We start from the raw sequence: 57,671 nt of genomic DNA, 5'->3' as shown, positions 1-57,671 counted from the left end.
CCAAGGACGGCTCCGCGCCGATCGAGCACGAGGTCTTCCAGGCGCCCGGCGCCGGTGTCGCGCTGGCCATGTACAACCTCGACGAGTCGATCCGCGACTTCGCCCGGGCCTCGATGAACTACGGCCTGCAGCGCGGCTACCCGGTCTACCTCTCCACCAAGAACACGATCCTCAAGGCCTACGACGGCCGGTTCAAGGACCTGTTCGCCGAGGTCTTCGAGGCGGAGTTCAAGGACCAGTTCGAGCAGGCCGGCATCACCTACGAGCACCGGCTCATCGACGACATGGTCGCCGCGTCCCTCAAGTGGGAGGGCGGCTACGTCTGGGCCTGCAAGAACTACGACGGCGACGTCCAGTCCGACACCGTGGCACAGGGCTTCGGCTCGCTGGGCCTGATGACCTCGGTGCTGATGAGCCCGGACGGGCGCACCGTCGAGGCCGAGGCCGCCCACGGCACGGTGACCCGCCACTTCCGGCAGCACCAGCAGGGCAAGGAGACGTCGACCAACCCGATCGCGTCGATCTTCGCCTGGACCCGGGGTCTGGCCCACCGCGGCAAGCTGGACAACACCCCCGAGGTGACCCGCTTCGCGGAGACCCTGGAGAAGGTCTGCATCGACACCGTCGAGAGCGGCCAGATGACCAAGGACCTCGCGCTGCTGATCTCCAAGGACCAGCCGTGGCTGACCACCCAGGACTTCCTGGCGGCCATCGACGGCAACCTGCAGAAGGCCATGGCGTAAAGGAGGACCACCCTTCACCCCCACGCCTCGCAGGCTCGGCGCGGGACCCTGAAGGGTGACCGTTCCAGCACGTCACCAGGCGCAGCGGCCCCCTCACCTCGTGGTGAGGGGGCCGCCGTGCGTCAGGCGACGTAGGCCGCGAGGTGCTCGCCGGTGAGGGTGGAGCGGGCGGCGACGAGGTCGGCGGGTGTGCCCTCGAAGACCACCCGGCCGCCGTCGTGGCCGGCGCCGGGGCCCAGGTCGATGATCCAGTCGGCGTGTGCCATGACCGCCTGGTGGTGCTCGATGACGACGACGGACTTCCCGGAGTCGACGAGCCGGTCGAGCAGGCGGAGCAGGTTCTCGACGTCGGCGAGGTGCAGGCCCGTCGTGGGCTCGTCGAGCACGTAGACGCTGCCCTTGTCGGCCATCTGGGCGGCCAGCTTCAGGCGCTGCCGCTCGCCGCCGGACAGCGTCGTCAGCGGCTGACCCAGGCTGAGGTAGCCGAGCCCGACGTCGGCGAGCCGGTCGAGGATCACGTGCGCGGCCGGCGTGCGCGCCGCACCGGAGCCGAGGAAGTCCTCCGCCTCGGTCACCGACATCGCGAGCACCTCGGCGATGTTGCGGCCGCCGAGGGTGTGCTCGAGCACCGAGGCCTGGAACCGCCTGCCCTCGCACTCCTCGCAGGTCGACTCGACGGTGGCCATGACGCCCAGCTCGGTGTAGATGACGCCGGCGCCTCTGCAGGCGGGACAGGCGCCCTCCGAGTTCGAGCTGAACAGCGCGGGCTTCACGCCGGTGGCCTTGGCGAACGCCTTGCGGATGGGCTCGAGCAGTCCGGTGTACGTCGCGGGGTTGCTCCGCCGCGAGCCGCGGATGGCCCCCTGGTCGACCACCACCACGCCGTCCCGGGGCGCCACCGACCCGTTGATGAGCGAGCTCTTCCCGGAGCCGGCGACGCCGGTGAGCACCACCAGGACGCCGAGCGGGATGTCGACGTCGACGTCGTGGAGGTTGTGGGTGTCCGCGCCGCGCACCTGGAGGGCTCCGGAGGGGGTGCGCACCGACGGCTTCAGGGACACCCGGTGGTCGAGGTGCCGGCCGGTCAGCGTGCCGCTCCCCCGGAGCCCGCCGACGGTGCCCTCGAAGACCACCTCCCCGCCGCCGGTTCCGGCACCCGGGCCCAGGTCGACGACGTGGTCGGCGATCGCGATCGTCTCCGGCTTGTGCTCGACGACGAGCACCGTGTTGCCCTTGTCCCGCAGTTGCAGGAGCAGGTCGTTCATCCGCTCGATGTCGTGGGGGTGCAGCCCGATCGTGGGCTCGTCGAAGACGTAGGTGACGTCGGTGAGCGCCGAGCCGAGGTGGCGGATCATCTTGGTGCGCTGCGCCTCGCCCCCGGAGAGCGTGCCGGCCGGCCGGTCGAGGGAGAGGTAGCCCAGTCCGATCTCCGCGAACGAGTCGAGCAGGTGCTGGAGCGCGGTGAGCAGCGGCGCCACCGACGGCTCGTCGAGGTCCCGCACCCAGCCGGCCAGGTCGCTGATCTGCATGGCGCAGACGTCGGCGATGTTCTTGCCGCCGATCCTCGACGACCGGGCCTCCGGGGTGAGCCGCGTTCCGTCGCACTCGGGGCAGGTCTGGAACGTGATCACCCGCTCCACGAAGCGCCGGACGTGCGGCTGCAGCGCGTCGACGTCCTTGGAGAGCATGGACTTCTGGACCTTGGGGATCACGCCCTCGTAGGTGAGGTTGATGCCCTCGACCTTGATCTTCGTCGGCTCCTTGTAGAGGAGGTCGTCCATCTCCTTCCTCGTGTACTTCCCGATCGGCTTGTCCAGGTCCAGGCCGATGCCCTGGAAGAGGCGGCCGTACCACCCGTCCATGCTGTAGCCCGGGACCATCAGGCCGCCCTCGTTCAGCGACTTCGACTCGTCGTAGAGGGCCGCGAGGTCGAAGTCGGAGACCGAGCCCATGCCCTCGCAGCGCGGGCACATGCCACCCGTGTAGACGACGTCGCGCACCACGTTCTTCTCGACGCGGCCGCCGGCCTTCTCCGTGCTCATCACCCCGCTCGCCTTGCGCGTGGGGACGTTGAACGAGAACGCCGTCGGCGGACCGACGTGCGGCTGCCCGAGCCGGCTGAAGAGGATCCGGAGCATCGCGTTGGCGTCGGTGGCGGTGCCGACGGTCGAGCGGGGGTTGGCTCCCATCCGCTCCTGGTCGACGAGGATCGCCGTCGTCAGGCCTTCCAGCAGGTCGACCTCCGGCCGCGACAGCGAGGGCATGAAGCCCTGCACGAACGCGCTGTAGGTCTCGTTGATCAGCCGCTGCGACTCCGCGGCGATCGTGTCGAAGACCAGCGAGCTCTTGCCCGAGCCGGAGACGCCGGTGAACACGGTCAGCCGGCGCTTCGGGATCTCGACGCTGACGTCCTTGAGGTTGTTCACGCGCGCGCCGAGCACGCGGATCAGGTCGTGGCTGTCGGCGGCGTGCACTGCCGGCGGCTGCGTGTCCGTCCTCGTGGCCGAGCTCATCGTGTCTCCGTCCGTCCGTCGGGCGAGTCCGCCTCCGCGATCGCGGCGACGGTCTGCTGTCTACCGGATCGACGGAGCCGGCCGGCCCGGTATGACACCCGTTCGGCGGACACCCGCCCCGGCCGTGCGGCGAGCCTGCAGGTGGCCGGGGCTTCTCTCAGACGCCGAAGAGCTGGGTCCACCAGGGGCCGCCGGGGCCCTCGGCGACGCCCACCCCGAGCTTCGTCAGCTCGCAGTCGAGGATGTTCGCGCGGTGGCCCGGGCTCTCCAGCCAGGCCTCCATCACCGCGGTCGCGTCGGCCTGGCCGAAGGCGATGTTCTCGGCCCGCGAGTGGTCGACACCGGCCTGCTCGGCCCGGTCGAAGGGGGACAGGCCCTCCGGGCTGGTGTGCGAGAAGTAGTCGCGGTCGCGCATGTCCGCACTGTGCGCCCGAGCCACCGCGGCCAGCGCCGGATCGGCGGTCAGGGCACCGCAGCCGGCGTCGACCCGGGCCTCGTTGACCAGCGCGAGCACCGCGGCCTCCGCGGTGGGGTCCGCGGGCACGGCGGCCCGGGCCACCGGTGCCGGCGCGGTCTCCGCTTCCACGGCGGGCGCCTCGGCCGGGGACTCGCCCGCCGGCTCCTCGACGGGGACGGCGCGCTCCGACGCCTCGGCCGGCGCGGACCCGGTCGCGGGTGCCGACGTGCCCACCGGGGACGGCGCCTCCACCGACGACGGAGCGGCGGGCGCCGCGGCCGGGGTCTGCGGTGCCGGGGCGCCGTCGACGCCCATCCGCACGAGGGGGTCGTCCACCCACCCGCCGGAGGACGACCCGCCCGAGCCGACCGCGTCGGCGGCGCTGCCGGCGGCAGTCGGGGTCGACTCGAGCGCCACCGGCTCGGTGAAGCTGGTCACGGCGCCGGACACCATGGGCACACCGACCGTCACGACGGCGACGGCGCCGGCCACGAGGAGCAGGGGCACCAGGCGCGGGAGCCGGAGGAGGCGAGCCCACCGGGAGAGCGCTGCGGCGATGCGGGAAGAGAGCGGCGGACCCGCCGGCATGTGGTGCACGAGTGGTGGTCCTCACCAGGTGCTAGATCACGAATCGTTACTCTGGCAAGAGTAGCCGTACGCGGAGTGTGATCGGCAGTGGGAGGTGGCCGAGGTCACTGTGGGCCGGTCGACCCGGCTCGGGTGGTGCTCTCCGGAGGACGAGCGGGCAGCATGGACGTCGTCCCACAGCCCCGTCCGACAGGAGCACGCCGCCGGTGAGCGACGTCTGGCTCAACATCGTGATGGTCGTCGTCTTCGTCCTGATCGGCGGCGCCTTCTCGGGGGCGGAGATCGCGCTCGTCTCGCTCCGCGAGTCCCAGGTGCGGGCGATGGCCGAGAACGGCGGACGGCGCGGCAAGGCCGTGCAGCGCCTGCTCAGCGACCCCAACCGCTTCCTCGCCGCCGTCCAGGTCGGGGTCACCCTGGCCGGCTTCTTCTCCGCCGCGTTCGGTGCCAGCACCCTCTCCCAGCCGTTCGCCGACTGGCTGGTCGACCTGGGCATGCGGGAGGGCCTCGCCGGCACGCTGGCCTTCGTGCTGGTCACCATCGCGATCAGCTACCTGTCCCTGGTGGTCGGCGAGCTGACCCCCAAGCGCCTGGCGCTGCAGCGGGCCGAGGGCTTCTCCCTGCTGGTCGCCGCACCCCTCAACGCGATCGCCAAGCTCTCGCGCCCGGTGATCTGGCTGCTGTCGAAGTCGACCAACCTGCTGGTCCGGCTGCTCGGCGGCGACCCGGCGGCCAGCGGCGAGTCGATCAGCCAGGAGGAGCTGCGCGACCTCGTGACCGCGCACGAGTCGCTGAGCTCCGACGAGCGCCGCCTCATCGGGGAGGTCTTCCGGGCCGGCGACCGCGAGGTCCGCGAGGTCATGACGCCGCGCACCGAGGTCGACTTCCTCGAGGCGTCGATGACCGCGAGCCGCGCGGCCAAGCAGGTCTCGGACTCCAGCCACTCGCGCTACCCGGTCGTCGGCCGGGACGAGGACGACGTCCTGGGCTTCGTGCACGTCCGCGACCTGTTCCTGCCCAACCACCCGGCCGGCCGCGCCGCGACCGTCGGCGACCTGGTCCGCGAGGTCAAGCGGCTCCCGGGCACCGCCGGCGTCCTCACCGCCCTGTCGGAGATGCGGCGCGAGAACCACCACCTCGCGATCGTCGTGGACGAGTACGGCGGCACCGACGGCATCGTCACCCTCGAGGACCTCATCGAGGAGGTCATCGGGGAGATCTACGACGAGTACGACGAGGACGTCGCCGGCGAGGGGGAGGAGCGCCCGGACGGCCCGCACGAGGTCGACGGGCTGCTCAACCTCGACGACTTCCGCGAGGTGACCGGGCTGCAGCTGCCCGAGGGCCCCTACGAGACCGTGGCCGGCTACGTGCTCGCCGAGCTCGGCCGGCTGCCCGTCGTCGGCGACAGCGTCGAGGTCGAGCGGCGCACGCTGACGGTCCTCGAGCTCGACGGACGGCGGATCGCGCGGATCTCGGTCAGCCGCGCGCCGGAGCCCGAGATCGACCCCGCGCAGGTGCCCACCAGCACGATCGGGTGAAGGGCCCCGTCTGGCCGCCCTTCGCAGGCTCAGGGCGGGGCCCGGACGGGGCCGCGCCTGCTCCCGCCGGTCGCGAGCTCGCACTAGGCCCGTTTCTGGGCGGTCTCCCAGGCGTCGCGGACGATGCCGGCCAGGTCGGTGTGCTTCGGCGTCCAGCCCAGGTCGCCGCGGATCCGGTCACTGGAGGCGACCAGCTGCGCCGGGTCCCCGGCCCGCCGCTGCCCGACCTCGACCGGCACCGGGTGGCCGGTGACCTCGCGGACGGCGTCGATCACCTGCTGCACCGAGAAGCCCGTGCCGTTGCCCAGGTTGTAGATGCGGTGCTGGCCCGGGGACGGGGCGGTCAGCGCCAGCAGGTGGGCGTCGCTGAGGTCCTCGACGTGGATGTAGTCGCGGATGCAGGTGCCATCGGGCGTGGGGTAGTCCTCGCCGTAGATCGTCAGGTGGTCCCGCTGGCCGGCCACGACCTGCAGCGCGATCGGGATGAGGTGCGTCTCGGTGGTGTGCCGCTCGCCGAGGCCGTAGGCGGCACCGGCCACGTTGAAGTAGCGCAGGCTCACCGCCGCGAAGTCGTACGCGGCCGCGTACGAGGTCAGCATCGCGTCGACGGCGAGCTTGGTGGCGCCGTAGGTGTTGGTCGGCCGGGTGGGGGCGTCCTCGCGGATCGGCACCTGCTCGGGCTCGCCGTAGGTGGCCGCGGTGGAGGAGAAGACGATCCGGCGGCAGTCGGCTGCGCGCATGGCCTCCAGCAGCGCCAGCGTGCCGGAGACGTTGGTGTCCCAGTAGACCTCCGGCTTGACCTGCGACTCGCCGACCAGGCTCTTGGCCGCGAAGTGCAGCACCGCCTCGGGGCGGACCTCGGCCAGGACCGGTGCGGAGTCGTGCAGCGAGGCCTGCACGAACCTCGCCCCCGAGGGGACCGCGTCGGCGTGGCCGGTGGACAGGTCGTCGAGGACGGTCACCTCGTGCCCGCCCTCCAGGAGGGCCGCCGTGACTACGCTGCCGATGTAGCCGGCTCCACCGGCGACGAGAACGCGCATGCGCCCACCCTAGATCCGCGCGCGGCCACCCAGCGTCGCGACGCGGAGCCGCGGTCAGGAGGTCCCGACGTGGTCAGCGCACGACCGGCCGTGCAGCAGCTGCCCGCCTACCGGCCGGGGCGCAACCCCGCCGACCTCGCGCGGGAGATCGGCGTCGAGCGGGCGGTCAAGCTGGCCAGCAACGAGGTGGCGTTCCCGCCGCTCCCGGCCGTCGTCGAGGCGCTCGCGGCCGCGGCGGCGGAGACCAACCGCTACCCCGACAACGGCGCCGTGGTCCTCACGGCCGCCCTGGCCGAGCGCTACGGCGTCGACCCCGCCCAGGTGGTGACCGGGTGCGGCGCGGTCATGCTCTGCCAGCAGCTGGCGCAGTCGTTCAACGACCCCGGCACGAGCATCGCCTTCGCCTGGCGGTCGTTCGAGATGTACCCGCTGCTGGCGCAGGTCGCCGGCGCCCGGTCGATCCAGGTGCCGCTGGTGCCCGGCCGCCCGGGCGGCCCGGCCGACACCCACGACCTCGGGGCGCTGGCCGCCGCGGTCGACGACAGCACCCGGGTGGTCTTCGTCTGCAACCCGAACAACCCCACCGGGACGGCGGTCCGCCGGGCGGAGCTCGAGCGGTTCCTCGACGCCGTCCCCGCCGACACGCTCGTCGTCCTCGACGAGGCCTACCGCGAGTTCGTCACCGACCCCGACGTCCCCGACGGGCTGGAGTGCATGCGCGGGCGGCCCAACGTCGCCGTGCTGCGCACCTTCTCCAAGGCCTGGGGGCTGGCCGGGCTGCGGGTCGGCTACCTCGTCGCCGAGGACCCCGCGGTCGCCGACGCGGTCCGCCGGACGCACGTGCCGTTCAGCGTCTCCAGCCTCGCCCAGGCCGCCGCGGTCGCCGCGCTGGCCAGCGAGGGCGAGGTCCGCCGGCGCTGTGCCGCGGTCACCGCCGAGCGGGCGCGGCTCACCGCCGCGCTGCGCGAGCGCGGCCTCGACGTGTCCGACAGCCAGGCCAACTTCGTCTGGCTGCCGGTGGGGGAGCAGGCCGCGGGGCTGGCGGCCGCGCTGGAGGCCCGGGCGGTCATCACGCGGCCGTTCGCCGGGGAGGGGATCCGGGTGACCGTCGGCACGCCCGAGGAGGACGACGTCCTGCTCGCCGCGCTGGACGAGGTCCGGTCGACCGCTCCGGTCGCGTGACCCGCCGGTGACGAGGACGTTCGGGACGTGCGGCGCCACGCCCCGGGATCGGCTGGTTTGATGGCCGACGTGCCTCTTCCCCGTGTGCTCTCCGGCATCCAGCCGACGGCGGGCTCGTTCCACCTCGGCAACCACCTGGGTGCGCTGCGGCAGTGGGTGCGGCTGCAGGAGGACACCGAGGCCTTCTACTGCGTCGTCGACCTGCACGCGATCACCGTCGCCCAGGACCCGGCGGAGCTGCGGCGCAACACCCTCGTCTCCGCGGCCCAGCTGCTGGCCCTCGGCGTCGACCCGGAGCGCAGCACGCTCTTCGTGCAGAGCCACGTGCCCGAGCACCTGCAGCTGTCCTGGGTGCTGGAGTGCCTGACCGGGTTCGGCGAGGCCAGCCGGATGACGCAGTTCAAGGACAAGAGCCAGCGCGAGGGCACCTCCGGCACCTCGGTCGGGCTGTTCACCTACCCGGTGCTCATGGCCGCCGACATCCTCGTCTACCAGGCCGACCAGGTGCCGGTCGGGGACGACCAGCGCCAGCACCTGGAGCTCACCCGCGACCTCGCGACCCGGTTCAACGGCCGCTTCGGCGACACCTTCCCGCTGCCCGAGGGGATCATCCCGGCGGGGGCGGCGCGGGTCATGGACCTGCAGTCCCCGGACAAGAAGATGAGCAAGAGCCTCCCGCCGGCCGGCTGCGTGTTCCTCCTCGACGACCCCAAGGTGACCGCCAAGAAGATCCGCTCGGCGGTCACCGACACCGGCCGCGAGGTCGTGGCCGACCCGGTGGAGAAGCCGGGGATCACCAACCTGCTGACCATCCACAGCGCGCTGTCGGGCACGTCGATCCCCGAGCTGGAGGAGCGGTTCGCCGGCCGCGGCTACGGCGACCTGAAGAAGGAGCTGGCCGAGGTCGTCGTCGACTTCGTGACGCCGGTCCGCCAGCGCACCCAGGAGCTGCTCGACGACCCCGCGGAGCTGCAGCGCACCCTGGCGCAGGGTGCGGCCCGGGCCCGCGAGGTCGCCGCCCGCACGGTCGCCGACGTCTACGACAAGGTCGGCTTCCTGCCACCCGCAGGAGCGCCCGCGTGAACGACGACACCTTCGTCCCGCGCAGCCGCAGCGCCGCGCGGACCGCCGTCCTCGGCGTGGTCGTCCCCATCCCGGAGCCGTGGTCGCAGCTGTTCGTCGACTGGCGGGCCAAGGTCGGGGACCCGCAGGCCACCTCCGTGCCGCCGCACGTCACGCTGCTGCCGCCGACCGAGGTGCCGCTGGCCGACCGGCCGGTGATCAGCGCCCACCTGGCCGATGTCGCGGCCAACCACCCGCCGTTCGACATGCACCTGTCGGGCACCGGGACGTTCGCGCCGGTCTCGGCGGTGGTGTTCGTGGCCGTGGCCCGCGGCATCGGCAACTGCGAGCTGATTGCCAACGACGTCCGCCGCGGGCCGCTGGCGCGGTCGCTGTCCTACCCGTACCACCCGCACGTGACCGTGGCGCACGACGTCCCTCCGGACATGCTCGACCTGGCCTACAGCGGCCTGGCCGACCTCTCGGCGGAGTTCCGCGTCGAGCACTTCACCGAGTTCGAGCAGACGCCCGACGGCACCTGGGTGATCGCCCGCGAGTACCCCCTCACCGGCCCGCCGCACTGAGAGAGGACCCCGTCCTCCTCACCGCTCGCAGGCTCGCGGCGAGCCTCTGGACGGGGCCACCCGGGACGGGGCCGGCGGGCTCTGGAGGGTGGCCGTTCCCGCACGTCTCCCGGGGCCGGGGCGCGGGCGGGGCGGTCTGCCCGCAGACTGGGGCGGGTGAGTGCCACCCGGACCGAGCGGTCCGCACCCGCGCCCGCCGGGGACCAGCCTCCCGGCGGCCGCTGGTCGCGGGTCACCCAGCTGCCCGGACGCTGGCAGGACCGGGTCACCCGGCTGCGCCGCCGCCTCCCGTGGTTGGACCACCTGGCCCGTGCCGGCGGCCGCTACCAGCGCACCCAGGGCGACCTCATGGCCGCCGGCGTCACCTATTTCGTCTTCCTCGGCCTGGTGCCGGTGCTGCTGCTCGTCGCGTCGGTCATCGGGCTGGTCCTGGCGGGCAACGCGCTGCTGCAGCAGGAGCTGTCCGACACCATCCGCGAGAGCTTCCCCGGCTCGACCGGCGCGGAGATCACCGGTGAGCTGGACCGCGCCGTCGGCTCCGCGGGGATCACCGGACTCATCGGCCTCGTCGGCTTCCTCTACGCCGGGCTGCGCGCCATGGACAAGCTGCGCCTGGGCATGGAACGGATCTGGAAGGGCCGCGTCGACGACCCGGAGTTTCTCCGCGACAACCTGCAGGACCTGCTGGCGCTGGCCGCCTTCGGCCTCGCCGGGCTGCTCAGCCTCGGCCTCACCGGCGGGGTCACCCGGGCCACGTCCTGGACGCTGGAGGCGCTGGGCCTCGAGCGCGCCCCCGGCCTGTTCCTGCTCACCGCCGCGCTCGGGCTGGGCCTGGCCCTCCTCACCGACGTCGTCGTCTTCCTGTGGCTGCTGCGGGTCGTGCCCTCCACCTCCTACCCGCTGCGCCGGCTGCTGCCCGGGGCGCTGTTCGGCGCCGTCGGCTTCGAGGTGCTCAAGCTGGTGGGCAGCCTCTACCTGTCGCTGATCTCGGGCAGCGTGACGGCGTCGGCGTTCGGCGGCGCCGTCGGCATCCTGATCTGGATCAACGTCGTCTGCCGGTTCGCCTTCTTCACGGCCGCGTGGACGGCGACCCTGCCCCAGGTGCAGGGGGACGTGCGCGTGGTGGCCGAGGGCCGCCGGCCGGTGGCCCCGGCCGCCGAGGGCCGGGGCGCTCCGGCGCCCGGCTGACCGGCGCGGGCACCACCTCGATCGCCCGGCGGACGCCGACCACCGTGGCGACGACGATGCCCGCGGCGGTCACGCCCAGCGCCACCGGCACCAGCACCGACTGCCCGTCGTCCGTGGCCGGGGGCGCCGGGGTGGCGACCACCCCGGCCGGCCCGGGGAACGGGGTGGGAGACAGGGGGGAGGCGTCGGCGGCGGAGTCGACCAGGCGGCCCACGCCCTCGGTCCCGGCCGGGGCGGCGAAGCCCCAGTCCAGCAGCAGCGCGGCCTGGTCCGCGGCGCGCCGTGGCACGTTCTCGGTGCCCATCACGCTGACCACCAGCCGCCGGCCGTCGCGCTCGGCGGCCGTGACGAAGGTGTGCCGGGCGGCGTCGGTGAAGCCGGTCTTGCCGCCGAGGTTGCCGGGTGTGCCGGCCAGCGGGTTCTGGTTCTGGATCTGGTAGCCGGGGGAGCGGCCCTCGACCGCGGGCATCTCCGCGAGTGGCGTCCGCAGCAGTGCGACCGCGTCCGGGTCCTCGACCAGCCGGCGGAAGACCAGGGCGAGGTCGTAGGGCGAGGAGGACTGGCCGGCCACGTCCAGCCCGGACGGCGTCCCCGCGACGGTGTCGTGGGCGCCGATGGACTCGGCCATCTCGTTCATGGCACGCACGGTGACGTCGGTGCCGCCCGCGGCGCGGGCGAGGGCGTTGGCCGCGTCGTTGCCGGACTGCATCACGAGCGCCTGGTAGAGCAGCGACACCCGGTAGCGCCCACCGGCGACCATGCCGACCCGGCTGCCCTCCACCGCCTCGTCCTCGACCGTCCCCTCGACGACCTCGGCGGGGTCCAGCAGCGGCAGCAGGGTCAGCAGGGTCAGGGTCTTGAGCGTGCTGGCGGGGTAGTAGCGGCCGTGCGGGTCGCGGGCGGCCAGCACCGCTCCGCTGCCGGCATCGGCCACCAGCCAGCCGGGAGCGACCACCTCGTCCGGCAGCGGGGGAGCCCCGTCGACCACGACGGTGCCGCGGGTGTCGAGCTCCTCGCCGCCGACGGTCACCCCGCCGGGCCCGCTGCCCTGGGGCGGTCCGCCGGGCGGAGGTGCGGTGGGCGTGGGCGCGGACGGGTCGGCGGTGGGCCGGGCGTCCTCCGCCACCGCGGGCCCCGCGCCGCCCACCAGCAGCCCCGTCGCCAGCACCGCGGCGGCCAGCCGCGCCACCGGTCGTCGCATGGCGGGCACGCTAGCCCTCAACCGGGGCCGGCGGCGCGCGTGGCGCGGACCACTGCCTCGCGCGGCGTTGGCAACGATCCCGTCTCGGTCTCTCCGGCGGGGTTCGGTGCAGCTGCGGGGCGCGGTTAGCGTGCCGTCGTCGCGTGCTGTGGGAACCGGCGCCCGCCGGCAGCCACGCACGGACCCGACCCACCGGGACCGGCCGCCTCGTCCGTGCGGCCCGTCCCCCAGAGAGGAGATCGTCTTGCGCCGAGCGCGGAGGATGAAGGCCGCGGCTCTGCTGCTGGCCGGCAGCATGGCCCTGGCGGCCTGCGCCAGCGACGAGCCCACCGGAAGCGGGAGCGGCGAGGGCGGTGGCGGCACCGCCACCGAGGAGCTGCGCGTCGGCCTGGCCTACGACACCGGCGGCCGCGGTGACCAGTCGTTCAACGACTCGGCGTACGGCGGTGCGGCCGCGGCCGTCGACGCCCTCGGCGGCGAGCTCCAGGAACTCAGCCCCAACGAGGACGCCTCCAACCGCGTCGAGCTGCTGACCCAGCTGGCCGAGCAGGGCTTCAACCCGGTCATCGCGGTCGGCTTCGCCTACGACGACGTCATCGGCGAGGTCGCCCCGCAGTTCCCCGACACCACGTTCGCGCAGGTCGACGGCTCCAACACCGACGGCGCCAAGGGCGACAACGTCACCGGGCTGGTCTTCGCCGAGGAGGAGGGCTCGTTCCTGGCCGGCGTCGCCGCGGCGCTGAAGAGCGAGAGCGGCCACATCGGCTTCGTCGGCGGCGTGCAGAGCCCCCTGATCGAGAAGTTCGAGGCCGGCTACGTGGCCGGTGCCCAGGCCGTGAACCCGCAGATCACCATCGACCGGCAGTACATCTCCCCGGCAGGTGACGTCTCGGGCTTCGGTGACCCCGCCCGGGGCCAGATCGTCGCCCAGGGCATGTACGACGCCGGGGCGGACATCGTCTACCACGCCGCGGGTGGCTCGGGCATCGGCGTCTTCCAGGCCGCCGCCGCCTCCGGCAACCGGGCGATCGGCGTCGACTCCGACCAGTACCTCACCGTCGGACCGGAGCTGCAGCCGGTGGTCATGACGTCGATGCTCAAGCGGGTCGACAACGCGGTGGAGCAGTTCATCAACGACTACTCCGAGGGCAACGTGCAGGGCGCCACCGACGTCCTCAACGACCTCTCCACCGAGGGCGTCGGCCTGGCCACGTCGGGCGGCTTCATCGACGACATCCAGGGCGAGATCGACCAGTACAGGCAGCAGATCGTCGACGGCACCATCACGGTCCCGACGACGGTCGAGTGACACCCGTGCGGGTGCTCCTGCACGACTGAACGACCCTGCGACGCGGGCCCGGGCGGCGAACGCCCGGGCCCGCGCTGCTCCGGTCCGCCCCGGGCTCGGACGGAACCCGGCGGGTGGGGCACCATACCCACGGCCCCCGGGGCCCGAGGCGCCGGCGCAGCGGCTGATCCCGCCCGCCGGTGCCGTCCGTAGCGACCTCCCGCCCACCGGCGGGACCACAGCGAGGAGATGCCGGCATGGCCCCAGCAGACTCGCCCGCAGACGGCTCCGCGGCGGGCGACGTCCCCCTCGCCGTCGAGCTCCGCGGGATCACCAAGCGCTTCCCGGGCGTGGTGGCGAACAAGGACATCGAGCTGCGGGTCCGCCGCGGCGAGGTGCACGCCATCGTGGGCGAGAACGGCGCCGGCAAGTCGACGCTGATGAAGACCCTCTACGGCGAGCACCGCCCGGACGAGGGCGAGATCCTCATCGACGGCCGCCCGGTCCAGTTCCGCAGCCCGTCGGACGCCATCGCCGCCGGCATCGGCATGGTCCACCAGCACTTCATGCTGGCCGACAACTTCACCGTCCTGGAGAACGTGATCCTGGGCAGCGAGCCCACCAGGCACGGCCGGCTGGACCGGGCCGCGGCGCGCCGCCGCATCGAGGAGATCTCCGAGCGCTACGACCTCGGCCTGCAGCCCGACGCGCTCGTCGAGGACCTCGGCGTCGGCGACCGGCAGCGCGTGGAGATCGCCAAGGTGCTCTACCGCGACGCCCGCATCCTGATCCTCGACGAGCCGACCGCCGTCCTCGTGCCGCAGGAGGTCGACGAGCTGTTCGGCAACCTCGCCGAGCTCAAGCGCGAGGGCCTGACGGTCATCTTCATCTCGCACAAGCTCGACGAGGTGCGCCGGGTCGCCGACTCGATCACCGTCATCCGGCGCGGCACCACCGTCGGCACCGCTGACCCGCGGACGACGACGGCCAAGCAGCTGGCCGAGCTGATGGTCGGCGCCGAGCTGCCCACGCCGGAGACCCGCGAGTCCACCGTGCGCGAGACCCCGGTCCTGCAGCTGGTCGGCGTGACGGTCACCGACGGCGGCCAGCGCCCCGTGGTGGACGACGTCACGCTCACCGTGCGCGAGGGCGAGGTCGTGGGCATCGCCGGCGTCGAGGGCAACGGCCAGGCCGAGCTCGTCGACGCGATCATGGGCCTGCGCCCGCTGGCCGCCGGGTCGGTGCTGCTCGGCGGTGAGGACGTCACCGCCTGGAGCACCCGCGCCCGCCGCGAGGCCGGCGTCGGCTTCATCCCCGAGGACCGGCACCGCCAGGGCATGCTGCTGGACGCGCCGCTGTGGGAGAACCGCATCCTCGGCCACCAGACCCGCCCGCCGGCGGTGAAGGGCCCGTTCATCGACCGCCGCGGTGCCCGGGCCGACACCGCCCGCATCATGCGCGAGTACGACGTCCGTGCCCCCGGGCCGGACACCCTCGCCGTCGCCCTCTCCGGCGGCAACCAGCAGAAGCTGATCGTCGGGCGCGAGATGAGCGCCCGACCACGGCTGCTCGTCGCCGCCCACCCGACCCGCGGCGTCGACGTCGGAGCCCAGGCGGTGATCTGGGAGCTGCTCAAGGACGCCCGCGCCGAGGGGCTGGGCATCGTGCTCATCTCCGCCGACCTCGACGAGCTGATCGGGCTGTCGGACACGCTGCACGTCATGCTGCGCGGCCGGCTGGTGGCCACCCTGGACCCGCGGCGGGTCACTCCTGAGGAGCTCGGCGGGCACATGACCGGCGCACGGACGGCAGGTGCGGCGTGAACGGCCTCGTCCGCCGGGTGGGGCTGTCGCTGCTCGGCCCGGTGCTCGCCGTCCTCGTCGCGCTGGTGATCTCCGCGGCGGTCATCGCCCTCATCGGTGAGGACCCGGTGGCGGCGTTCCGGGTGATGGTCGACCTCGGCGACAGCCCCTCGCAGCAGGTGCAGTCGATCGTCGTGATCCTCAACCGGGCGGTGCCGCTGTTCCTCGCCGGCCTGGCCGTGGCGGTCGCGTTCCGGATGGGCCTGTTCAACATCGGCGTCGAGGGCCAGTACCGGCTGGCTACCATCCTGGCCGCTGCGGTGGGCGCGGCCGTCGTCCTGCCCGGTCCGCTGCACGTGCTGCTGGTCGTCGTGGTGGCGATGGTGGTCGGCGCGTCGTGGGCCGGCATCGTCGGCGTGCTCAAGGTGACCCGCGGCGTCAGCGAGGTCATCAGCTCGATCATGCTGAACTTCATCGCGCTGGGCCTGGCGTCGTTCCTGCTCACCGGCCCGCTGCGCGGCAGCCCGCCGGGTGCCTCGATCGTCACCACCGCCGAGATCCCCGAGTCCGGCCGGGTGCCCAGCCTCAACGGGGTGCTCACCGCGCTGGGCCTGGCCACGCCGCGCAGCGGCCTGTACGGCTTCCTGCTGGTGGCGCTCGTGGTGGGCGTCGTCGTGGCCGTGCTGCTCAAGCGCACCCGCTTCGGGTTCGACCTGCGCGCCACCGGCCTGTCGCCCTCGGCGGCCACCGCCAGCGGCGTCGACGCCCGCGGCATGGTCGTGAAGACGATGCTCATCTCCGGTGGCATCGCCGGGCTGATCGGCCTGCCCGACCTGCTCGGCGCGCAGTACGACTACGGCACCGAGTTCACCGCCGGTCTGGGCTTCCTCGGCATCGCCGTCGCGCTGCTGGGTCGCAGCACCCCGCTCGGCATCGCGCTGGCCGCGCTGCTGTTCGCCTTCCTCGACCGGGCCGCGCTGCCGCTGCAGTTCGCCGACATCCCGTCCTCGGTCGTGACGATCATCCAGGGCACGATCGTGCTCGCCGTCGTCGTCGCCAACGAGATCGCCCGCCGGCTGGCGCTGCGCTCGGCAGAGCGGGCCGGCGCGGCGGCCGGCCCCGGCCCGCAGGCCGACGGGGACGACGGCGTCCCGCCACCCACCGCTCCGGACGGCGGGCAGCGGGTCCACACCGGCGTGCCGGGCGACCAGCAGGGAGTGCAGGCATGAACCAACCCCACGAAGACGCTCCGCCGGCGCTCCACGTCTCCGCGGGGGCCCGGGTATGAGCACCACCGCAGCGGCCCGCACCGACCGGCCCAGCCGCGGCCCCCTGACCGACCTGCTCACCGGTGGCGGCCGCGCCCGGCGGGTGCTCTGGCTGCTCGTCGGCCTGTGGGTGCTGTTCTCGCTGGTCCGGGTCATCTCGGGGGAGCAGGAGCTCACCTCGTCGTCCACCCTCTCGGCGGCGCTGCTGCTCGCCGTCCCCATCGGCCTGGCCGCCCTCGGCGGGCTGTGGTCCGAGCGCGCGGGCGTGGTGAACATCGGCCTCGAGGGCATGATGGTCCTCGGCACCTGGGGCGCCGGGTGGGCCGGCTACCAGTGGGGCTGGGTCGGCGCGGTCGTCGGCGGCATGGTCTTCGGCGCGGCCGGCGGCCTGCTGCACGCGATCGCCACGGTCACCTTCGGCGTCGACCACGTGGTCTCCGGCGTGGCGATCAACATCCTCGCCGAGGGCGTCGTCCGCTTCCTGTCCGAGCTGCTGTTCACCGAGGACACCGGCGGCGGCCCCACGCAGTCGCCGTCGCTGGCCAGCGACCCGCCGTCCTTCTCGCTGCCGGTGCTGTCCTCCGGGCCGGACCTGCTCGGCGGCCTGGAACGCCAGCACTGGTTCCTCGTCAGCGACCTGGCCGGGCTGCTGCGCGGGCTGACCAGCGGCGTCGGCCTGCTCACCCTGCTGGCCGTGCTGCTGGTCCCGGTGTCCTACCTGCTGCTGTGGCGCACCGCGTTCGGCCTGCGGCTGCGCGCCTGCGGCGAGAACCCGGCCGCGGCCGACTCGCTCGGCGTCCCGGTCTACCGGCTCAAGTACCTCGCCGTGGTGGTCTCCGGCGCGCTGGCCGGCCTCGGCGGCGTCTTCCTGGTGTTCGTCGCCGGCATCTACCGCGAGGGCCAGACCGGCGGCCGCGGGTTCATCGGCCTGGCGGCGCTGATCTTCGGCAACTGGCGGCCCGGGGGGCTGGCGGCCGGCGCGGGCCTGTTCGGGTTCGCCGACGCGCTGCAGCTGCGCAGCCAGACCGCCGTGGTGGCCCTGCTGCTGCTCGTCGCCCTCCTGCTGGCCGGTGTCGCGGTGTACCAGGGGGTGCGCCGCAAGCTGGTGCAGGCGGTGCTGGCCGGCGTGTTCGCCGTGGCCGCGCTGGTCGGCTTCCTCACCATCGACCGGCTGCCCGAGGGCATCGTCTTCTTCACCCCGCACCTGACCACGCTGCTCGTGCTGTCGCTGGCCTCCCAACGCCTGCGGATGCCGAAGGCCGACGGGTTGGTCTACCGACGAGGAGAGCACTAGTGCAGGTGGACTGGGACGGGCTGCGCGCGGCCGCCCGGGAGGCGATGACGCACGCCTACGCCCCGTACTCGCGGTTCCCCGTGGGCGTGGCCGGGCTGGTGGACGACGGCCGCGTCGTGACCGGCTGCAACGTGGAGAACGCCTCCTACGGGCTGGGGCTGTGCGCCGAGTGCGGCATGGTCAGCGACCTCGCCCGCACCGGCGGCGGCCGGCTGGTCGCGGTGGCCTGCGTCGGCGGCGACGGGCAGCCGCTCATGCCCTGCGGCCGGTGCCGGCAGCTGCTGTGGGAGCACGGCGGCCCGGAGATGCTCATCGAGACGGTGTCGCTCGGCATCGTGCCGATGCGCGAGGTGCTGCCCGACGCGTTCGGCCCGGACGACCTGGCGCAGGCGGCGGTGCGGGAGGGCAGGTCGTGAGCGCCATCGACGCGATCGACGTCATCCGCACCAAGCGGGACGGCGGGCAGCTCAGCCCGGAGCAGATCCGCTGGGTGATCGACGCCTACACCCGCGGCGCGGTGCCCGACGAGCAGGTCAGCGCGCTGCTCATGGCGGTGTTCTTCCGCGGGATGGCGCCCGAGGAGCTCGCCGTCTGGACGCAGGCGATGATCGACTCGGGCGAGCGCAAGGACCTCTCCTCGCTGGGCCGGCCGACCGCCGACAAGCACTCCACCGGCGGGGTCGGCGACAAGACCACGCTCCCGCTCGCCCCCCTGGTCGCGGCCTGCGGGGTGGCGGTGCCGCAGCTGTCCGGCCGGGGCCTGGGGCACACCGGCGGCACGCTGGACAAGCTGGAGTCGATCCCGGGCTGGCGGGCCGACGTGCACGAGGAGGCCTACCTGGCGCAGCTGCGCGAGGTGGGCGCGGTCATCTGCGCGGCCGGCAACGACCTCGCCCCCGCGGACAAGAAGCTCTACGCGCTGCGCGACGTCACCGGCACCGTCGAGTCGATCCCGCTGATCGCCAGCTCGATCATGAGCAAGAAGATCGCCGAGGGTGCCGACGCTCTGGTGCTGGACGTCAAGACCGGCTCGGGCGCGTTCATGAAGGACCCCGGGACCTCCCGCGAGCTGGCCCGCACGATGGTCGGCCTCGGGGAGGCGGCCGGCGTGCACACCGTGGCCCTGGTGACGGCGATGGACCGGCCGCTGGGCCGCGCCGCCGGCAACGCGGTCGAGGTGGCCGAGTCGGTGGAGGTGCTCGCCGGCGGCGGTCCGGCCGACGTCGTCGAGCTGACCCTGGCGCTGGCGCGGGAGATGCTCGCCGGCGTGGGGCGGGGGGACGTCGACCCGGCCGACGCGCTCCGCGACGGGCGGGCCATGGACGTGTGGCGGCGGATGATCAGCGTCCAGGGTGGCGACCCCGACGCCCCGCTGCCGCAGCCTGCCGAGAAGCACGTGGTGACCGCACCGGCCACCGGCACGCTCACCCGGCTGGACGCCTACGCGCTCGGCGTGGCGGCCTGGCGGCTGGGTGCCGGCCGGGCGCGCAAGGAGGACCCGGTGTCGCCCGCCGCCGGCGTCACCTGGACCGCCGGGGTGGGGGAGCAGGTGGTGGCCGGTCAGCCGCTGCTGGAGCTGCACACCGACGACGCCGCGCGCATCCCGCGGGCGCTGGAGGCGCTGGAGGGCGCGGTCGGCGTCGACACCGGTGAGCAGCCGCTGCCCCTGCTGCTCGACCGCATCACCGCCTGAGCCCGGTACCCCGTCCCGCGAGATCTGCACAGTGGTGGCCTTCCGGCTCCTGATGCCCGCCACTGTGCAGATCTCGTCGCGACGAGCAGACGCCGGGGGTGCGGACCCCTCCCGGCGCGCGCAGGGGGACACTGTGTCCCCGTGACCAGTTCGTCCGCGCCCGTGGTGGCCGACAACCGGCCCCGGCCCGGCGACCCGCTGGACCCGGACGCCGCCATCTCGGTCCGCGGCCTGGTGAAGCGGTACGGCGACCGCACCGCCGTCGACGGCCTGGACCTCGACATCCGCCGCGGCGAGATCTTCGCGCTGCTGGGCCCCAACGGCGCCGGGAAGACCACCACCGTCGAGGTGCTGGAGGGCTACCGGAAGCGCGACGGCGGCGAGGTGCGCGTCCTGGGCACCGACCCGGCGCGGGGCGGACGGCGCTGGAAGGCCCAGCTGGGCATCGTGCTGCAGTCCGGCGCGGGGGACAGCCAGCTGTCGGTGCGCGAGCTGCTCGTGGCGCGGGCGTCGTACTACGCCGAGCCGGGCGACCCCGACGAGGTGCTCGAGCTGGTCGGCCTGACCGAGCAGGCGGGCGCGCGCGGCCGCACCCTCTCGGGCGGCCAGCGCCGGCGGCTGGACGTCGCCCTCGGGATCGTCGGCCGGCCGCGGCTGCTCTTCCTCGACGAGCCGACCACCGGCTTCGACCCCGAGGCCCGGCGGCAGTTCTGGGCGCTGATCCGATCGCTGCGCGACCTGGGCACCACGATGCTGCTGACCACCCACTACCTCGACGAGGCCGAGGCGCTGGCCGACCGGGTCGGCGTCCTCGCCCGCGGCCAGCTCGCCGAGGTCGCCGTCCCCGCCGCGCTGGGTGGGCGGGGCACCGCACCCGCCGTCGTCCGCTGGACCGAGGACGGCGTCCGGCGCACCGCCGAGACCACCACGCCGACCGCGTTCGTGCGGGAGCTGGCCGCCCGCTTCCCCGGCGAGGTGCCCGACCTGACGGTCGCCCGCCCCACGCTCGAGGACGTCTACCTGAAGATGATCGGGGACAACTCGTGACCGCCGCCGCCCCGGAGCGCACCGGGCTGCCCCCGCTGGGCCGGGTCTACCTCACCCGCGCCGGCGTCGAGCTCAAGGAGTTCTTCCGCCAGCGCGAGTCGGTCGTCTTCACGCTCGTCTTCCCGGTGATCCTGCTGCTGGGCCTCGGCGCGGTGCTCGACTACGACCTCGGCGCCGGCGTCGACTTCCCGCAGTACTTCATGGCCGGGGTCATCACCGCGGGCATCGTCGGGTCCAGCCTGCAGAACATGGCGATCCACATCGCCGGGGAGCGCTCGGACGGCACGCTCAAGAGCCTCCGGGGCACGCCGATGCCGGCCAGCGCCTACTTCGTCGGCAAGGTCGTGCAGGTGCTCGCGGTGGCGGTCGCGACCATCGTGCTGCTGCTCCTGGTCGGCGTCCTCGTGTACGGCATCGACCTGCCCTCGGGCGCCGACTGGCTCACCTTCGCCTGGGTGTCGGTGCTGGGCGCGGCGGCGTGCACGCTGCTGGGCATCGTCGTCTCGACGCTGGCCCGCAACGGCCGGTCGGCGTCGGCGACGGTCACCCCGATCGCGCTGGTGCTGGAGTTCATCTCCGGCGTCTTCATGCCGTTCGACCAGGTGCCCGCCTGGCTGCAGGACGTCGCCGCGGTCTTCCCGGTGAAGTGGCTGGCCCAGGGCCTGCGCTCGGTGTTCCTCCCCGACGCGCTGGCCGCCCGCGAGCCGGCCGGCTCGTGGGAGCTCGGCACCGTCGCGCTGGTGCTCGGCCTGTGGTGCGTGGCCGGGCTGGTGCTCTGCGCGCTCACCTTCCGCTGGCAGGACCGGGAAGGTTGAGGTCGAGGAGTGGGGCCGGAGGCCTCCCGACGAGGCCTCGGAGTCGCTCAGTGACCGCGGGGTACGGCACGTGAACGCGGCGTGGTCCGGTAGGACCACAATGTCACCGTGCCCGCACCGCTGAACGCCGACTCGATCCGCCGCGCTCCCAAGGTCCTCCTGCACGACCACCTGGACGGCGGGCTGCGGCCGCAGACGGTGCTCGAGCTCGCCGACGAGGTCGGCTACCGGGACCTCCCCGCCGGCGACCCGGAGGCGCTGGGCCGCTGGTTCCGGCAGGCCGCCGACTCCGGCTCGCTGGTGCGCTACCTGGAGACCTTCGCGCACACCGTCGCGGTGATGCAGCGTCCCGAGGCGGTCAGCCGGGTGTCCCGCGAGTGCGCGCTCGACCTGGCCGCCGACGGCGTCGTGTACGCCGAGGTGCGCATGGCCCCCGAGCTGCTGACGGCGCAGGGCACCCCGATCGAGGAGGCGGTCGAGGCGATCCTCGACGGCTTCGCGAAGGGCAGCGCCGAGGCCGCCGGGGCGGGGACGCCGATCACGGTCGGCACGCTGCTGTGCGCCATGCGGCAGGCCGACCGGTGGGACGAGGTGGCCGACCTGGTGGTGCGCCACCGGGACGACGGCGTGGTCGGCTTCGACCTGGCCGGCCCGGAGATCGGCTTCCCGCCCGACCGGCACCCCTCGGCCATCGCGCTGCTGGACCGTGCCGGGGCGCACCGCACCGTGCACGCCGGCGAGGCCGCCGGCGTGGACAGCATCGTCGCCGCGCTGGACGGCGCCCACGCCGAGCGGCTCGGTCACGGCGTGCGCATCGCCGACGAGGTCGCCGAGGACGGCACCCTCGGCCCGGTGGCGCAGCGGGTCCTCGACGCGCAGGTGCCGCTGGAGGTCGCGCCGTCGTCCAACGTGCAGACCGGCGCCTACCCGTCCCTGGCCGCGCACCCGGTCGGCCGGCTGCACCGGCTCGGCTTCGCGGTCACCGTCAACACCGACAACCGGCTGATGAGCGGCGTCTCGGTCACCAGCGAGCTCACCGACGTGGCGCGGACCTGCGGCTGGGGCTGGGACGACGTCCAGACGGTGACCGAGCGCGCCCTGGCCGCCGCGTTCCTGCCCGAGGAGGAGCGGGCGCGGCTGCTCGCCGACGTCGTCCGCCCGGGGTACGCGGCACTGCGAGCCTGATCACCGTCGGAATGCCCCAGCGGTCCGCGCTGCTAGATTGGGTGCACCGGCACTCGCCGGTCATCCTCCCGGACGGTCCGTCCGGGCATGAGCGCATCCGTGCAGATCCGCAGCGTCCCCTGACGCAGTGATCGCCAGTGAGGACGCCGGTCGACGGTGTCCGCGCACCACCACGGGACGCGCGCCGAGAAGCATCGGAGTCCCACACCCGCATGACCACGTTCGACACTGTCGACGTCCAGACCGCTCCTGAGACCCCCGAGGTCGAGGTCCCGGCCGAGCCGGCCGGCCCGACCTTCGCCCAGCTGGGCCTGCCCCAGCAGCTGGTGACCGCGCTCGAGCGGCGCGACATCCGCACCCCCTTCGCGATCCAGGCCTCCGCCCTGCCCGACGCCCTCGCCGGGCGCGACGTGCTCGGCAAGGCCGCCACCGGCTCGGGCAAGACGCTGGCCTTCGGCCTGCCGATGCTCGCCCGCCTCGGTGCCGACGTCCGCCGGGGCCGCCGTGCCCCGCGCGGGCTGATCCTGGTGCCGACCCGCGAGCTGGCCCAGCAGGTCTTCGACAACCTCGCGCCCCTCGGGCAGTCGATCGGCGTCCAGCTGACCACCGTGTACGGCGGCGCCTCGATGTACCGGCAGATCCAGCAGCTGCGCCGCGGCGTGGACGCGGTCATCGCCACCCCTGGCCGGCTGCAGGACCTGATCGGCCAGGGTGAGGCGACCCTCGACGAGGTCGAGGTCACCGTCATCGACGAGGCCGACTTCATGTCCGACCTCGGCTTCCTGCCGGTCGTGCAGGAGCTGCTCGACCAGACCCGTCCCGACGCCCAGCGGCTGCTGTTCTCGGCCACGCTGGACGGCGAGGTCGACACCCTGGTCCGCCGGTACCTCAAAGACCCGGCGCGGCACGAGGTCAAGCGCCCAGGGGACGACGCCCCGCCGGCCGAGCACCTGGCCTACAGCGTCGCCTTCCGCGACAAGCTGCAGATCGCCGAGGAGATGGCCGCCCGCCCGGGCCGCACCCTCGTCTTCGTGCGCACGCAGCACGGCGCCGACCGGCTGGCCGGCAACCTGCAGGCCGCCGGCATCAAGGCCGAGGCGATCCACGGCGGGCTGCCGCAGGGTGCCCGTCGCCGTGCGCTGGAGGCGTTCACCGACGCCCGCAGCCCGGTGCTGGTCGCCACCGACGTCGCCGCCCGCGGCATCCACGTCGACGACGTCTCGCTGGTGGTGCACTACGACCCGCCGGCGGACCACAAGACCTACCTGCACCGCTCGGGCCGCACCGCCCGCGCCGGCGCCCGCGGTGTCGTGGTCTCGCTGCTGCTGCCCGACCAGGTGGGCCAGGCCAAGCGCCGGTTCCGCCAGGCCAAGGTGGAGCCGGTCGTCTCCCGGATCCGTCCGGGCGACGCCCCGATCGCCGAGCTCGTCGCCAGCGGTGTGCACGTGGCGCCGGTGGAGCGCCCGGTGCGCGAGTCCCGGCGTCCCTCCGGAGGCCCCGGTGGCCGGCGTCCCCGACGCGACGGTGACCGTCCGCGCCGCGACGGCGACCGGCCGCGCCGTCCCCACGGGGAGCGGCCGCGCCGCGACGGCGACCGTCCGGCGTACGGCGATCGCCCGGCGTACGGCGAGCGGTCCCGCGGCACCGGCGAGCGCTCCTACGGCGAGCGCGGCGAGCGGCGCTCCAGCCCGTACCGCGGCCAGGGCCGTCGCCCCGAGCGCTCGGCGGACTGAGCTCCACCCCTGACAGACGGCAGCGGCCGGTCCCGGTTTCCCGGGGCCGGCCGCTGCCGTTCGTGGGCACCTCGGCCGCTCCACCCCTACCGACGGGAGGGGACGACGGTGGCCGGAGGGGCCAGGGCGGTCCTCCGTCAGTCGCGGAAGACGAGCGCGCTGCTGACCTCGGTGACGACCTCGTCCCAGGCGGGGCGCAGCGCGGCGGCGTCCTCGGCGCGCAGCGGGGTGTCCGGGACCCGCTCGCTGCGGGCGACGGCGCGGCCGAGCGGCGCGTCGGGGCGCAGCAGCTCCTCGACGCGGGCCAGCCCGGCGTACTCGGCGATGTCGCGCACGCCCTCGACCTGCTGGGCGAGCACCCGGTGGTCGACCAGCCCGCCCGCCCCGCCGGCGACCTCGGCCAGCACCTCGCTGGTCTCGGTGAGGTCGTAGCGGTCCTGGTCGGCCGGCAACGGCGGCGTGGTGGTGTCGGCGACCTCGGGCCAGGAGGCGATCTCGGTGAGGTCGTGGGCCTCGCTGCCGCGGCAGAAGCGGGTGAGGTCCTCGGGGGAGCCGAAGAGGAAGACCTCGCCGTCACGGCCGAGGAAGCGCGCCCGGTCCTCGACGTAGCAGCGCAGCGTGAGGCCGGCGCCCTCGGGCACGACGACCTCCACCGGCAGGATGCCGACGGCCTCCCAGAACTCGGCGGCCTTCGCGACCTCCGCGGGTGACGCGGCCATGCGGCCCGGGCGGGCGATGGTGCTGACGCCGGCCGAGGCCGCCGCGGTCGCGCCGCCCACCGGGCGGGCAGCCGCCGCGGCGTCGTCCTCGAGGTCGTCCTCGTCGTAGTCGTCCTCGTCGGCCTCCGCCGCAGAGGGGTAGTCGTCGAGGGAGACGGTGCCGCCGCCGGTCCAGTCCAGGTGCGTGCCGAGCTCGTCGAGGACGTCCTCCCACAGGTCGTCGAGGGCGCTGCCGACGCCGATCCAGGCGTCCTCGCCCGAGCGGCCGACGAAGGCCTCGACGCCCAGCCCCAGCGAGCCGATCTCGGGGCGGGAGACGAGCTCGGCGAGTGCGCCGAACTCCCCGCCGCGGGCGACGGCGCCGTCGGCCCGGCGCTCGAGCTCGATGTCGTCGTCGACGTCCGGCTCGTCGTCGGTGTCGGTCAGCTCGTCGTCGGCGTCGTCGTCCTCCACGTCGAGGCACTCGGCCAGCCGGGTGACGATGTCGATGGTCGCGGCCAGCTCCTCGACCGACCACCGGTCGGGGTTCTCGGCGGCGATGTCGTAGACGCCGTCGAGGTCGTAGCGGTGGTCGTCGTCGGGCGTGAGGTCGGCCGCGCCCAGCCCGACCACCACCGGCCAGACCGGGTGGTCGGCGAGGTCGTGGTCGGTGCGGGTGCGGCAGAACGCGGCCAGCGCGTCCGGGGTCGGGAAGAGGTGCACGCGCGCCCGGTCGTCCTCGGAGGTGCCGAGGAAGGCCTGCCACTCCTCACCGTCCTCCTCCCACGGCGGAGCCCACAGGGTGAAGCCGGTGCGGTCGTCGACGGTGAGGGCGATGGGGACGATGCTGGGCCGGGCCACGCGCCCATCCTGCCCGCTCCCCCTGGGAGCGCGCCCCGGGGTTCTGGAGGCCCGTGGGGTGCCAGGTGCAGGACCCCGTCCTCCCCACCCTCCGCGAGCTCAGGGTGGACCCGGGACGGGGCCGTTCACAGGCCCATGGGGTGCCACACCGTCTTCGTCTCCAGGAACGGGGTCAGCCGGGTCAGGCCCGGGTCGGCCGACCAGTCCGGTTCCTCGGCCGGCGGCCGCACGACCCGCTTGATGCTGCCCGCGGCGAGGCGCTCGAGCTCCATCGCGCAGCCGGCGGGGGCGCCGGTGAGGTCGATGGCGTCGACGTCGTCGTGCTCGGCCAGCCACGGGCCGATCTCCTCGGCGTCCCCGGTGAGCAGGTTGACCACCCCGGCCGGGACGTCGCTGGTGGCCAGCACCTCGCCGAGGGTGACGGCGGGCAGCGGACGGGTCCGCGACGTGACGACGACGGCGGTGTTGCCGCCTGCCAGCACGGGGGCGAGCACGCTGACCAGGCCGAGCAGCGAGGAGCGCTGCGGCGCGAGGACGGCGACGACGCCGGTGGGCTCGGGCACCGAGAAGTCGAAGTACGGCCCGGCGACCGGGTTGGCCGCGCCGAGGACGGCGCCGAGCTTGTCGGTCCACCCGGCGTACCAGACCCAGCGGTCGATGGCGGCGTCGACGGCGGCCCGCGCCCTGGACGACGACAGGCCCTCCCCGGCCGCGACCTCCTCGCAGAACTGGGCGTGCCGGCCCTCCATCACCTCGGCCACCCGGTACAGCACCTGGCCGCGGTTGTAGGCGGTGGCGCCCGACCACTTCCCGGCTGCGGCGCGGGCGGCGACGACGGCGTCCCGGGCGTCCTTGCGCGAGGCCCACGCGGCGTTGGCGAGGAAGGCGCCCTTGGCGTCGGTGACCGCGTAGGTGCGGCCGGACTCCGAGCGCGGGAAAGCGCCGTTCACGTACAGCTTGTACGTCTTGCGGACGGCGAGACGATCAGTGCTCACCGGGCACCCTCCAGGTACGCGGCCAGCCCGTGGCGGCCGCCCTCGCGGCCGTAGCCGGACTGCTTGTAGCCGCCGAAGGGCGACGTCGGGTCGAACTGGTTGAAGGTGTTGGCCCAGACCACGCCGGCGCGCAGCCGGTCGGCGATCGCGAGGATCCGGGAGCCCTTCTCGGTCCAGATGCCGGCCGAGAGCCCGTACGTGGTGTTGTTCGCCTTGGCCACGGCCTCGTCGGGCGTCCGGAAGGTCAGCACCGAGAGCACCGGGCCGAAGACCTCGTCGCGGGCGATGCGGTGGGCGGGGGAGACGTCGGTGAACACCGTCGGCGGGAACCAGTAGCCGCGCTCGGGCAGCTCGCAGGCCGGCTGCCACCTCGACGCGCCCTCGGCCTCGCCGACGTCGGACAGCTCCCGGATGCGCGCGAGCTGCTCGGCGGAGTTGATCGCGCCGATGTCGGTGTTCTTGTCCAGCGGGTCGCCCAGGCGCAGCGTGCCGATCCGCCGCTGCAGCGAGGCGATGACCTCGTCGTGCACCGACTCCTGCACCAGCAGCCGGCTGCCGGCGCAGCACACGTGGCCCTGGTTGGAGAAGATGCCCTGCACGACGCCCTCGACGGCCTGGTCGATCGGGGCGTCGTCGAAGACGATGTTGGCCGCCTTGCCGCCGAGCTCGAGGGTCAGCTTCTTGCGGGTGCCGGCGACGGCGCGGGCGATCGACCGGCCCACCTCGGTCGAGCCGGTGAACGCGACCTTGTCGACGTCCTCGTGCTCGACGACGGCCCGGCCGGTGTCGCCCGCACCGGTCACGATGTTGACCACGCCGGGTGGCAGGTCGGCCTGACGGCACACCTCGGCGAACAGCAGCGCGGTCAGCGGGGTGGTCTCGGCCGGCTTGAGGACGACGGTGTTGCCGGTGGCCAGTGCCGGGGCGACCTTCCACGCCAGCATGAGCAGCGGGAAGTTCCACGGGATGACCTGACCGGCCACGCCCAGCGGCCGCGGGCCCGGCCCCAGGCCCGCCCAGTCCAGCTTGTCGGCCCAGCCCGCGTGGTAGAAGAAGTGCGCCGCGGCCAGGGGGACGTCGACGTCGCGGGACTCCCGGATCGGCTTGCCGTTGTCCAGGGACTCCAGGACGGCGAACTCGCGGGCCCGCTCCTGCAGCAGCCGGGCGATGCGGAACAGGTACTTGCCGCGGTCGGCCGGGCGCATCGGTCCCCAGACGCGGGTGAACGCGCGGCGGGCGGCGCGGACGGCGCGGTCGACGTCGGCGTCGGTGGCGGTGGCGACCTCGGAGAGCACCTCCTCCGTCGCCGGGTTGACGGTCTTCAAGGGGGTGCCGGAGCCGTCGACGAACTCGCCGTCGACGAACAGGCCGTAGGACGGCGCGACGTCGACGATGGAGCGCGACTCGGGCGCGGGGGCGTACTCGAACAGGCTGGTCATGGTCAGTCGACGCTCACGTGGTCGGGGCCGGAGTAGTGGCCGGTGCGCAGCTTCTGCCGCTGCAGGAGCAGGTCGTTGAGCAGGCTGGAGGCGCCGAAGCGGAACCAGTCGGGGGAGAGCCAGCCGGGCCCGGCGACCTCGTTGACGAGGACCAGGTGCTTGATCGCGTCCTTCGTCGTCCGGATGCCGCCGGCGGGCTTGACGCCGACCTGGCGGCCGGTGGCGGCGCGGAAGTCGCGGACCGCCTCGAGCATCACCAGGCAGACCGGCAGGGTGGCCGCGGGGGAGACCTTGCCGGTGGAGGTCTTGATGAAGTCGCCGCCGGCGAGCATCGCCAGCCAGGAGGCGCGGCGGACGTTGTCGAGGGTGACCAGCTCGCCGGTCTCGAGGATGACCTTGAGGTGCGCGTCCCCGCAGGCGTCCTTGACGGCCACGATCTCGTCGTAGACGTCGAGGTAGCGGCCGGCCAGGAACGCGCCGCGGTCGATGACCATGTCGATCTCGTCGGCGCCGTTGGCCACGGCGTCCCGCACGTCGGCGAGCTTGACCGCCCGGCTGGCCCGGCCGCTGGGGAAGGCGGTGGCGACGGCGGCGACGTGGATGCCGGTGCCCTGCAGGGCGTCGCGGGCGACGCCGGCGAGGTCGCCGTAGACGCAGACGGCGGCCACCTGGGGGCAGCTCGGGTCGCCCGGGTCGGGACGGCGCGCCTTGGCCGCCAGGCTGCGCACCTTCCCCGGGGTGTCGGAGCCCTCGAGGGTCGTCAGGTCGACCATGGAGATGGCGGCGTCGAGAGCCCAGGCCTTGGCGGTCGTCTTGATCGACCGGGTGCCCAGGACGGCGACCCGCGACTCGGCGCCGACCTGGTCCACGCCGGGCAGCCCGTGCAGGAAGGCCCGGAAGGCGGCGTCGGAGCGGGTCACGTCGCGGTACGGCGCCAGGGGCTCGCGCCGCGGCGGGATCGCCGCCGCCGGCGCATCGGGGTCGAGCACGTGGGTCATGGGCGCATTCTCCCTCCCGACCCCGGTGCCCCCGCGCCCCGCACACCCGTGCGGGTGGGAGCCGACCGGAGGCGCAGCATGCTGCGCGCGCCGCGCTGGAACTCGTAGGGGACGTCCTGGACCTCCGCCTCCACCCCGGCCCCGCCGAGCTCGGCCAGCACGGAGGCCAGCAGGTCGGGCAGGGCCCGGCCGGCCTGGTCGACCACCGGGTAGACGCGCACCTCGGCGCCCACGCGGGCCATCTCGCGCAGGGCGGCGACGTGGAACCCGGCGTCCAGCCGGTCGGCGTAGGTGAACAGCAGGTGCGAGGAGAGGACCAGGTCGAAGGCGCCGTCGGTGAACGGCAGGTGCGGCAGGGCGGCCGCCACGTGGCGTCCCGGGCACGCGGCCAGGTCGCGCGCGAAGACCGCCGCCGACTCCGCCCGGAGCCGCGCGTGGCCGGCGGGGTCGCCGTAGTGGTCCCAGACGTAGCGCTCGGCGTTGGCGGTGGCCCAGGCGCTGCCGCGGGCCAGCTCCGCGTCGAGACGGGCCACGAGCTCGCGCGGTGGGCTCGCGTAGACCGGGTCCACCGCGAACGCCGCGGTGCCGCGGGCCCGGGCCGCCGCGGTGAACGAGGCGCCACCGCCGGGGCAGTCGAGGACCCGGCCGTGCAGGTCGGCGTCGGTCAGGGCGAACATCGCGCGGTACTCGTCGAACGACCGGGCGCTGACCAGGAAGTCCCCGATGTCGGTCGCGCCGCGCAGCTCGCTCACCGCAGCTCCTCGGTGGGTCGCGGGGTGGGCTGCTCGCCGGGCAGGGGTCCGAGCTCGATGGGGGGCACGGGCGGTCTCCTCGGACGGAGGTGGACCGGGTGCGCGGCCCACCGGGGACGGGTGGGCCGGACGACGTGGGCAGCCACCTACCGGCGGCGCCACCCCTGCGTCGTCGTCACGGCGGGGATGGTGCCAGCGCCGGCAGCCGGGGTCCACCGGGCCGCTACCGTGTCGCGCGTGCAGCTCACCGTCGTGGACCACCCGCTGGCCCGTGCCCGTCTGACCCGCATGCGCGACGAGCGGACCGACAACGCGGCGTTCCGCGCGGCCCTGGCGGAGCTGACCCAGATGCTGGTCTACGAGGCCACCCGGGACCTGCCCGTCGCCGAGGAGCCGATCACCACGCCGGTCACCGACACGACCGGCTACCGGCTGGCCGCGCCGCCGCTGATCGTGCCGGTGCTGCGGGCCGGGCTCGGGATGGCCGACACGGCGCACGGGATGCTGCCGGAGTCGCAGATGGGCTTCGTCGGCCTGGCCCGCAACGAGGTGACCTTCCAGCCCGAGGCGTACATGGCCTCGCTGCCGGCGTCGCTGGTCGACCGGGAGGTCTTCGTGCTCGACCCGATGCTGGCCACCGGCGGGTCGCTGGTGCACTGCTGCGGGCTGCTGACCGAGCGCGGCGCCACCTCGATCACCGTGCTGTGCGCGCTGGCCGCCCCGGAGGGCCTGCGCCGGCTCGAGGAGAGCGGGCTGCCGCTGCGGGTGTTCACCGCCTCGGTCGACGAGGGGCTCAACGACAAGGCCTACATCGTCCCGGGCCTCGGGGACGCGGGCGACCGCCAGTTCGGGGCGGTCTGACCGTGCGCTTCGGGGTGCTCGGCACCGGCCACTGGGCGCGGACGGTCCACGCGGCCGCCCTCGTCGAGCACCCGAGCGCCGAGCTGGTGGGCGTCTGGGGCCGCGACCTGTCCAAGGCCGAGGCGATCGGCGCGGAGTTCGACGTCCCCGGGTTCTCGGACCTGGCCGCGCTGCTCGACCAGGTCGACGCCGTGGCGATCGCCGTCCCGCCGTCGGTGCAGGTCGGGCTGGCCGAGCAGGCCGCGGCCGCCGGGAAGCACCTGCTGCTGGAGAAGCCCATCGGGCTCTCGCTCGACGAGGCCGACCGGGTGGTCGCCGCGGTGCGCTCCGCGGGGGTCGCCTCGGTCGTGTTCTTCACCTTCCGCTTCCAGGCCGGGACGTCGACCTGGATGGCCCAGGCCGCCCGCACCCGGCTCGCCGGTGGCGCCGGCTCGTGGCTGAGCGCGCTGGCCGGCAGCCCCTTCGACTCGGCCTGGCGGCGCGAGCACGGCGCGCTGTGGGACATCGGCCCGCACGCGCTGTCCCTGCTGCTGCCCACGCTGGGCCCGGTGGTGTCCGTGCAGGCCGGGGCAGGCGCGGGGGACACCGTGCACCTGGTGCTGCAGCACGCCACGCCCGGCGTCTCCTCGACGGTGACGCTCTCGCACACCGTGGCGCCGATGTCGACGGGCATCGAGTTCTTCGTGCACGGGGACGCCGGCCGGCTGGTGCTGCTGCCGGACACCGAGAGCCCGGTCGAGTCGTTCTCCGCGGCGGTCGACGAGCTGGAGGCGACCGTGGTGACCGGCGGGACGCACCCGTGCGACGTCGGCTTCGCGCGCGACGTCGTCGCGGTGCTGGCGACCGCTGCCCGCGCGCTGCAGTCCGGCTGCCGGGAGTCGGTCCCGTCCTGATCCCTCGTCGGGATGACGCCGCGGCCGCGGGTGCGGGGTGTGCGGCTGTCGGACGGCACCCTGTCTGCGGCGCCCCATCGTGGGGCGGGAATCGGGGGCGGCCGTGGGTCTCGGCGAGTGGTACGTGCGGCGCGGGCGGATCGACCGGACCACCTGGTGGCTGCACTACACCCTGCCGATCGCCGGGCTCAGCCTCCTCGCCAACATCGCGGACGCCTCGCTGGGCTACCCGGTCTTCTCCACGACGGTCGACACCAGCAGCGCCTGGGCCTACCTCGGCGGTCCGCTGACCACGGTGGTCGCGCTGCTGACGATCGTCCCGTCGATCGGCTCGTCGGTGACCCGGCTGCACGACCGCGGGCACTCGGCGTGGTGGCTGCTCTGGTCGCTCGTGCCCCTCGTCGGGTGGCTCGTGCTGCTGGTCCAGAACGGATTCCTGGCCGGTCAGCCGGTGCCCAACCGCTACGGCCCTCCGCCGGGCCAGCCGACGCCGCAGACCTGGTGAGCGTCGGGCGGCTGATCGCCGGCGTTCCTCGCGAGTTGCCGCCGCTGCAGCACCGGCACTGCACGGGCAACGACGGCAATGGCCGCACTCTCGCGCTGTTCCTGACGCCTCCGCGCTGTTGCAACGGCGCGGGAGCGGGCGGGACCGCGCGGACGTGGGTCAGTCGAACGGGTTGGTCAGGACCGGGCTGGCTTGGAGCACGGTGAAGGTGGCCGGCGGGCCGTCGGTGGTCGTGGTGCCGGGGACGTCGGCCGTCGCGCCGCCATCGACGCTGAAGGTGCCGCTCCAGGTGGTGGTCAGCGAGGCGGTGTAGGTGCCGCTGCGGTAGTCGTGGCTGATCGTGTGGTCGGGGTAGGGCGCACCGGGGTCGGTGGTCTGCAGGACGGTGCCGTCGCCGGTGTCCCAGGTGAAGGCGCTCGCGGTGGCGACGATGTCGACGGTGAAGCCGCGGATGTCGACGGTGAACGTCTGGGTGGTCGGGCCGTCGGTGTAGAAGACGACGGGCAGGCCGGCCAGCGCGTTGCCCGGCGGCTGCTGCTGGGTGGGCAGGTCGGGCAGCGGCAGGGTCTGGAAGTAGCGGTAGACCTCACCCGGGGACGGCGGCGGGTTCAGCGCCGTGATGTCGACGCAGAAGCGTCCGAGCGAGACCCAGGGACCGACCGGAGTGCCCGGTGGGCTGCCGCTCGAGTCAAACCTATCCACGGTGCTGCCGTCAGGCAGCACGAGGCGCTGTCGCTGGACCAGACGAAAGTCCGCCACGCGGTCGGCAGGTGTGGGGCAGTCACGAAAATCCTGTCCCTGGCAACTTCCGGTCGTAGCGTCGTTGGCGACGCAGGGGTCTATCAGCCGGTACGTATAGGGGTGGGCAGCTGGTGCAGCATTGGACGCAACCCATGAATCGCCGAAAACGCTGGAAGTGGTGGAAACGTAGGTCGCTGTTATAGCACCCTGAGTGGTCTCTACTACAGGACAGAAGCGCCTATCGCAGTCGTTGGCCGCGCTCGTACTAGGTGCGCCCATGGTCAAGATAGCGACTGCTAGCGAGGTGACAAGTCTGCGCCTCATTCGAGAGTCAAAGCCGTCATAATCCAAGTATCCTGACGGGCGTCCCACTTCAAGGCGGCTCCACCATTCAGATTTGTATACGCTGGCGAGCTCAGGTCCGGGAGTGCGTTGCCCGACGCGTCCTCCACCGCCAGTCCGGAAACGTCGGCTCGCATGGCCATTTCAGCCGTGGTCTCCCTGAGGAGAGCTTCGCCCATCGTTGTGATGGAAATTAATCCCCCATCGTACTGATGTCCTAAGGCTGCGTCTTTGTCCACGACGTGCGCTATCCGGTCGCAGTCGAGGCAGCCGTCGCTGAACTCGCGCAGGGGGGCGGCGTCCATGACGGTGGACGTCCGGTTGATGAGGTCGATGTAGTACCGGACGAAGGCCTCGGCTCCGGCGGCGTCCTGGGTGCGGGCCTCGGCGGGCATCGGGAGGTCCGTCGGACCCAGGGGTGGCAGTTCGGGCTGCGACGCGCTGGGTGTGGCGTCCGCCTCGGGCAGCGTGTCGGCCGCCTCCTGCCGCTCCGAGCAGCCGCTCAGCACCAGCGCGCCGGCCGCGAGGCCTGTCACGAGTCGCAGCGTCCAGCGCCGTGTCACCGTCGTCCACCCCCGTGTCGATCACCGGTCGCCGGGAGACTACGGACCGCCGCCGCCCCGGGCACGCGCCACTGTGGACAACCACCCGAACGCATTGCCGGGGTTCCTCGTGGGTCGCCGGCGCTGCAGCGCCGGCGACCCACGAAGAACCCCGGCGACGGCCTGCCTCACACCCCCAGGTGGTCGGCGAGCTCCTCGAACGAGGCCACCGACCAGTCGGCGTCCGGGTCCGAGGCAGGCGGCACGACCCGCCCGCCGAACTCGTCGGGCCGGTGCACGTACGCCGTCCGCAACCCGCGCGCCCGCGCCGCGGCCAGGTCGTCGACGTGCGCGGCCACCATGACCACCGACGACGGCGGGACCGCGAGCAGCTGCGCCGCGGAGTCGTAGACCTCCGGGTCGGGCTTGTAGTGCCGCACGACCTCGGCCCCCAGCACGCAGTCCCACGGCAGCCCGGACCGCCGGGCGAGGTCCACCTGCAGCGCGATGTTGCCGTTCGACAGCGGCGCCAGCACGAACTCCCGCCTCAGCCGCCTCAACCCCGGCAGCACGTCCGGCCACGGGTCCAGCCGGTGCCAGGCGAGCACCAGCTCGTCACGCACCTCGGCCGGCACGGAGGCCAGCCCGGCGTCCGCGAGCACCGACGACAGCGACTCGCGGTGCAGCGCGTCCAGCGGCGTCCACGGCAGCTCGCCGGAGCGCACCCGTTCCATCGACGGCACGTACCGGCCGCGCCAGTCGTCGGCCAGCGCGTCCGCGTCCACCGCCGGACCCAGCAGCCGGGACACCTCGCGGGCGACGCCGCCGCGCCAGTCGACCACCGTCCCGAAGACGTCGAAGACCAGCGCCCGGACGCCCTCGGCGGTCACCAGCCCACCCGCATCAGGAACTCCTCCTCCATCAGCGACCGGACCGTGCGCATGTAGGTCCCGGTGACGTGCCCGTCGTCCCGGTACACCCAGACGTTGCCGACCAGCGGCGGGCAGAGGTCGTCGGTGCAGAACCAGGAGCTGGTGTCCACCAGGCTCACCCCCGTAGGCAGGACGGCCTCCGCCGCCTCGAGCAGCCCGTCCGTGTACACCCACGAGCGTGGCGTCCCGCACCGGTCGGCGGCGTCGCCCCACTGGGCCACGCAGTCGGGCACGTCCTGCAGGTGCCGGGGGCTGTCCCGCATCGCGATCACCGGCAGCCCTGCATCGGAGAGCTGCTGCCAGGCCTCGAGGAACCCCGGCGGCAGCCTCTCCTCGTCGGTCCCGTAGGCCGTCCGGGTCCCCACGGTGACCACGAGGTCGGGCTGCAGGGACACGATGCGCTCGGTCAGCCGCGACTGCCAGGCCACGCACCCCTCGTACCCGGGCGTGCCCTCCTCGAAGAACTCGGACTGCGTCGAGAGGCTGCACCCGGCGCGGATGAGCGAGACCAGCTGCCACTGGTGGTCCTCGGCGAGGTCGGCCAGCGGGGACAGCCAGTGGGCGGCGTGCGAGTCACCCACGATGACGACCCGGCGCTCGCGGTCATCGGACCCGAGGAAGCACATCTCGGTCTGCGTCGGTGCGGCGTCGGGCGGGTCGTCGGCCACGGTGCACTCGGCGCCGGGCATGAAGGGGTGGTCGTCCCGGATCACCGACAGGGACGGCAGCGGCTCGACCCCGGGGATCCCACCGGTGGCCACGACGGGGGCGGAGAGGGCGACCGCGCCCGGGTAGTCCGGGTCGTCGGCCGCCGCCGCGACGCGAGCGGCCTCGCGGTCGATCCAGACGGTGGTGACCGCGCCCAGGACCAGCAGCGGCGCCATCCCGGCCGCCACCAGGCCCAGCGCACGGGAGGGGCGCAAGGTCCGGAGCCGCTGGGAAGCGGGCTGCTCGACGAGGCGGTGCGTGGCCTCGGCCAGGGCGAGGGAGAGCAGGATGACCGCGACCGCACCCTCGACCGACGGCGCCTCCTGCCCGGTGTGCACCAGGTACAGCACCAGGACCGGCCAGTGCCACAGGTAGAGGGCGTAGGACCGGGCCCCCAGCCAGCGCAGCGGCCGCAGGCCCAACAGCCGGTGCACGCCGTGGCGCCCGCCGGAGTCGGCCACGACCAGCAGGACCAGCGCGCACGCCACCGGCCAGGCGGCCTGCCAGCCGGGGAACGCGTGCGCCCCGTCGAGCACCGCGCCGCACGCGACGAGCGCGACGACCGCGCCCCAGCCCAGCAGCACGCCGGCCCGTCGTCCCGGCCGGACCCCGCCGAGCACGAGGGCCACCAGGGCCCCGGCGCCGAGTTCCCACAGCCGGGGCAGCGTGGAGAAGTACGCCACCTGCTGGTCGGCCCGCGTCGCCACCACCGACCACGCGAAGGACGCCGCGGTGACCGCCGCGACGGCCAGGACGGCGGCCGGGCGGGCGAACCGGCGCCGCGGCCCGCGCAGGAGCAGCGCCCCGGCGGCCACGACGACGGGCGCGGCCAGCAACACCTGGACCTGGATCGACAGCGACCAGAACTGCTGCATCGGGCTGGCGATGGCGTTGCTCGCCGCGTAGTCGACCGACTCCGCGACCAGGTGCTGGTTCTCGGTGGCCGTCGCCGACGTGAGCAGGTGCCCGGCGAGCTCCCGCCACCGCGTCTCCGGCAGCACGAAGGCGCCGGCGGCCGTGGTGCCGGCCAGGACGAGCGCGGCCGGAGGGGCCAGCCGGGACAGGGTCCGCGTGATCGACGTCAGGGGGTGGACGCGGCCGCTCCGCTCGACCTGACCGAGGAGGCTGTGCACGAGGAAGAAGCCGCTCAGGGCCAGGAACACGTCGACGCCGCCGGACACCTGGCCGGTGGTGACGTGGTAGCCGACCACGAGTGCGACCGCCAGCGCCCGGAGCCCGTCGATCTCCGGGCGACGGACGAGGTGCGGGCGGGACCGGGCGGTGGGGGAGGGTTCGAGGAGGACAGGCATGGCGCCTCTCAGAGTCCCAGAGCGGCCGCCATCTCCGTCCGCAGCTGGTCGAGCTCGTCGGCGCCCCGGCCGCGCGCGGCGATGATCCCGGCGTCCTCGTGCACGGGGACGACCGTCTCCAGGTAGGCCTTGAGCTTCGGCTCGGTGCCGCTGGGCCGCACGATCACCCGGACACCGTTCCCCAGCAGCCGGACGGCGTCCACCGCGGGCGCCTCGTCGAGCAGGTCGGAGGCGACGACCTCCCGACCCAGCAGCCGGCGAGGCGGGTCCGACCGCAGCCGCGCCATCATCGCGCCGATCCGCGAGAGGTCCTCGACCCGCACCGACAGCTGCCCGGTCGCGAACAACCCGTGCTCGAGGGCCAGCTCGTCGAGCCGGTCGGTCAGCGTCCGGCCGGTGGCCCTGAGCTCCGCAGCGAGCAGCGCGACCGCCAGTGCGGCGGAGATCCCGTCCTTGTCCTTCACGACGTCGGGCGCGACGGCGTAGCCCAGCGCCTCCTCGTAGCCGAAGACCAGCGGCTGCTCCGGGGTGCCGGCGCGGACGATCCACTTGAACCCGGTGGGCGTCTCGGCGAACCGGACCCCGTGCGCCTCGGTCAGCGCGTGCAGTAGCGAGCCGCTGACCAGCGACGCGGCATACGTGCCGCGCACGCCGCGGCGCAGCAGCCAGTCGCCCAGCAGCCCGCCCACCTCGTCGCCGGTGAGCTGGCGCCCGCCGCAGACCACCGAGCAGCGGTCGGCGTCGGGGTCCTCGGCGATCGCCACGTCAGCGGCCAGCTGCTCGGCCAACCCCTGCAGCAGGTCGACCGCGCCCGGCTCCTCCGGGTTGGGGAAGGCGACCGTCGGGAACGCCGGGTCGGGCTCGTCCTGCTCGGGCACGCTCACCGGCGGGGCGAACCCGGCGGCGGCGAACACCGCCCGCGTCGTCGCGGCCCCGACCCCGTGCATCGCGGTGTAGGCGACGGTCAGCCCCTGTCGCACGATCACCGGGACCGTGGAGGGGTCCAGGGCCCGCACCACGGCACCGACGTAGTCGGCCTCGACGTCGTCCCCGAGGGTCAGCCAGTCGTCGGACGTCGGCACCTCCCGCGCCGGTCCGACGGCGGCGATCGCGGCCTCGATCTCCCGGTCGGCCGGCGGCACCAGCTGCGCGCCGTCGTCGAGGTAGACCTTGTAGCCGTTGTCGTCGGGCGGGTTGTGGCTGGCGGTGACCATCACCCCGGCCACGCACCCCAGGTGCCGGACGGCGAAGGACAGCACCGGCGTCGGCAGCGGCCGCGGCAGCACCTGGACGGCGAACCCCGCCCCGGCCAGCACCGCGGCGGAGACCCGGGCGAACTCGTCGGAGCGCCGGCGCGCGTCGAAGCCGATGACCACGCCGCCGCCCGCGTGCCCGGCGTCGGCCAGCCAGCGGCCCAGGCCGGCGGCCGCGCGGGTCACCACGGCGGCGTTCATCCCGGCGGGCCCGGCGCGCAGCGGACCGCGCAGCCCGGCGGTGCCGAAGGTCAGCGGCCCGGCGAAGCGGCGCTCCAGCTCCGTGTGGGCCCCGGGATCGGTGGGCGCAGCCTCGATCAGCGCCTCGATCTCCGCGCGGTCGCCGTCGTGCGGGTCGGCGTCGGCCCAGGCGCGGGCGGTCTCGAGCAGGTTCACGCACGCTCCTCGAAGTGCTCGGCGTCGAAGTCGGCCGTCGTGAACTCGCCGCCGACCCGGCCGTGCACCGGGTCGGCGAGATCGGGCTCGCCGTGCACCCCGACGAGCGCCGCCGCGTACGCCTCGGCGTCGTCGGCCGGCTCGTAGCCCAGCGCCCGGGCGGCGGTGAGGTCCCACCAGCCGCGGGTGTTGGCCGAGACGCCCCACACCACGGCGAACCCGGGGGAGGGCGCCCGCAGCGCGGCGTCGACCAGCGACACCTGGTCGCGGGGGGAGAGCCACGTCGACAGGTGACGGGTGGTCGTCGGCTCGGCGGCGGCGGTGCCGATCCGCAGGCAGACGACGTCCAGGCCGTACCGGTCGGCGTAGAGCGCGCCGAGCGCCTCCACCGCCACCTTGGACACCCCGTAGAAGGTGTCCGGCCGCGCGAGGCCGTCGTCCTCCCGGAGCAGTCCGGACGCCGGCCGCGGGGTGAAGCCGGTGGCGTGGTTGCTCGACGCCAGCACCACCCGGGGGACCCCGGCCCGCCGCGCCGCCTCCAGCACGCAGTGGGTGCCGTCGATGTTGGCGTGGGAGATCGCCGCCCACGTCGACTCACCGGAGACGCCGGCCAGGTGGACGACGGCGGAGGCTCCCGAGACGGCCTCCGCCATCGCGGCCGGGTCGGTGACGTCGGCGACCACGTGCTCCTCGCCGGGACGGGGATCGGGGAGCGGGACGACGTCGAGCGAGCGCACCGCCCAGCCGCGCTCGGGCAGCCCGCCGCGCAGCACCGCACCGATCCGCCCGACCGCACCGGTGAGCAGCACCGGCCCGCTCACGAGGGCCTCCCCCCGGCCGTCCCCGCGGAGACGGCCGTCACGGCAGCCGCCCGGTGAACTCGACGAGGAACTCGCCCAGCCGGCCGGCCGCCGCCTTCCCGGCGGCGAGCACCTCCTCGTGGTGGAGCTTCTCGCCGGTGATGCCGGCCGCGGCGTTGGTGACCATCGACAGCCCCAGCACCTCGAGCCCCGCGGCGCGGGCCGCGATCGCCTCGAGCGCCGTGGACATGCCCACCAGGTCCGCGCCGAGCGTGCGCAGCATCCGGATCTCGGCCGGCGTCTCGTAGTGGGGCCCCGGCAGCGCCGCGTAGACGCCCTCGGCCAGCGACGGGTCCAGCTCGCGGGCCAGCGACCGCAGCCGTGCCGAGTACAGGTCGGTGAGGTCGACGAAGGTGGCGCCGACCAGCGGGGAGCGGGCGGTGAGGTTGAGGTGGTCGCTGATGAGCACCGCCTGGCCGACCCGGTGCTCGGGGGCCAGCCCGCCGGCGGCGTTGGTGAGGACGACGGTGCGCACACCCGCCGCGGCCGCCGTCCGGACGCCGTGCACGACCGGCTCGACGCCCCGGCCCTCGTACAGGTGGGTGCGGCCGAGGAAGAGCAGCACCCTGCGGTCGCCCACGCGCACCGAGCGCACCTCGCCGCCGTGGCCCACCGCGGTGGGGGCGGCGAACCCGGGCAGCTCCCCGATGGCGACGCTGCCCTCGACGGTGCCGAAGGCGTCCGCGGCCGGCGCCCAGCCCGAGCCCATGACGACGGCCACCTCGTGGCCGCCGCCGAGCGCGCGGGTCAGGTCGTCGGCCGCGCGGGCGGCCAGGGCGGCGGGGTCCGTGGCGGGGGGTGCACTCACGCTCGGACGCTAACGCAGTGCCTGCGTCGGTGACGGGGCACACGTGTCCCAGCTGTCCCGCTGCGGGCGTGTCCGCTGGAGGCGGGCGGGCGGGGGGCCGAGTGTGTCGGGGTGCAGCGCATCGACATCGACGGCGTCCCCGTCTTCACCGCCGACGGCCCGGCACGGACCACCGCCGCCCTCGTCTTCGGGGTCGGGCTCCGCGACGAGACGTTCGCGACCATCGAGGTCACCCACCTCGTCGAGCACCTCGCGATGGGCGCACTGCCCAAGTCGCACCTGCGGTGCAACGCGGTGACCGACGTCGACACCACGACCTTCCACGCGACCGGCCGTCCGGAGGCCGTGGGCGCGTTCCTCGAGGGCATCTGCCGGGCACTGGCCGACCTGCCCACCGAGCGGATGGACCTCGAGGTCGGCGTCCTGCAGGCGGAGAACTGCTCCACCGCCCACTCCACCCTCGGCGCGCTGTGGGCCGCCCGCTTCGGCCTGACCGGCCCGGGCCTGGCCGTCGCCGACGGACCCGGCCCGGAGTACCTCACCGAGGAGAGCGTGCGGGCGCACGCCCGCCGCTGGTTCGTCCGCGACAACGCCGCGCTGTGGTGCGCCGGGCCGCTGCCCGCCGGACTGCGGCTGCCGCTCCCGGCCGGCCCCCGTCCCGAGCGCCCCGCCCCGGCGCCGCGGCCGCAGAGCGGGCCGGTGTGGACCAAGGGCCACGGCGCCGGCGTCGGCCTGCTGCTGTCCGCGGGCGGCGCGGGCGACCCCGCGCTGACCATCGGCATCGAGGTGCTCAAGGAGCGCCTGCGCGACACCGCCCGCCTCGCCCGCGGCCTGAGCTACTCCGTCGACTCGATGGCCCTGGACATCACGGCCGACCGGCGCGAGGTCGCCGTCGTCCTCGACGCCCGGGAGGGGCAGGAGGCGGCCGTCGCCGGCCTGCTCTGGCAGGCCTACACGGAGCTGTGCGCGTCCGGCCCGACCCTCGCGGAGCTCGCGCACGCGGTGGCCGGCTTCGAGGAGGAGCTGGACGCCGACGAGCGTGCCGTCGTGGAGTCCGAGCTCGCCGACGCCGCCTACTGCGCGGTGAGCGACCTGCCGTTCCGCCCGGTGCAGGACGTGCTGGCGGCCTGGCGGACGACGCCCGGCGAGCGGGTGGCCGCGGCGCTGCAGGGCACCCGGCCGACGGCGATCCTGTACGTGCCCGAGGACGTCGACTACGCCGGGCCGGGCGGCCCGATCGAGCGCCGCTACGTGTGCAACCTGCAGAACCGGCTGCCGGCGGGGGAGACCTTCCGGCCCTCGGCGCTGGCCCGGCTGTTCTCCCGGGAGAGCCGGGTCGCCCTGGTCGTCGGGGAGCGCGAGCTGGCCCACCGCGACAGCGACGGTGACGTCCACAGCATCCCGTGGGAGCTGGTCGAGGCCGCGCTGCCGACCCAGGACGGCCGGGCCGTCTTCGTCGTCGGGCGCAACCTGTGCAGCGCCGTCGTGGACGAGGAGCGGTTCGGACGGCGAGCGGTGGCGGCCGTGCAGGCGCGGGTGCCCGCCGCGCGCTGGCTGCCGCGGCCGAGGACCGCGGGGGACGACCTGGTCGAGGCCGCTTCCCCGGCGGCCGGGGCCGCGGCCCGCCTGTAGGGGGCCCTTACACGGTGGGGGCAGGCGGCGGCCCCCCTCTCAGGGGCCCGCGCCGAGCTCGCGAGGCGTGGGGGGAGGGGTGGTCCTTCTAGACTCCCAGCGTGGAGATCCCTTTCCGGTCCTCCGAGCGAGCCAGCCTCGGCGTCGAGTGGGAGCTGCAGCTCGTCGACCTGCAGACGCGGCAGCTGACCGCGGGGGCCGTGGAGATCCTCGAGGAGATCCGGCCCGAGGGTGCCGAGGAGCACCCCAAGGCCAAGCACGAGCTGCTGCAGTCGACCGTCGAGATCATCACCGGCGTCTGCGGCACCGTCGCCGAGGCCAAGGCCGACCTCGCCGGCACGCTCGCCGAGGTGCGGGCCGCCGCCGAGCGCCGCGGGCTGGGCGTGATGTGCGCCGGCACCCACCCGATCACCGACTGGCAGACGCAGCAGATCTCGCCCAAGGAGCGCTACCTGCAGCTGGTGGAGAAGATGCAGTGGCTGGCCCGCCGGCTGCAGATCTTCGGCGTCCACGTGCACGTCGGCGTGCGCGCGCCGGAGAAGGCGATCCCCATCGTCAACGCGCTCACCCAGTACGTGCCGCACTTCCTGGCGCTCTCGGCGTCCTCCCCGTTCTGGGTCGGCTGCGACACCGGGCTGGCCTCGGCCCGCTCCAAGGTCTTCGAGGGGATGCCGACCGCCGGCCTGCCCTACCAGCTGTCGGGCTGGGACCGCTTCGAGGAGTACATGGAGACGCTGATCTCCACGCACGCCATCGAGAGCGTCCGCGAGGTGTGGTGGGACATCCGCCCGCACCCGGACTTCGGCACCGTCGAGCTGCGCATCTGCGACGGACTGCCCACCCTCGACGAGGTCGGCGCGGTGGCGGCGCTCTCGCAGTGCCTGGTCGAGCAGTTCGACACCCAGCTCGACCGCGGCTACACCCTGCCGGTGCCGGCCTCCTGGGTGCTGCAGGAGAACAAGTGGCGCGCGGCGCGCTACGGGTTGGACGCCGACATCGTCGTCGACGAGAAGGGCACCGTGCGCCCGGTGCGCCAGGCGATCACCGACCTGGTCGAGGAGCTCGTGCCCACCGCCCGCCGGCTGGGCTGCGAGGCCGAGCTGGCCGACGTCGAGCGCGTCCTGGCCGTCGGTGCCTCCTACCAGCGGCAGCGCGCGGTGGCCGCGGCGCACCACGGCGACCTGACCGCCGTCGTCGACAGCCTGCAGGCCGAGCTGCGGAACGGCCTGCCCGCCAGCGGCCCCGCCGGTTCCCCGCCCGGGCCGGTGCCCGGCCCGGCCCGGTGCACCGGGGGCCATGCGGCATGAGGGGCGCTGGGGCATGAGGGGCACAGCGGCATGAGCGGCGCTGCCGCATGACCCAGTTCCCCGAGGAGCTGGGAACGGCGGTCGACGAGTGGGTCGCCGAGAAGCAGCCGCAGTTGGTCTCCGTGCGCCGGCACCTGCACGCCCACCCGGAGCTGGCCTTCGCCGAGTTCGAGACGACGTCCTTCCTCGAGCAGCGGCTGCGCAGCGCCGGCCTGGAGCCCAGGCGGCTGCCCACGGGGACCGGGCTGGTGGTCGAGGTCGGGTCCGGGGACCCGACGGTGGTGCTGCGCGCCGACATCGACGCGCTGCCCCTGGCCGACCTCAAGGACGTCCCGTACGCCTCGACCCGCGAGAACACCTGCCACGCCTGCGGGCACGACGTGCACACGACCGTCGCCCTCGGCGCCGTGCTGGCGCTGGCCGCGCTCGACGACCTGCCCGGCACCGTGCGCTGCGTCTTCCAGCCGGCCGAGGAGACCGTGCCCGGCGGCGCCACCGAGGTGGTCGCGGCAGGCGTGCTCGAGGGCGCCTCCCGGGCCTTCGCCCTGCACTGCGACCCCTCCCTCCCAGCCGGCACCGTCGGCCTGCGCACCGGAGCGATCACCGCCGCCTGCGACCGGATGGACGTCACCCTCACCGGCCCGGGCGGGCACACCGCCCGTCCCCAGCTGACCGTCGACCTGGTCGACGCCCTCGGCCGGCTGATCACCGACCTGCCGGCGCTGCTGTCCCGGCAGGTCGACCCGCGCGCCGGCATGTCGCTGGTCTGGGGCGCGGTCGACGCCGGGGTCGCGGCCAACGCCATCCCGCAGCGGGGTCACCTGCGCGGCACGGTGCGGGTGCTCGACCGCGACACCTGGCAGGACGCCGAGGCGCTGCTGCGCTCGCTGGTCGAGCGGGTCGCCGCCACCACCGGGGCCGACGTCGACGTCGACTACGTGCGCGGGGTGCCGCCCGTGGTGAACGACCCGCGGGCCGTGGCGCTGCTGCGCTCGGCGGCCCTGGAGACGGTCGGCAGCGAGGGGCTGCGGCTGTCCCCGCAGAGCATGGGCGGTGAGGACTTCGGCTGGTTCGCCGACGTCCTGCCCATCGCGCTGGCCCGGCTGGGCACCCACGGTGGCGGCGCGCCGCTGGACCTGCACCGGGGCACCTTCGACGTCGACGAGCGGGCGATCGCGGTCGGCGTGCGGCTGATGGCCCGCACCGCGCTGCACGCGCTGTCCGCCGACGCGGGCGCCCCGCCGCCCGGCCCGTCGCCGCACCCCAGCGGTTCCGGTCCGGGTGCGCGACGGTAGACACTGACGCTGATCGACCGACGATGCCGGGAGCCCGATCGTGAGCGAGCTTGCGAGCGAACCGCAGCAGTTCGAGCGAACGCGGGCGACGAGCGCCACCGAGGAGGCCTCGTGAGTAGCTCCGATCAGCAGGCAGCAGCACCCGCCGACGCCGAGGTCCCGGCCGAGCACGAGGTCCCCGACGACCTCCGGCTCGCCGCCGGGTTCCCGGCCGCGACCCGGGAGGCGTGGCGCGAGCTGGTCGCCGGGGTGCTGCGCAAGGCCGGGCGCGAGGACCTGCCCGACCCGGTCGAGGACGCGCTGCGGGTGCCGGTGGCCACCGGCGTCAGCGTCGCCCCGCTCTACACCGCCGAGGACGCCGGCGACCTGCCCACCGCGGTCGGCGTCCCGGGCCTGGCCCCCTTCGTCCGCGGCGCCCGCCCCGGGTCGGCCGGCGAGGTGCCCGGCGGCTGGGACGTCCGCCAGCAGCACGCCCACCCCGACGTCGCGCTGACGAAGGAGGCGATCGCCGCCGACCTGGAGAACGGCGTCACCTCGCTGTGGCTGGAGCTCGGCGAGGGGGCGGTCCCGGTCGACGCGCTCGGCGACGTCCTGGCCGACGTGTACCTCGACCTCGCGCCGGTGTCGGTCTCCGGCGGGCTGGGGGCCGCCGAGGCCCTGCTCGCCCACGTCGCCGGCCGCACCGACCTCGCCCCCGGCGGCTCGCTCGGCCTCGACCCGCTCGGCGTGCAGGCCGCCTCGGGGGAGGAGCAGGACCTCACCGGGCTGGCCGACGTCGCCCGCCGGGCCCCCGCGGGCTGGCGCACCGTCGTCGTGGACGCCACCGTGTTCCACGACGCCGGGGCCTCCGCCGTCGAGGAGCTCGGCTGCTCGCTGGCCGCGGGTGTGGCCTACCTGCGGGCGCTGACCGACGGCGGGCTGTCCACCGACGAGGCCTTCGCCGCGCTCGAGTTCCGCTACGCGGCCAGCGCCGACCAGTTCACGACGATCGCCGCCCTGCGCGCCGCCCGCCGGCTGTGGGACCGGGTCGGTGAGGTCAGCGGGGCCTCGCCCGACGTGCGCGCCCAGCGGCAGCACGCCGTCACCTCCTCGGTGATGACGACCAGGCGCGACCCGTGGGTCAACATGCTGCGGACGACGGTCGCCTGCTTCGCCGCCGGCGTGGGCGGGGCCGACGTCGTCACCGTGCAGCCCTTCGACGCCGCCCTCGGCCTGCCCGACGCCTTCTCCCGCCGGATCGCCCGCAACACCCAGAACCTGCTGGTCGAGGAGGCGCACCTGGCCCGCGTGCTCGACCCGGCCGGCGGCTCCTGGTACGTCGAGGCGCTCACCGACGCCCTGGCCGAGGCCGCCTGGGGCTGGTTCACCGAGATCGAGCGGGCCGGCGGGCTGGCCGCCGCCCTGGGCTCGGGCCTGGTCCGCGACCGGATCGCCGCCGCGTGGGACGCCCGCGCCGAGCGGCTGGCGCACCGCACCGACGCCATCACCGGCGTCAGCGAGTTCCCCAACCTCACCGAGAGGCTCCCCGAGCGGCAGCCCGCCGCGGACCTGCACCCGACCGGGGGGCTGCCGCGGGTGCGGGCGGCGCAGGCGTTCGAGGAGCTGCGCGACCGCGCCGACGCCGCCCGGCGGGCGGGGTCGGAGCCGAGGGTCTACCTCGCCACCATCGGCTCGATCGCCCGCCACACCGCGCGCGCCACCTTCGCCGGCAACCTGCTCCAGGCGGGGGGAGTGGCGACGCCCTCGGGGGACGGGGCCTCCGGCCTCGCCGACGCGGGGACGACGGTCGCCTGCATCTGCGGCACCGACAAGGACTACGCGGAGTCCGCGGCGGCACTCGCCGCGGAGCTGCGCGCCGCCGGGGCCACCGCGGTGTGGCTGGCCGGCAAGCCGTCGCTCGCGGTCGAGGGCGTCGACGGGTACGTGTACGCCGGGTGCGACGCGCTCGACGTCCTGCAGCGAGTCCACGAGCAGCTGGGAGTGCCGGCATGAGCGTCATCCCCGACTTCGGCGGCGTCGAGCTGGGCCGCCCCGCGGCGGCCGCATCGGTCGACGACTGGGCCAAGACCTTCAAGGAGACGACGGGCCGCGGCGTGGAGGAGGCCGCCTGGGAGACCCCCGAGGGCATCGCCGTCCCGCCGCTGTTCACCCCCGCGGACCTGCGGGGTCTGGACTTCCTGGCGACCTACCCCGGCATCGCGCCGTACCTGCGCGGGCCCTACCCGACCATGTACACGACGCAGCCGTGGACGGTCCGCCAGTACGCGGGGTTCTCCACCGCCGCGGAGTCCAACGCCTTCTACCGGCGCAACCTCGCCGCGGGGCAGAAGGGCCTGTCGATCGCCTTCGACCTGCCCACCCACCGGGGCTACGACTCCGACCACCCGCGCGTGGTGGGCGACGTCGGCATGGCCGGGGTGGCGGTCGACTCGATCCTGGACATGCGGCAGCTCTTCGACGGCATCCCGCTGGACCGGATGAGCGTCTCGATGACCATGAACGGCGCCGTCCTGCCGGTGCTGGCGCTCTACATCGTCGCCGCCGAGGAGCAGGGGGTGGAGCACGGTCAGCTGACCGGGACCATCCAGAACGACATCCTCAAGGAGTTCATGGTCCGCAACACCTACATCTACCCGCCCAAGCCGTCGATGCAGATCATCAGCGACATCTTCGCGTTCACCTCGCAGGAGATGCCGCGGTTCAACTCGATCTCCATCTCCGGCTACCACATCCAGGAGGCCGGGGCGACGGCCGACCTGGAGCTGGCGTACACGCTGGCCGACGGCGTGGAGTACCTGCGGGCGGGCAAGGACGCCGGGCTCGACGTCGACGCGTTCGCGCCGCGGCTGAGCTTCTTCTGGGCGATCGGCATGAACTTCTTCATGGAGGTCGCCAAGCTGCGGGCCGGGCGGCTGCTGTGGGCGCGGCTGGTCAAGGAGGCCGGCGCGCAGAAGGACAAGTCGCTGTCGCTGCGCACCCACTCGCAGACCTCCGGCTGGTCGCTGACCGCGCAGGACGTCTACAACAACGTCGTCCGCACCTGCCTGGAGGCGATGGCCGCCACCCAGGGGCACACCCAGTCGCTGCACACCAACGCCCTCGACGAGGCGCTGGCGCTGCCCACCGACTTCTCCGCGCGGATCGCCCGCAACACCCAGCTGCTGCTGCAGCAGGAGTCGGGGACGACGCGGGTCATCGACCCGTGGGGCGGCTCGGCGTACGTGGAGCGGCTGACCTACGACCTGGCCCGGCGCGCCTGGGCGCACATCGAGGAGGTCGCCGAGCACGGCGGCATGGCCCAGGCCATCGACGACGGCATCCCGAAGCTGCGCATCGAGGAGGCCGCCGCCCGCACCCAGGCGCGCATCGACTCCGGCCGGCAGCCGGTGATCGGCGTCAACAAGTACCGGGTCGACGCCGACGAGGCGATCGAGGTGCTGCGGGTCGACAACGCCGACGTGCTGGCCCAGCAGAAGGCCAAGCTCGAGGAGCTGCGCGCCTCCCGGGACGACGGCGCGGTCCGCGAGGCGCTCTCCCGGCTCACCGACGCCGCGCGGGCGGCGGCCGAGGGACGGCGCGGTCGCGAGCTGGACTCGAACCTGTTGAAGCTCGCCGTCGACGCGGCCCGGGCCAAGGCGACCGTCGGGGAGATCTCCGACGCGCTCGAGGAGGTCTACGGGCGGCACGCCGGCCAGGTGCGCACCATCTCCGGCGTGTACCGCGACGAGGCAGGAGCATCCGGCCCCATGGAGGAGACCCGCCGACTGGCCGAGGCGTTCGAGGAGGCCGAGGGACGCCGTCCCCGCATCCTGGTCGCCAAGATGGGCCAGGACGGCCACGACCGCGGCCAGAAGGTCATCGCGACCGCGTTCGCCGACCTCGGCTTCGACGTCGACGTCGGCCCGCTGTTCCAGACCCCCGAGGAGGTCGCCCGGCAGGCGGTGGAGGCCGACGTGCACGTCGTCGGCGTCTCGTCGCTCGCGGCGGGCCACCTGACGCTGGTGCCGGCACTCAAGCAGGCACTGGCCGACCTCGGGGCCGAGGACGTCGTCATCGTGGTCGGCGGGGTCATCCCGCCCGACGACGTGCCGACGCTCAAGGAGATGGGCGCGGCCGAGGTGTTCCTGCCCGGCACGGTGGTCGCCGAGGCGGCGCAGCGGCTGCTGCGGACGCTGTCCTCGAACCTCGGTCATTGACCCGCCCACCCGACTGATGGGCCGTTCCGTCGACGTCCCTGCGCTGGTCGAGGGCGTGCTGGCCGGTGACCGGCGGGCCGTGGCGCGGGCGATCACGCTCGTCGAGTCCCACCGCGCCGACCACCGGGAGCGCGCGCAGGAGCTGCTGGTCGAGCTGCTGCCGCACGCCGGGGCGGCGCGGCGGGTCGGCATCAGCGGCGTCCCCGGGGTGGGGAAGTCGACGTTCATCGACCAGCTCGGCGTGACCCTGACGGCGGCCGGGTCGAGGGTGGCGGTGCTGGCGGTCGACCCGTCGTCCGCACGGTCCGGCGGGTCGATCCTCGGGGACAAGACCCGGATGGCGCGGCTGTCGGTGGACCCGAACGCCTTCATCCGGCCCTCGCCGACCTCGGGGACCCTGGGCGGGGTCGCGCAGGCCACCCGGGAGTCGATGGTCGTCGTCGAGGCGGCCGGGTACGACGTCGTCCTGGTGGAGACCGTCGGGGTCGGGCAGTCGGAGATCACCGTCGCCGAGATGGTCGACTCGTTCCTGTTCCTGACGCTGGCCCGCACCGGTGACCAGCTGCAGGGGATCAAGCGCGGCATCCTCGAGATCGCCGACGTGATCGCGGTGAACAAGGCCGACGGGCCCGGTGCGCCCGACGCGCGCAAGGCCGCCCGCGAGCTGGCCGGGGCGATCCGCATGCTGCGCGGGCACGACGAGGAGTGGCAGGTGCCGGTGCTGACCTGCGCCGGGCTGACGGGCGAGGGCCTGGACGAGGTGTGGGCCAAGCTGGTCGAGCACCAGGACCGGCGGAAGGCGTCCGGGGCGTTCGACGAGCAGCGCCGGTCGCAGCAGGTCCGCTGGACGCGGCAGCTGGTGCGCGACGGCCTGGAGCACCGGCTGCGCGCCCACCCCGGCGTCCGGGCGGCCGCACCGCAGCTGGAGAAGGCGGTGCTGGCCGGCGAGCTGACCCCGGCGCTGGCCGCACAGCAGCTCCTGGAGACCTTCCTCCACGACTCCTGAACTCGACGGGTGAGCCAGGTCACGGAACGCTAGCGTCCGGGCAGGGCCGTGCCCGCGGTCCGTCCCCGCTGCCGAGACGAGGCCGGCCATGCCGATCGACAACCCGTACTACTCCGCTGCGGTCCACGGCGACTTCGAGCTCGCCGACATCGGCGACCTGGTGCTCGAGGAGGGGGCCACCCTCCGCGGCTGCCAGCTGGCCTACCAGACCCTGGGCACGCTCAACGGGGCGAAGGACAACGCCGTCCTGATCCCGACCTGGTACTCGGGCAACCACTCGATCATGCGGGACACCTACGTCGGGTCGGGCCGGGCGATCGACCCCGCGGAGCACTTCGTCGTCCTGGTCAACCAGATCGGCAGCGGGCTGGGCACCTCGCCGCACAACCTGGCCGGCCCCTACGGCCGGGGCCGCTTCCCTCGGGTGCGCATCGGGGACGACGTGGTCGCCCAGGAGCGGTTGCTGCGCGAGGTGCTCGGCGTCGAGGAGCTGGCGCTGGTCTTCGGCGGGTCGATGGGCGCCCAGCAGACCTACGAGTGGGCGGTCCGGTTCCCCGACCGGGTCAAGCGGGCCGCGCCGCTGGCCGGCACCGCGCGGATGTACCAGCACTGCGTCGTCTGGGCGCAGACGCTGGTCGACGCCCTCACCTCCGACCCCGGGTACGCCGGGGGCTGGTACCGCGACCCGGCCGACGTCCGCGGCGGGCTGCAGCGGCACGCCGGGCTGTTCGCGCTGCACGTGCTGTCCAACGAGTTCTGGACCGGCGAGAACTGGCGGGCGCTGGGCTTCAGCTCGCCGGAGGACTTCGTGGTCGGCTTCCTGGAGGCGTACTTCGAGCCGATGGACGCCGGTGACCTGCTGACCCAGGCCTGGAAGTGGCAGCACGGCGACGTCAGCCGGCACACGGGCGGGGACCTCGCCGCCGCGCTGGGCCGGATCACCGCGAGGACGGTGGTCATGCCCATCAGCACCGACAAGTTCTTCCCGCCCGAGGACTGCGCCGCCGAGCAGGTGCTCATCCCTGGCAGCCAGTTCCGGGTCATCGAGGACGTGCACGGCCACGCCTCGCTGTTCGGGCTCACGCCGTCCTACCTCGACCAGGTCGACGACGCGCTGCGCAAGCTGCTCGAGACGCCGGCCTGAGCGGGGTCGGGGCCGCGATCACGGCGCCATGATCGCCGGGTCGTCCCCAGGGGGCGGGGGCTTCCACAGATCCCGGTCCCAGGGACGTCCCGCAGTCGATCGGTCGCATCCTCCACCGGGTGGACCGAGGCCTCACGCGCACCGTGGACCGGCAGGGCGGTGTCCTCACCCGTGAACAGGCAGTGGGCTCCTGCTCACCGGCGGAGATCCGCTCGCACCTCAGACGCCGGCTCTGGCGACCGACCCCGTGGCGGGGCATCTACGTGGACGGCGATGTGCCGGACGGACCTGGGGCGCTGATCCGCGCCGCTGCCCTCTGGCTGGGTGGTGACCTGGTGGCCTGCCACAGCACCGCGGCGTCGCTCTGGGGCTTCGACCTCCGCGCGAACGACCTCGCTCGCAGGGAGCCGCTGCAGTTCCTCGGTCCGGCCGGCCTGCAGAACCGCCGTCTCGCCGGGCTGCAGGTCCACCCGTCGTCGCTCGGGACTGGTGACGCGGTCCTGCACCGGGGGGTCTGGTGCACACCACCGGCCCGGACAGCGTGTGACGTCGTCCGGCTCGGCGCCGCGGTCGACGGCCTCGCCAGCCTGGATGCGGCCCTCAGGGGCGGGGACCTGCACGGCGGATCAGCTGAGGGCCGCGCACCACGACCAGTGCGGTCTGCGTGGCGTCGTCCGGCTGGGACGGCTCATCCCGTTCGCCGACGGTGCGGCGGAGTCGGCGATGGAGTCACGGATGCGTTGGCGGTTCCTGGCTGCTGGGCTCCCGACCCCGCGCGTGCAGGTGGAGGTGGCTGACGGGTACCGGCGCCACCGGCTCGACGTCGGCTGGGAGGAGGAGCTGGTGGGCGCCGAGTTCGACGGCCTGGGAGCGCACACGACCCGGCAGCAGCTCGCCGCGGACCGGGACCGGCACAACTGGCTCACCGAACGGCCCTGGACCCTGCTGCACTTCACCGCCGTCGACGTCCACCGGCGGCACGTGCGGATGGTGGACACCGTCGCTCGTCACCTCGGCAGCCCCCGCCGGACGATCATGGTGCTGTGACCACCGATCGAGGCCCGGAGGTGGTCACGGCGCCATGATCGCGAGCCGGAGAGGCCGCCGGTCAGATGCCGGTGGAGCGGCACTCGCGGCCGCGGAGCTCGACGAGGTAGTCGTCCGGGGCGCCGGCGGCCTCGGCGGCGTCGGCGAGCGCGCCCAGGTACCGCGCGGAGGGCAGCCCACCCTCGAAGGCGTCGAGCACGTAGACCCAGGCCACCTGGTCGCCGGTGAGCGTGTGCACCCGCAGGTGCAGCTTCCGGTAGAGGCCCTGGTCGGCGCCCTCCCAGGCGTCGAGCGCCTTCTCGTCGGCCTCGGTGAGGTCGTAGAGGGCGACGAAGACGCCGGGGCCGAGCGACTCGCCCGGTGTGGTGTCGTCGGGGACGAGGGTGGCCAGGGCCCCCTCCCAGCCGTACTCCTCGGCCCCGAAGGTCAGCCGCCAGCCCTTGATCCAGCCGGTGCCGGTGTGCGGGGAGGAGGGGCAGCGCCGGAGCATCTGTGCGGGATCCATGTTCGACCCGTAGGCGGCGTAGAGGCCCATCACCGGCAGCCTACGACCGTGTGGCGCGCCCCTCGGTGGGAGATGAGCCACGTCGTCACCCGGAACGGGGAGAATGGTGCACCGCACGTGTCCACAGAGCACCGAGAAGGACTCCCATGACCCGCATCGTGATCATCGGCGGCGGTCCGGCCGGCTACGAGGCCGCGCTGGTCGCGGCATCCCTCGGTGCGCAGGTCACCGTGGTCGAGCGGGACGGCGTCGGTGGGGCGAGCGTGCTCACCGACTGCGTCCCCTCCAAGACCTTCATCGCCTCGGCCGGCGCGATGACCAACGTGCGCGACTCGGCCGCCCTCGGCGTGCAGGGCGCCGAGCTGGCCACCGTCGGCATCGACCTCCCCGCGGTCAACCAGCGGGTCAAGGGCCTCGCCGTGGCGCAGTCCGCCGACGTCAGGGCCCGGCTGGTCGCCGAGGGCGTGCGGGTCGTCGCCGGGCAGGGCCGGCTCTCCGACGAGGTCCGCGGCCTGGTGGAGCACCGGGTCGAGGTGCTGGACGGCGACGGCGCGGTCACCGAGACGCTGGAGTGCGACGTCGTCCTGGTCTCGACCGGGGCCGACCCGCGCGTGCTGCCCGGCGCCGAGCCCGACCACGAGCGGATCCTCGACTGGCGCGACGTCTACGACATCCAGGACATGCCCGAGCACCTCGTCGTCGTCGGCTCCGGCGTGACCGGCGCCGAGTTCGCCTCCGGCTACCTGGAGGCCGGCGTCCCGGTGACGCTGGTGTCCTCGCGCGACCGGGTGCTGCCCGGCGAGGACTCCGACGCCGCCGAGGTGCTCGAGGAGGTCTTCCAGTCCCGCGGCGGCCGGCTCGAGCGCGGCCGGGCCGGGGCGGTGCGGCGCAGCGAGAAGGGCGTCGTCGTCGAGCTCACCGACGGGCGCACCGTCGAGGGCTCGCACGCGCTGATGACCGTCGGCACCGTGCCCAACACCGCCGGGCTCAACCTGGAGCAGTGCGGGGTCGAGCTCTCGCCGTCGGGGCACGTCGTCGTGGACCGCGTCTCGCGCACGAGCGTGCCGGGCATCTACGCCGCTGGTGACGTCACCGGCGTGTTCCAGCTGGCGTCGGTCGCGGCGATGCAGGGCCGGATCGCCATGTGGCACGCGCTCGGCGAGGCGGTCACCCCGATCCGGCTCAAGACGGTCTCGGCGAACGTCTTCACCCACCCCGAGATCGCCACGGTGGGCGTGCAGGAGAAGACGCTGCCCGAGGGCGCCGACATCGAGGTCGTGCGGTTGCCGCTGGCCACCAACGCGCGGGCCAAGATGGCCGACCTGCGGGACGGGTTCGTGAAGCTGTTCGCCCGCCAGGCGACCGGCGTGGTCGTCGGCGGGGTCGTCGTCGCGCCGGGGGCCTCCGAGCTGATCCTGCCGATCGCCCTGGCGGTCACCAAGGGGCTGACGGTCAGCGACCTGGCGCACACCTTCGCGATCTACCCGTCGCTGTCCGGCTCGATCACCGAGGCCGGCCGGCGGCTGATGAGGGCCGACGCACTGGCGTAGCGGGTGGGGTGCGTGAGGCGTCCCTGACGGGTCGCCGGGGGCGCGGGGGAGCCCTGGGTCGGATGTGACGGCGGGTTCGACTGGATCCCCGGCGTCCGGTGCCGACGCGCGCGCGGGCTGCCGAGGACAGGGGGGATGCGCCTCCACCGGAACCCCCCCGCCCCCCGCCGCCCGCTCCGGGCGCTGGCCGGTGCGGTGACCGCGCTGGCCCTCTCCCTGACGCTGCCGGCGACGGCGGCCCGGGCGGAGGAGGCCGCGGGGCCGTCCACCGTCGTCGGCGAGATCGTGCAGGCCTGGCCCGAGGCGGGGCCGGCCGGCTCCGCCGCGGAGGCCGAGCACGCCGAGGCCCCGCTGACCTGGGTCGAGAGCCCCACCGGCGAGGCGGTCCGCGTGCCGACCGAGGCGGTGGCCGGCCTGGCGGTCGGCTCCACCGTCGAGGTCACGGTGGGCGCGCACGTCCCCGACGCCGCCGGCCAGGAGGGCTTCGAGCCCGCCCGCGACGTGCTCGGTGCGCAGCTGCTGCAGGAGGCGCCCGAGGCGCGCGCCGCGCGGGTGGCCGGGCTGACCAACCAGGTCACCGTGGCGATGGTGGTCCCGGCCGGTGGGCGGCGGGACGGCGCGACGCTGGCCCAGCTCGTCGCCGCGGTCGAGGGGCCGGTCGCGGAGTTCTGGTCGGGGGAGACCGACGGCACCGTCCGGCTCGGCGTGACCGCCGCACACGACTGGCTGCAGACCACCGCCGGGTGCGCCGACCCCACCGCCCTGTGGAACGAGGTCGCCGACCGCACCGGCTTCGTGCCCGGCCCCGGCCGGCACCTGGTCGTCTACGTCAGCAGCCAGCCGCGGGACCTGCCCGGCTGCTCCTACGCGCTGGGCCAGGTCGGCGCCGGCGTCGGCGCGGGCGGGCGGGTCTACGTCCGCGACGTGCTGCCCTCGGTCATCACCCACGAGCTGGGCCACAACTTCGGCCTCGGGCACTCCTCGGGGCACCAGTGCGACGCCGCGATGGAGACCGGCGCCTGCCGCACCGCCCCCTACCGCGACTACTACGACGTCATGGGCGCCTCGTGGCGTGAGGTCGGGTCGCTCAACGCCCCGCAGGCCGCGCAGCTGGGCGTGCTGCCCCCCTCGGCGCAGCTGCCGGTCGAGGCGGCCGGCCCGGCCACGACGGTCACCCTCGCCCCGCTGGGGTCGCGGGCCGGCACCCGCGCGGTGCGACTGACCGACGCCACGGGCAGCACCTACTGGCTGGAGCTGCGTGCCGCGGTCGGCCGCGATGCCTGGCTCGGCGCGACCGGCAACCGCTTCGGCCTCGACTCCGGCGTCCTGCTGCACCGCACCGGCCGGATGCCCGACACCGCGCTGCTGCTCGACGGCAGCCCGTCGCCGGCCGCCGGGTGGGACGACGACCTGCGGGCCGCGCTGCCCGTCGGCGTGCCGGTGCCGGTCGCCGGTGGCGCGTTCACCGTCACCGTGGACGCCGTCACCGCGACCGGGGCGACGGTGACCGTCGTCCCCGCCGCCGGTGCCGCCGTCCCGGTGACCCCGCTGCCCGAGACCGACGCCGCGCCGCAGGTGCTGGCCGCCACGCCGGTCGCCTCCGCTCCTGACCCCGTCGCTGCCGCTCCGGCCACCCCGGCCGCCCCGGCCGGGGTGGCCGCGCCGGCGCCCGTCGTCGCCGCTGCTCCGGCGGCCCAGGAGGTCCCGGCCGCTCCGGTCGTCACGGGGATGCAGCTGGTCGAGCCGGTGCCGGCCGCGGTCCGGACCGCCTCCCGCGCGGGCTGGGCCGCGCCGGCCGCGGGCGCTGCGGGCCTGACCGCCCTCGTGCTCGCCGGCTGGGGTGTCACCCGGAAGCGGGGCGTGCGCGCCGGGGACTGAGTCCCGCCTGTACCCACCGGCCCGACCTGCCGATGAGGGGACCGGCCCCTCTCGCTTGGAGATCCTCCGTGCCCCCTGTGCGCTCCCCCCGGCTGCTGGCGCTCGCCGTCGCGGCCGCCGCCGTCCTCCCGGTGCTGGTCGCACCGTCCGCCACCGCCGAGGAGCCGCCGGCTCCGGCCGCGCCCGCGGACCCGGCAGCGCCGGAGACGCCGGCCCCCGGGGACACCGTCGTGGGCGAACTGGTCCAGGGCTACGTGGACCCCTCCCCGTCGGCGGCCCTCGAGACGGAGGAGGACCACGCCGACAGCCTAGTCAGCTGGATCCGGACCGACTCGGGCGATGCGGTGCGGGTGCCGACGGAGGACGTCGAGGACATCGACACCGGCTCCACCGTCGAGGTGACCCTGGGCGCCGCCGTGGAGGACGAGGTGGCCGCGGCCGACCTCGCCCCGGCGCAGGAGGTCCTCGCCGCTGAGGTGATCGCGGCCCCGGCCGAGGCCACCGCTCCGGCCGAGGGCACGGTCAACCACCAGGTCACCGTGGTCATGCTGCAGCCGGCCGGTGCCGTCCGGGACGGCACGACCCTCGCCCAGGTGGTCGACACGGTCAACGGGCCGGTCGCCTCCTTCTGGGCCGAGCAGACCGGCGGCGCCGTCCGGCTCGGCGTGGGGCCCGCCTTCGACTGGACCACCCAGTCCTCCCTCACCTGCGAGGACCCGTTCGCGCTCTGGTCAGAGGCCGCCACCCGCGCCGGGTGGCAGACGGCCCCCGGCCGGCACCTGCTCGTGTACGTGCCGGCCGGCTCACCGGGCTGCGGCTACGGCCTCGGCACGGTCGGTACGGGGATCGGCTCGGGCGGCATGTCCTACGTGCAGGCGCCCGAGCTGTCGGTCATCGCGCACGAGTTCGGGCACAACCTGGGACTGGGCCACGCCTCCGAGCTCCTGTGCGACGGCACCCTCGACCGGGGCACGTGCGCGGTGAGCCCCTACGACGACCTGTACGACGTCATGGGCGTCTCCTGGGGGCCGGTGGGCTCGCTCAACGCGCCGCACGCGGCGCGCCTCGGGGTGCTGCCGTCGGGGGCGGCGCCCACGGTGAGGGTCGGGTCCGCACCCGTGCAGTACGCCCTGTCGCCGGTCGGCGCCCGCACCGGGACCCGGGCGCTGCGGTTGGTGGACACCAACGGGCAGGTCTACTGGCTCGAGTACCGGATGCCCACCGGCCGGGACGGCTGGCTGGGGACGGACGAGAACTGGGTGTACCTGTGGAACGGCGCCCAGGTCCGGCTGCAGAGCGGTGTCCAGGTGCGCCTGGCGGCCGAGGGGGACGACACCTCCCTGCTCCTCGACGGCACCCCGTCGCGGATGGACGGGTGGGGCAACGACCCCTGGGTGACCCTCCCGGGTCTGGACTCGGTGTGGTTCGGTCTCGGGCCGTTCCGGGTCACCGTGCTCGAGCACCGGGCGGACTTCGCCCGCGTGGAGGTCTCCACGAACGGCTTCTCCCCGCTGAGCGCCATCGAGACGGCCTACATGGCGCACGGTGGGATGGCCGGCTGGCTCGGTGCCCCGACCGGGCAGGAGTTCTGCGGCCTGCCCTGGGGTGGCTGCCGGCGGACCTACCAGAACGGCTCCCTGTACTGGAACCCGCGGACGGCGCGGGTGTTCACCATGAGTGCCGCGACCGCGGCCCGGTACGAGGCCGCGGGAGGCGCTGCCGTGCTCGGCTACCCGCATGCCGACGAGCGCCAGACCAACGCGCCGGGCGGTGCGGGCCGACTGACCTCGTTCCCCGGCGGGGACATCGTCTGGACCGCGTCGACCGGCGCCCGGTTGGTGCGCGGGGCGATCCTGGAGCGCTGGCGTGCCTCGGGCGCCGAGAACGGGCCGCTCGGCTATCCGACCGGGGACGACGTCGCGGTGCCGGGTGGGTTCAAGACCGACTTCGCCGGCGGGTCGGTCTACTGGTCGGCGGCCACGGGTGCGCGGATGGT

Annotated in this window: 47 protein-coding genes (1 of these 47 only partly in view); 30 read left to right on the top strand and 17 right to left on the bottom strand. The window is 74.4% G+C overall.

Annotation, left to right across the window (positions count from 1 at the left end):
- A protein-coding gene (locus BLS21_RS02350) for an NADP-dependent isocitrate dehydrogenase (RefSeq protein WP_091213253.1) crosses the window boundary here: on the top strand, positions 1-743 show its 3' portion. The gene continues 472 nt to the left of window position 1, outside the view; 743 of the gene's 1,215 nt are visible here — the last part of the coding sequence; the start codon falls outside the window, past its left edge; the stop codon is at positions 741-743.
- A 122-nt stretch (positions 744-865) separates the two neighbouring features.
- On the opposite strand, the gene BLS21_RS02345 is transcribed toward BLS21_RS02350, so the two are convergent.
- Both BLS21_RS02345 and BLS21_RS25700 read right to left on the bottom strand, forming a co-directional pair.
- Positions 866-3,256: an ATP-binding cassette domain-containing protein gene (locus BLS21_RS02345; RefSeq protein ID WP_091213250.1), complete on the bottom strand. Its 2,391-nt coding sequence runs from the start codon at positions 3,254-3,256 to the stop codon at positions 866-868.
- 157 nt (positions 3,257-3,413) lie between these two features.
- Positions 3,414-4,220, bottom strand: a complete 807-nt coding sequence (locus BLS21_RS25700) for a CAP domain-containing protein (RefSeq protein ID WP_245699961.1) — start codon at positions 4,218-4,220, stop codon at positions 3,414-3,416.
- Between the two features lie 287 nt (positions 4,221-4,507).
- On the opposite strand from BLS21_RS25700, the gene BLS21_RS02335 reads away from it, so the two are divergent.
- Positions 4,508-5,839 carry a hemolysin family protein gene (locus BLS21_RS02335; RefSeq protein ID WP_091213246.1) on the top strand — a complete coding sequence of 444 codons (1,332 nt, stop codon included), beginning with the start codon at positions 4,508-4,510 and terminating at the stop codon, positions 5,837-5,839.
- 83 nt (positions 5,840-5,922) lie between these two features.
- On the opposite strand, the gene galE is transcribed toward BLS21_RS02335, so the two are convergent.
- Positions 5,923-6,879, bottom strand: coding sequence for a UDP-glucose 4-epimerase GalE (gene galE / locus BLS21_RS02330; RefSeq protein WP_091213243.1), 957 nt, complete (start codon positions 6,877-6,879; stop codon positions 5,923-5,925).
- Between the two features lie 69 nt (positions 6,880-6,948).
- Between galE and hisC the strand changes: the two genes are divergently transcribed.
- The 4 genes from hisC (at position 6,949) to BLS21_RS02310 (ending at position 10,895) form a co-directional block, all read left to right on the top strand.
- The gene (gene hisC, locus BLS21_RS02325; RefSeq protein WP_091213241.1) at positions 6,949-8,061 is read left to right on the top strand and encodes a histidinol-phosphate transaminase; all 1,113 of its coding nucleotides are present in this window, start codon (positions 6,949-6,951) and stop codon (positions 8,059-8,061) included.
- A 60-nt stretch (positions 8,062-8,121) separates the two neighbouring features.
- A complete protein-coding gene (gene trpS / locus BLS21_RS02320; protein ID WP_091213238.1) occupies positions 8,122-9,144 on the top strand; it encodes a tryptophan--tRNA ligase in 1,023 nt (340 codons plus the stop codon).
- On the top strand, positions 9,141-9,707 hold the full coding sequence (locus BLS21_RS02315) for a 2'-5' RNA ligase family protein (RefSeq protein ID WP_091213236.1): 567 nt from the start codon (positions 9,141-9,143) through the stop codon (positions 9,705-9,707). Before trpS ends, BLS21_RS02315 begins: the two co-directional genes overlap by 4 nt.
- Positions 9,708-9,863: 156 nt before the next feature.
- Complete coding sequence (locus BLS21_RS02310) at positions 9,864-10,895, top strand: YihY/virulence factor BrkB family protein (RefSeq protein ID WP_139176991.1); 1,032 nt, start codon at positions 9,864-9,866, stop codon at positions 10,893-10,895.
- Here the strand turns inward: BLS21_RS02310 and BLS21_RS02305 are convergent.
- Positions 10,777-12,096 (bottom strand): D-alanyl-D-alanine carboxypeptidase family protein, encoded by a 1,320-nt coding sequence (locus BLS21_RS02305; protein ID WP_245699958.1) that lies wholly within the window; start codon positions 12,094-12,096, stop codon positions 10,777-10,779. The genes BLS21_RS02310 and BLS21_RS02305 overlap by 119 nt on opposite strands.
- Positions 12,097-12,340: 244 nt before the next feature.
- Here BLS21_RS02305 and BLS21_RS02300 point away from each other — a divergent pair, with 244 nt between their 5' ends.
- The 10 genes from BLS21_RS02300 (at position 12,341) to BLS21_RS02255 (ending at position 24,221) form a co-directional block, all read left to right on the top strand.
- Positions 12,341-13,405: a BMP family lipoprotein gene (locus BLS21_RS02300; protein ID WP_245699956.1), complete on the top strand. Its 1,065-nt coding sequence runs from the start codon at positions 12,341-12,343 to the stop codon at positions 13,403-13,405.
- A 236-nt stretch (positions 13,406-13,641) separates the two neighbouring features.
- A complete protein-coding gene (locus BLS21_RS02295; protein WP_091213227.1) occupies positions 13,642-15,207 on the top strand; it encodes an ABC transporter ATP-binding protein in 1,566 nt (521 codons plus the stop codon).
- Positions 15,204-16,415 (top strand): ABC transporter permease, encoded by a 1,212-nt coding sequence (locus BLS21_RS02290; protein WP_091213225.1) that lies wholly within the window; start codon positions 15,204-15,206, stop codon positions 16,413-16,415. The genes BLS21_RS02295 and BLS21_RS02290 overlap by 4 nt, the downstream gene beginning before the upstream one ends.
- Positions 16,416-16,470: 55 nt before the next feature.
- The gene (locus tag BLS21_RS02285; RefSeq protein WP_091213222.1) at positions 16,471-17,748 is read left to right on the top strand and encodes an ABC transporter permease; all 1,278 of its coding nucleotides are present in this window, start codon (positions 16,471-16,473) and stop codon (positions 17,746-17,748) included.
- Positions 17,748-18,164 carry a cytidine deaminase gene (locus tag BLS21_RS02280; protein ID WP_091213220.1) on the top strand — a complete coding sequence of 139 codons (417 nt, stop codon included), beginning with the start codon at positions 17,748-17,750 and terminating at the stop codon, positions 18,162-18,164. The genes BLS21_RS02285 and BLS21_RS02280 overlap by 1 nt, the downstream gene beginning before the upstream one ends.
- Positions 18,161-19,441 (top strand): thymidine phosphorylase, encoded by a 1,281-nt coding sequence (locus BLS21_RS02275; protein WP_245699954.1) that lies wholly within the window; start codon positions 18,161-18,163, stop codon positions 19,439-19,441. Before BLS21_RS02280 ends, BLS21_RS02275 begins: the two co-directional genes overlap by 4 nt.
- 141 nt (positions 19,442-19,582) lie before the next feature.
- Entirely contained in the window at positions 19,583-20,488 is a 906-nt protein-coding gene (locus BLS21_RS02270) for an ABC transporter ATP-binding protein (RefSeq protein WP_217635938.1), read from the top strand.
- On the top strand, positions 20,485-21,303 hold the full coding sequence (locus BLS21_RS02265) for an ABC transporter permease (protein WP_091213216.1): 819 nt from the start codon (positions 20,485-20,487) through the stop codon (positions 21,301-21,303). The genes BLS21_RS02270 and BLS21_RS02265 overlap by 4 nt, the downstream gene beginning before the upstream one ends.
- Before the next feature lie 108 nt (positions 21,304-21,411).
- Positions 21,412-22,488 carry an adenosine deaminase gene (locus tag BLS21_RS02260; protein WP_091213213.1) on the top strand — a complete coding sequence of 359 codons (1,077 nt, stop codon included), beginning with the start codon at positions 21,412-21,414 and terminating at the stop codon, positions 22,486-22,488.
- A gap of 212 nt (positions 22,489-22,700) precedes the next feature.
- Positions 22,701-24,221: a DEAD/DEAH box helicase gene (locus BLS21_RS02255; RefSeq protein WP_091213209.1), complete on the top strand. Its 1,521-nt coding sequence runs from the start codon at positions 22,701-22,703 to the stop codon at positions 24,219-24,221.
- A gap of 137 nt (positions 24,222-24,358) precedes the next feature.
- Here BLS21_RS02255 and BLS21_RS02250 read toward each other — a convergent pair whose 3' ends face one another.
- The 5 genes from BLS21_RS02250 to BLS21_RS02230 all read right to left on the bottom strand — a co-directional run bounded on the left by BLS21_RS02250 (position 24,359) and on the right by BLS21_RS02230 (position 29,964).
- Positions 24,359-25,780: a hypothetical protein gene (locus BLS21_RS02250; protein ID WP_091213208.1), complete on the bottom strand. Its 1,422-nt coding sequence runs from the start codon at positions 25,778-25,780 to the stop codon at positions 24,359-24,361.
- Positions 25,781-25,905: 125 nt separating this feature from the next.
- On the bottom strand, positions 25,906-26,775 hold the full coding sequence (locus tag BLS21_RS02245; RefSeq protein WP_091213203.1) for an aldehyde dehydrogenase family protein: 870 nt from the start codon (positions 26,773-26,775) through the stop codon (positions 25,906-25,908).
- Positions 26,772-28,214 (bottom strand): aldehyde dehydrogenase family protein, encoded by a 1,443-nt coding sequence (locus tag BLS21_RS02240; protein ID WP_217635937.1) that lies wholly within the window; start codon positions 28,212-28,214, stop codon positions 26,772-26,774. The genes BLS21_RS02245 and BLS21_RS02240 overlap by 4 nt, the downstream gene beginning before the upstream one ends.
- 2 nt (positions 28,215-28,216) lie before the next feature.
- On the bottom strand, positions 28,217-29,212 hold the full coding sequence (gene deoC, locus BLS21_RS02235; RefSeq protein WP_217635936.1) for a deoxyribose-phosphate aldolase: 996 nt from the start codon (positions 29,210-29,212) through the stop codon (positions 28,217-28,219).
- A complete protein-coding gene (locus BLS21_RS02230) occupies positions 29,209-29,964 on the bottom strand; it encodes a methyltransferase domain-containing protein (RefSeq protein ID WP_139176990.1) in 756 nt (251 codons plus the stop codon). The genes deoC and BLS21_RS02230 overlap by 4 nt, the downstream gene beginning before the upstream one ends.
- A 237-nt stretch (positions 29,965-30,201) precedes the next feature.
- Here BLS21_RS02230 and upp point away from each other — a divergent pair, with 237 nt between their 5' ends.
- The 3 genes from upp to BLS21_RS02215 all read left to right on the top strand — a co-directional run bounded on the left by upp (position 30,202) and on the right by BLS21_RS02215 (position 32,223).
- On the top strand, positions 30,202-30,825 hold the full coding sequence (upp, locus tag BLS21_RS02225; protein WP_091213785.1) for a uracil phosphoribosyltransferase: 624 nt from the start codon (positions 30,202-30,204) through the stop codon (positions 30,823-30,825).
- A 2-nt stretch (positions 30,826-30,827) separates the two neighbouring features.
- Positions 30,828-31,718 (top strand): Gfo/Idh/MocA family protein, encoded by an 891-nt coding sequence (locus BLS21_RS02220; RefSeq protein WP_091213200.1) that lies wholly within the window; start codon positions 30,828-30,830, stop codon positions 31,716-31,718.
- Positions 31,719-31,821: 103 nt separating this feature from the next.
- Positions 31,822-32,223 (top strand): DUF805 domain-containing protein, encoded by a 402-nt coding sequence (locus BLS21_RS02215; RefSeq protein WP_175479368.1) that lies wholly within the window; start codon positions 31,822-31,824, stop codon positions 32,221-32,223.
- Between the two features lie 159 nt (positions 32,224-32,382).
- Here BLS21_RS02215 and BLS21_RS02210 read toward each other — a convergent pair whose 3' ends face one another.
- The 7 genes from BLS21_RS02210 to BLS21_RS02180 form a co-directional block, all read right to left on the bottom strand.
- The gene (locus BLS21_RS02210) at positions 32,383-32,982 is read right to left on the bottom strand and encodes a hypothetical protein (RefSeq protein WP_245699951.1); all 600 of its coding nucleotides are present in this window, start codon (positions 32,980-32,982) and stop codon (positions 32,383-32,385) included.
- A 302-nt stretch (positions 32,983-33,284) separates the two neighbouring features.
- A complete protein-coding gene (locus BLS21_RS02205; RefSeq protein WP_091213192.1) occupies positions 33,285-33,842 on the bottom strand; it encodes a hypothetical protein in 558 nt (185 codons plus the stop codon).
- A 194-nt stretch (positions 33,843-34,036) separates the two neighbouring features.
- The gene (locus tag BLS21_RS02200; RefSeq protein WP_091213189.1) at positions 34,037-34,738 is read right to left on the bottom strand and encodes a haloacid dehalogenase type II; all 702 of its coding nucleotides are present in this window, start codon (positions 34,736-34,738) and stop codon (positions 34,037-34,039) included.
- The gene (locus BLS21_RS02195) at positions 34,735-36,798 is read right to left on the bottom strand and encodes an acyltransferase family protein (RefSeq protein WP_091213186.1); all 2,064 of its coding nucleotides are present in this window, start codon (positions 36,796-36,798) and stop codon (positions 34,735-34,737) included. Before BLS21_RS02195 ends, BLS21_RS02200 begins: the two co-directional genes overlap by 4 nt.
- Positions 36,799-36,806: 8 nt before the next feature.
- Positions 36,807-38,447 (bottom strand): phospho-sugar mutase, encoded by a 1,641-nt coding sequence (locus BLS21_RS02190; protein ID WP_091213182.1) that lies wholly within the window; start codon positions 38,445-38,447, stop codon positions 36,807-36,809.
- Positions 38,444-39,268, bottom strand: a complete 825-nt coding sequence (locus BLS21_RS02185; RefSeq protein ID WP_091213179.1) for an NAD-dependent epimerase/dehydratase family protein — start codon at positions 39,266-39,268, stop codon at positions 38,444-38,446. Before BLS21_RS02185 ends, BLS21_RS02190 begins: the two co-directional genes overlap by 4 nt.
- Before the next feature lie 37 nt (positions 39,269-39,305).
- Positions 39,306-40,115: a purine-nucleoside phosphorylase gene (locus BLS21_RS02180; RefSeq protein WP_091213176.1), complete on the bottom strand. Its 810-nt coding sequence runs from the start codon at positions 40,113-40,115 to the stop codon at positions 39,306-39,308.
- Positions 40,116-40,226: 111 nt separating this feature from the next.
- On the opposite strand from BLS21_RS02180, the gene BLS21_RS02175 reads away from it, so the two are divergent.
- The 8 genes from BLS21_RS02175 to BLS21_RS24460 all read left to right on the top strand — a co-directional run bounded on the left by BLS21_RS02175 (position 40,227) and on the right by BLS21_RS24460 (position 51,742).
- The gene (locus BLS21_RS02175) at positions 40,227-41,747 is read left to right on the top strand and encodes a peptidase M16 family protein (protein WP_091213173.1); all 1,521 of its coding nucleotides are present in this window, start codon (positions 40,227-40,229) and stop codon (positions 41,745-41,747) included.
- A 101-nt stretch (positions 41,748-41,848) separates the two neighbouring features.
- Entirely contained in the window at positions 41,849-43,054 is a 1,206-nt protein-coding gene (locus tag BLS21_RS02170; RefSeq protein WP_091213170.1) for a glutamate--cysteine ligase, read from the top strand.
- A gap of 47 nt (positions 43,055-43,101) precedes the next feature.
- Entirely contained in the window at positions 43,102-44,349 is a 1,248-nt protein-coding gene (locus tag BLS21_RS02165) for an amidohydrolase (RefSeq protein WP_091213167.1), read from the top strand.
- 111 nt (positions 44,350-44,460) lie between these two features.
- Positions 44,461-46,341, top strand: coding sequence for a methylmalonyl-CoA mutase subunit beta (locus BLS21_RS02160; protein WP_091213164.1), 1,881 nt, complete (start codon positions 44,461-44,463; stop codon positions 46,339-46,341).
- Positions 46,338-48,545, top strand: coding sequence for a methylmalonyl-CoA mutase (gene scpA / locus BLS21_RS02155; protein WP_091213161.1), 2,208 nt, complete (start codon positions 46,338-46,340; stop codon positions 48,543-48,545). Before BLS21_RS02160 ends, scpA begins: the two co-directional genes overlap by 4 nt.
- Before the next feature lie 16 nt (positions 48,546-48,561).
- On the top strand, positions 48,562-49,551 hold the full coding sequence (gene meaB, locus BLS21_RS02150) for a methylmalonyl Co-A mutase-associated GTPase MeaB (RefSeq protein ID WP_091213157.1): 990 nt from the start codon (positions 48,562-48,564) through the stop codon (positions 49,549-49,551).
- An 88-nt stretch (positions 49,552-49,639) separates the two neighbouring features.
- Positions 49,640-50,695 (top strand): alpha/beta fold hydrolase, encoded by a 1,056-nt coding sequence (locus tag BLS21_RS02145; protein ID WP_091213154.1) that lies wholly within the window; start codon positions 49,640-49,642, stop codon positions 50,693-50,695.
- Between the two features lie 735 nt (positions 50,696-51,430).
- Positions 51,431-51,742, top strand: a complete 312-nt coding sequence (locus BLS21_RS24460; protein WP_139176989.1) for a hypothetical protein — start codon at positions 51,431-51,433, stop codon at positions 51,740-51,742.
- Between the two features lie 61 nt (positions 51,743-51,803).
- On the opposite strand, the gene BLS21_RS02135 is transcribed toward BLS21_RS24460, so the two are convergent.
- On the bottom strand, positions 51,804-52,277 hold the full coding sequence (locus BLS21_RS02135; protein WP_091213147.1) for a gamma-glutamylcyclotransferase: 474 nt from the start codon (positions 52,275-52,277) through the stop codon (positions 51,804-51,806).
- Positions 52,278-52,393: 116 nt separating this feature from the next.
- Here BLS21_RS02135 and BLS21_RS02130 point away from each other — a divergent pair, with 116 nt between their 5' ends.
- From BLS21_RS02130 to BLS21_RS24920, 3 genes are all read left to right on the top strand, one after another.
- On the top strand, positions 52,394-53,797 hold the full coding sequence (locus BLS21_RS02130) for an NAD(P)H-quinone dehydrogenase (protein WP_091213144.1): 1,404 nt from the start codon (positions 52,394-52,396) through the stop codon (positions 53,795-53,797).
- 135 nt (positions 53,798-53,932) lie between these two features.
- Positions 53,933-55,675 carry a zinc metalloprotease gene (locus tag BLS21_RS24925; protein WP_175479366.1) on the top strand — a complete coding sequence of 581 codons (1,743 nt, stop codon included), beginning with the start codon at positions 53,933-53,935 and terminating at the stop codon, positions 55,673-55,675.
- Positions 55,676-55,743: 68 nt separating this feature from the next.
- Positions 55,744-57,671, top strand: a 1,928-nt coding sequence (locus tag BLS21_RS24920; RefSeq protein ID WP_483866613.1) for an LGFP repeat-containing protein, incomplete at its 3' end; no start/stop codon positions are given.

Source organism: Geodermatophilus siccatus, from assembly GCF_900103785.1.
Classification (GTDB): Bacteria; Actinomycetota; Actinomycetes; order Mycobacteriales; family Geodermatophilaceae; genus Geodermatophilus; species Geodermatophilus siccatus.
This window is presented reverse-complemented; position numbering and strand designations above follow the sequence as displayed.

What these genes read in the sequence shown, in the direction of transcription:
- BLS21_RS02345 (WP_091213250.1), bottom strand. Translation starts at nt 3,256, where the DNA reads ATGAGCTCGGCCACGAGGACGGACACGCAGCCGCCGGCAGTGCACGCC.
- galE (WP_091213243.1), bottom strand. Translation starts at nt 6,879, where the DNA reads ATGCGCGTTCTCGTCGCCGGTGGAGCCGGCTACATCGGCAGCGTAGTC.
- trpS (WP_091213238.1), top strand. Translation starts at nt 8,122, where the DNA reads ATGGCCGACGTGCCTCTTCCCCGTGTGCTCTCCGGCATCCAGCCGACG.
- BLS21_RS02305 (WP_245699958.1), bottom strand. Translation starts at nt 12,096, where the DNA reads ATGCGACGACCGGTGGCGCGGCTGGCCGCCGCGGTGCTGGCGACGGGG.
- BLS21_RS02295 (WP_091213227.1), top strand. Translation starts at nt 13,642, where the DNA reads ATGGCCCCAGCAGACTCGCCCGCAGACGGCTCCGCGGCGGGCGACGTC.
- BLS21_RS02285 (WP_091213222.1), top strand. Translation starts at nt 16,471, where the DNA reads ATGAGCACCACCGCAGCGGCCCGCACCGACCGGCCCAGCCGCGGCCCC.
- BLS21_RS02255 (WP_091213209.1), top strand. Translation starts at nt 22,701, where the DNA reads ATGACCACGTTCGACACTGTCGACGTCCAGACCGCTCCTGAGACCCCC.
- BLS21_RS02240 (WP_217635937.1), bottom strand. Translation starts at nt 28,214, where the DNA reads ATGACCAGCCTGTTCGAGTACGCCCCCGCGCCCGAGTCGCGCTCCATC.
- deoC (WP_217635936.1), bottom strand. Translation starts at nt 29,212, where the DNA reads ATGACCCACGTGCTCGACCCCGATGCGCCGGCGGCGGCGATCCCGCCG.
- BLS21_RS02195 (WP_091213186.1), bottom strand. Translation starts at nt 36,798, where the DNA reads ATGCCTGTCCTCCTCGAACCCTCCCCCACCGCCCGGTCCCGCCCGCAC.
- BLS21_RS02165 (WP_091213167.1), top strand. Translation starts at nt 43,102, where the DNA reads ATGACCCAGTTCCCCGAGGAGCTGGGAACGGCGGTCGACGAGTGGGTC.
- scpA (WP_091213161.1), top strand. Translation starts at nt 46,338, where the DNA reads ATGAGCGTCATCCCCGACTTCGGCGGCGTCGAGCTGGGCCGCCCCGCG.
- meaB (WP_091213157.1), top strand. Translation starts at nt 48,562, where the DNA reads ATGGGCCGTTCCGTCGACGTCCCTGCGCTGGTCGAGGGCGTGCTGGCC.
- BLS21_RS02145 (WP_091213154.1), top strand. Translation starts at nt 49,640, where the DNA reads ATGCCGATCGACAACCCGTACTACTCCGCTGCGGTCCACGGCGACTTC.
- BLS21_RS24460 (WP_139176989.1), top strand. Translation starts at nt 51,431, where the DNA reads ATGCGTTGGCGGTTCCTGGCTGCTGGGCTCCCGACCCCGCGCGTGCAG.
- BLS21_RS02135 (WP_091213147.1), bottom strand. Translation starts at nt 52,277, where the DNA reads ATGGGCCTCTACGCCGCCTACGGGTCGAACATGGATCCCGCACAGATG.
- BLS21_RS02130 (WP_091213144.1), top strand. Translation starts at nt 52,394, where the DNA reads ATGACCCGCATCGTGATCATCGGCGGCGGTCCGGCCGGCTACGAGGCC.
- BLS21_RS24925 (WP_175479366.1), top strand. Translation starts at nt 53,933, where the DNA reads ATGCGCCTCCACCGGAACCCCCCCGCCCCCCGCCGCCCGCTCCGGGCG.